Origin of the sequence: Morganella morganii (assembly GCF_041099235.1) — a bacterium.
Lineage (GTDB): Bacteria > Pseudomonadota > Gammaproteobacteria > Enterobacterales > Enterobacteriaceae > Morganella > Morganella morganii_E.
Map to the genome: position 1 here is coordinate 115,343 of NZ_JBFZSO010000007.1, position 55,878 is coordinate 171,220.

A 55,878-nucleotide genomic window follows, 5' to 3' on the forward strand; every position below is an offset into this window, starting at 1 on the left:
TGAAACGATTACCGGCTCTGTTTGCAGGTCACGGCAGCCCGATGAATGTCCTGGAAACCAACCGTTATACCGAAATCTGGCGGCAGCTGGGAGAGCAGATGCCGCGTCCGTCCGCTATTCTGGTGATTTCCGCGCACTGGTATACGCAGGGGGCGTGGCTGACATCTGCCGCACACCCGCGCACCATCCACGATTTTCGCGGTTTTCCGCCTGCGCTGCATGAAACTGAATATCCGGCTCCCGGATCCTCTGCGCTGGTGGAGCGGGTAAAAGATCTGCTCAGTGATGATAATATCGGGGAAGATCACGGAGAGTGGGGGTTAGATCACGGCAGCTGGGGGATCTTAGTGAAAATGTATCCGGATGCGGATATCCCGGTGGTGCAGCTCAGTCTCGACGGCAGCAAACCGGCGCAATGGCATTATGATACCGGCCGTAAACTGGCGGCACTGCGCGATGAAGGTGTGCTGGTGCTCGGCAGCGGTAATGTGGTGCATAATCTGCGCGAGATGAACTGGCAGAATGCGCAGGCCGAACCGTATCCGTGGGCGGTCAGTTTTAATAATTTCGTGCGTGATAACCTGGAGAGCGACACCCGGCCGCATCCGCTGGTGAATGCACTTGAGCGTGAAGACGGCAAACGGTCGAATCCGTCGCCGGAGCACTATCTGCCGCTGCTCTATATTCTCGGTATGCGGCAGGACAGCGAGGCTGTCACCGTACCGGTGGATGGTATTGAATCCGGCTCACTGAGTATGCTGACAGTCAAAGTCGGCTGACGATTTCTTTTGTCATAAAAAATCCCCGGCACATCTGATGTCCCGGGGATTTTTGTATCAGCCAGAGACTATTCGTCAGTCAATAATGACATGCGGATAGAAACGGGAGAGATCCTGGGTGATAAGCTCTTTATCTTCACGGATGCAGATCCCGGCAGATTCATCATTCACCAGCCAGCTGCCCACGAGGGTATAGCTGTCGCCGAACTTCGGCAGGGAATGGAACTGCTGGACAATCATGCCTTCTTCGCCATAAGGACCGTCCGCGGCAGCAATTTCTTTGCCGTTTTCGATAATACGGATATTGGCACCTTCGCGGGAGAACAGCGGCTTAATGACGTAGCTCTCCATTTCCGGATATGGTTTATCCGCAAAATAGGCAGGCAGCAGGTTCGGGTGATCCGGGAACATTTCCCACAGCATCGGCAGCAGGGCTTTGTTGGAGATAATGCTCTTCCAGGCCGGTTCCAGCCAGCGTACACCGGCGTCTGTCAGCTTGGTGGAGAAAATCTCCCGCATCATAAATTCCCACGGATAGAGTTTAAACATGTTGCTGATAATCTGATCCTGAAGATCAGTAAACTCACCGCGATCGCCCAGCCCGATATCTTCAATAAACAGAAAATCAGTGGTGACACCGGCTTCCTGTGCGCAATCCTGCAAATACTGGATAGTACCGCGATCTTCCACGGAATCCTGACAGCAGGCCATGTGCAGATAACGGAACCCGTACTCTTCCGCCAGCACCCCGAAACGCTCAATCAGCTTTTCCTGGATACCGTTAAACTGATCGGCATTTTCCGGAAGGTTACCGGCGGCAATCTGGTCTTCCAGCCAGATCCACTGGAAGAAAGCGGACTCATACAGTGATGTCGGTGTATCCGCATTATTTTCCAGTAATTTCGGCGGGTTAACACCGTCATAGGCCAGATCCAGGCGTGAATAAAGCGACGGCTGGCGGGTTGCCCATGACTCACGCACGAAATCCCAACAGTGTTTCGGGATTTGGAAACGGGCCATCAGCTCGTCACTTTGTGTGACTTTATCCACTACCTGAAGACACATCTGATGCAGTTCGTTGGTCACTTCCTCGATTTCGTCGATCTGTGCCATCGTAAACTGATAACAGGCATCTTCTGACCAGTACGGCTCGCCGTACATGGTATGAAAATGAAAGCCGAATTCCTCGGCTTTACTGCGCCAGTCAGGGCGCTCGCTAATCGGTACGCGTTTCATGTAAATCAGCCGCCCATTGAACGGGAAGATGAATTGCTGCTGCCGGATGAGCGCTGCATGGTGTTCTGTTTCGCCACGCTGTCACCGAAGCCGCCGCGTGTGGTGGTGGTTGTGGTGGCCGGTTTTGGTGCCATGGCGGTTTTCGGTACTGTCATGCTGCGGCCGCCGGTGGCAGAACCGTAGTTTTTACCGGTAGCATCAACAAACTTGCCGTTAGCCGGGCTTGCCGGGTTACGGGAGGTGAACAGCGGCTGAGAGGCTGCGGCACCGCCGCCCATCATACGGCCCATCATATAACCGGCCATCAGCGGCATCCAGAAACTGCCGGAAGCCTGAGCAGGCTGCTGCTGTTGCTGGCTGTTGTTCGCCAGCTCTGTTGGTGCCTGAGTACACTGGGCTTCACCGAATTCTGCCACACAGTCTTCGCGGGTGGCATATTTCGGTGCGGTTTTTGCTGCTTCTTCCAGTGCGTTGTTATAGGCAGTGGTACATTCACCGGCCTGTGACGGGTTCGCTGCGGAACACTGCTCTGCGGTGGTGTAGAGCGCAACGGTTTCATCGGCTTCATCGCAGGCGGTTAACATCAGAACAGCGCCGACAGCAGCCGCAACAGGTGCCAGGCGGTACTGACGCCAGGTTTTGCGGAAAGCGTCGCGGTTAATATTTTTGGTGCGTTTCATTGTCATCGTCGTTATATCCGGAAACGGTTTTATGAGAGGTAATTACTGTCTAGGATAGGGTAAAACTGTGTGAAATTAAAGCAATAATCTGCTTTTTGCATCTGATGTGAATTAAATCAGATTAACAGAAAAAAAAGATACCGGTATCGCGGTATTTTTACGGGGAGAATACGGCCGGCCGGTGTAATTATATTGCGGTCTCCGGTATATAACCTGATATTTCACTGCCCGGCAGAAGTATTATCTGCAAAAACAGCAAAAGTATAAAAAAACCCGCCGGAAGGCGGGTTCTTATCATACAAACATCAGGATCAGCGGGTGGTCGGTGCCACGGAAGCCGGTGATGTGGAAATGGTTTTACCCAGCACCTGGTTGAGACGCAGGATATCTTCTTCATTCAGCGTACCGCGTGCCTGACCGATATAAAGCTGGTTAATCAGATAGTCATAACGGGCGTTGGACAGACTTTTCTTCGCTTCATACAGAGTAGTGGTGGCGTTCAGCACATCCACAATCGTACGCGTCCCCACCTGATAACCGGCTTCGGTTGCATCGAGTGAGCTTTCCGCAGAGGTCACAACCTGTTTGTAGGCGTTCACGCTGCTGATTGAGGCGTTGATATTGTTGTAAGAAGAGCGGGTGGTCTGAACAACCTGACGCAGTGTCGCTTCCAGTTTTTCGCTGGCCGCAGTATAGCCGTACTGAGCCTGATCAACCTGTGATGACACAGCACCACCGGTGTACAGCGGGATACTGACGTTCACGCCGATGGTGCTCTGGCCTGCATAGCTGTTATCAGGGCGACCGTTAGGGTAGCCGTTGCCGCTGTAATCGGTGTTGGTTACGCCTGTGCCGGCACTCAGGTTCACAGTCGGATAGTGACCGGATTCTGCCAGGCTGATTTGCTCTTTCGCCAGGTTACGGCTCAGTGTGGCGCTCAGCAGGTTCAGGTTACGTTCCTGTGCTTCTTTCAGCAGTGCTTCGATGGCATCCGGGGCATTGGTTTTAAAGCGGTTAACATCCAGGGAGGCTAATTCGCTGTAATAAATACCGCTCACCTGACGCAGTGCTTCAATGGCGTTTTCGACATCGTTACGGCCAGCGACTTCCTGAGCCAGAACACTGTCGTAGTTAGCGCGGGCGTTCTGTACGTCAGTAATGGCGACCAGGCCGACATTGAAACGCTGAGTGGTCTGATCCAGCTGACGGTAGACGGCTTCTTTCTGTGCCTGTACGAAGGACAGGGTATCCAGTGCGCGCAGAACATTAAAGTAAGCAACGGCGGTATCCACAATCAGCTGCTGTTGGGCACTCTGGAATGTGATATCGCTGATCCCGGCAGTTTGTTCCTGCAGGTTCAGCTGACGCCATTTGCTCATGTCAAAAATTGTCTGAGTCAGTTTCAGCTGTGCATTCAGTGCATTATTGCTCTGGTTACTGTTATCACGGTAACCGCTGTTATAGTCATAACCCCCGCTTAAACCTAACTGCGGCAGTAACGGACTGCGGGCTTCGTTAATTTTTTCGAAAGCCTGGTTACGTTCAGCCTGAGTCTGACGGAGGGTCGGGTTGGTCTCTTTCGCTTTTTGATAAACCTGCAGGAGGTCTTCAGCCTGGGTGACAGAGCTGAAACCTGCCACACTCACAGCAATGAGAAGAGAAAGCAGTTTCTTCATTAGGATTCCTTTTTGCACAGCGCTAATCTGTCAGTTGCCTCACGGGAAGCACCAAATGGCTCTAATTCTAGCAGAGTCCGCTCGCTAATAAAGGTAGCCGTTTGTGCCTTCTGCGTTAAATTAGATTAACTTTACCTCAACGGGATGAAAATTTCTTTATCTCTGCAGAGGAAAAAGGCCATTATCACTGATAATTGATGTATTGGCGGAGAAAATAGTATGAAACACACATCCGGATTACCTTTTGCGTTCAGCAGCGATGACGTGGAGATAATCAGTAAGAAAACCCTGTTTTCAGGATTTTTTAAGATTAATGAATACCGTTTCCGTCACCGGTTATTTGAGGGCGGCTGGAGCCCGGAAATCCGGCGCGAGGTCTTCGAACGGGGCAATGCCGGAGTGATTTTGCCGTATGACCCGGTTCGTGATGAAATTGTGCTGATTGAACAGATTCGTCTGCCGGCTATCGAAAGCAGCCAGACGCCCTGGCTGCTGGAAGCTGTGGCCGGGATGATCGATAAAAGCGGGGAATCCGCCGAAGATGTGGTACGGCGTGAAGCGGAAGAGGAAGCGGGGCTGAAAATCGGCCGCTGTACTTTTGCACTGAGCTATCTTTCAAGCCCCGGCGGGACATCCGAGCGGATGTATGTGTATATCGGCGAGGCGGATACCACGGCAGCGGGCGGGGTTCACGGGCTGGCGCAGGAGAATGAGGACATCCGTGTTCATGTGGTCAGCCGGGAACAGGCGTATGAATGGGTTGAAAAAGGTGTGATCGATAACGCAGCAACTGTCATTGCAATTCAGTGGCTTACACTGCACTATGAGCGTATACGCACAACGTGGCGGGATAAATAATCCGGATTTTTTTATACGCATCCGGGGAATTGTGTGCGGGATTGCAGATCTTCTTCGCCGAAACACGTTATCATTATATGTTAGTTGTTAAAATAACAAGGACATCGATTGGAAACCCCGTTGCACTTGCCCGTGGCTGACGGCGCTGCGGTCAGAATTTTACAGATTACCGATACGCATCTTTTTGCCGGCGAAACCGACACGCTGCTGGGCATTAATACCCTGAGCAGTTATCACGCCGTGCTGGATGCTATCGTAAAACAGCAGTTACCGGCTGACCTGATTGTTGCCACCGGTGATCTGGTTCAGGATCAGAGCACCCGGGCCTATCAGCGGTTTACGGACGGTATTGCCCGTTTACCGGCGCCGTGTGTCTGGCTGCCGGGGAATCATGATTACCAGCCGTCCATGGCGCAGGAACTGGCCGCCGCCGGTATCTCTCCCTCCAAGCAGGTGCTGCTCGGGGATCAGTGGCAGATCCTGCTGCTCGACAGTCAGGTTCAGAGTGTGCCGCACGGCGAACTGAGTGATGATCAGCTTATCTGGCTGGATAACTGCCTGGCGCAGCAGCCTGACCGCCATACTGTTGTTATGCTGCATCACCATCCGCTGGCATCCGGCTGTACCTGGCTCGATCAGCACAGTCTGCGCAACTCGCATATGCTGGCTGAGGTTCTGACCCGCTATCAGAATATTGAAGGTATTTTGTGCGGGCATATTCATCAGGATCTGGATGTGATGTGGAACGGTATCCGCATTCTGGCCACGCCGTCGACCTGTGTCCAGTTCAAACCGCACTGCACCAATTTTACGCTGGATACCGCCGCGCCGGGCTGGCGTTATCTGGAGCTGACCACCGGTGATAATCCGTCGCTGACCACACAGCTGTTCCGGCTGGATACGGATGAATTCAGCCCTGACCTGGGTTCGGACGGTTACTGATGGCGACGCTCCTTTATCTGCACGGCTTCAACAGTTCCCCGTTGTCAGAGAAAGGGACGATGCTGAAAGCGTGGCTGGCTGAGCACCATCCGGCGATCCGGATGCTACAGCCGCAGATCCCCTGCTATCCGGATGAAGCCGCACTGTTTCTGGAAGATCTTATGAACTCGCTGGCCGGTGAGGACACCGGCATTGTCGGGTCGTCGCTGGGCGGGTATTTTGCCCTCTGGCTGTCACAGGCGTTTGATGTCCCCGCGGTGGTGGTCAATCCGGCAGTATATCCGTTTGATCTGCTTCAGGATTATCTCGGGGAAAATCAAAACCCTTACACCGGCGAGCGTTACACACTCGAACCGCATCATATGCAGGATTTACGGGCTATTTTTGCCGATCCTGTCGAATCACCGGATTTGATCTGGTTATTGCAGCAGACCGGCGATGAAGTGCTGGATTACCGCCAGGCGGTCACCCATCTGGTGGCATGCAAACAGACGATTGAATCCGGCGGAAACCACGCCTTTACCGGATTTCAGCGCTATTTTCCGCAGATAATTGAGTTCCTCGGCCTCGGCCATTAATGAAAAATCGTATTTAAATTTATCCGGGACTGGTATTATCGCCAGTATCATTCACGTATTTTGTTTATTTTTTAGCGAAAAACCGATAATCCAACATGACGCAATCATCTTATAACGCAGAGGATATTGAAGTCCTCAGTGGTTTGGAGCCTGTCCGCCGCCGTCCGGGTATGTACACGGACACGACGCGGCCGAATCACCTTGCTCAGGAAGTTATCGACAACAGCGTCGATGAAGCTTTAGCCGGTCACGCTAAATCTGTCGAAGTCATTTTGCATAAAGATCAGTCTGTTGAAGTGATTGACGACGGGCGCGGGATGCCGGTGGATATCCACCCGGAAGAGAAAGTCTCTGCGGTCGAACTGATCATGACCCGCCTGCATGCCGGGGGGAAGTTCTCCAATAAAAACTATCAGTTTTCCGGTGGTCTTCACGGAGTAGGTATTTCCGTGGTCAATGCGTTGTCAAAACGCACCGAAGTGACTGTCCGCCGTGACGGACAGGTTTATCAGATTGCCTTTGAAAATGGTGACAAAGTCAGTGAACTGGCTGTCATCGGGCAGTGCGGCAAACGCAACACCGGTACCAGTGTGCATTTCTGGCCGGATGAGCAGTTTTTTGACAGTCCGCGCTTCTCTGTCTCCCGGCTGGTGCATCTGCTGAAAGCCAAAGCCGTGCTGTGCCCGGGTGTTGAGATCCTTTTCAAAGATAATGTGAACGACACCGAACAGCGCTGGTGTTATCAGGATGGTCTGACCGATTACCTGATGGAAAACGTCAACGGTCTCGTGACCCTGCCGGAAGCGGCGTTTACCGGCAAACATGCCGGGGACAACGAAGAGGTGGACTGGGCGCTGCTGTGGCTGCCGGAAGGCGGTGAACTGCTGACCGAAAGTTACGTCAACCTGATCCCGACTCCGCTGGGCGGTACTCATGCTAATGGTCTGCGCCAGGGGCTGCTCGACGGTATCCGCGAGTTCTGCGAATTCCGTAATATTCTGCCGCGCGGTGTGAAGTTATCCGCCGATGATATCTGGGAGCGCTGTGCGTATGTGCTCTCCGTGAAGATGCAGGATCCGCAGTTTGCCGGTCAGACCAAAGAACGTCTCTCATCACGTCAGTGCGCGGCATTTGTCAGCGGCGTGGTGAAGGATGCCTTCAGTCTGTGGCTCAACCAGAACGTACAGGCAGCGGAACAACTGGCGGAAATGGCGATTGCCAGCGCCCAGCGCCGTCTGCGGGCCGCGAAAAAAGTGGTGCGCAAAAAGCTGACGTCAGGTCCGGCGCTGCCGGGGAAACTGGCAGACTGTTCATCCCAGGATCTGAATCAGACCGAACTGTTCCTGGTGGAAGGGGATTCGGCGGGCGGTTCAGCCAAACAGGCCCGTGATCGTGAATTCCAGGCCATCATGCCGTTGCGCGGTAAGATACTGAATACCTGGGAAGTGTCGTCTGATGAAGTGCTGGCGTCTCAGGAAGTGCATGATATTTCTGTGGCTATCGGTATCGATCCGGACAGCGACGATTTAAGCACCCTGCGTTACGGTAAAATCTGTATCCTCGCGGATGCGGACTCGGACGGACTGCACATCGCCACCCTGCTGTGCGCGCTGTTTGTGCGTCACTTCCCGGCGCTGGTGAAAGCTGGTCATGTCTATATGGCCATGCCGCCGCTCTATCGTATCGACCTCGGTAAAGAGGTGCATTACGCCCTCGATGAGAGCGAGAAAAATGCGATTCTGGATAAATTAAGCCGCAAGCGCGGCAAACCGAATGTGCAGCGTTTTAAAGGGCTGGGGGAAATGAACCCCGGTCAGTTGCGTGAAACGACCTTGGATCCGAATACCCGGCGTCTGGTACAGCTCACTATCAGTGAGGAAAACTATCAGGAAACCATGTCGGTGATGGATATGCTCCTCGGCAAGAAACGTGCGGAAGACCGCCGTAACTGGCTGCAGGAAAAAGGTGATCGGGTGGAATTGGATGTGTGATGTCACCCCGTGACGGCACAAAAGGTCAGAGGAACAGAGTGAATGAGTGAAATAACTCATGACGGTGTGGAGCGCCAGGCGCTTCATAATTTTACAGAGAATGCCTACCTCAACTATTCCATGTACGTCATCATGGACAGGGCACTCCCTTTTATCGGCGACGGGTTAAAACCGGTTCAGCGGCGTATCGTGTACGCCATGTCTGAACTGGGGCTGAGCAACTCCGCCAAATACAAAAAATCCGCCCGTACCGTCGGTGACGTGCTGGGTAAATACCATCCGCACGGCGACAGCGCCTGTTATGAGGCGATGGTACTGATGGCGCAGCCGTTCTCTTACCGCTACCCGCTGGTGGACGGTCAGGGGAACTGGGGGGCACCGGATGATCCGAAATCCTTTGCCGCCATGCGTTATACCGAATCGCGCCTGTCAAAATATGCGGAAGTGCTGCTCAGTGAGCTGGGACACGGCACCGCAGACTGGGTGCCGAACTTTGACGGCACCATGCAGGAGCCGAAAATGTTACCGGCGCGTCTGCCGAACATTCTGCTCAACGGCACCACCGGGATTGCGGTCGGTATGGCGACGGATATTCCGCCGCACAACGCCCGTGAAGTGACCGGTGCACTGCTGGCGCTGATCGACAAGCCGTCTCTGTCTCTCGAAGAGGTGATGGCGTTTATCCCGGGACCGGATTATCCGACAGAAGCGGAAATTATCACCGGACCGGAAGATATCCGTAAGATCTATAAATCCGGCCGCGGCTCTGTGCGTATGCGCGCGGTATGGACAATTGAGGACGGTAATGCGGTGATCACCGCGCTGCCGCACCAGGTTTCCGGCGCGAAAGTGCTGGAGCAGATAGCGGCGCAGATGCGGGCGAAAAAGCTGCCGATGGTGGACGATCTGCGTGATGAATCAGATCATGAAAATCCGACCCGGCTGGTGGTTGTGCCGCGCAGTAACCGGATCGATCTTGAGCAGGTGATGACTCACCTGTTCGCGACCACGGATCTGGAAAGAAGCTACCGCATCAACCTGAATATGATCGGTCTGGACGGACGTCCGGCAGTCAAAGGGCTGGTTGAGATCCTCAATGAGTGGCTGGTTTACCGCCGCGAAACGGTGCGCCGCCGCCTGAATCACCGGCTGGAAAAAGTACTGCGCCGTCTGCATATTCTCGACGGTTTGCTGCTCGCCTATCTCAACATTGATGAAGTGATTGAAATCATCCGTTCGGAAGATGAGCCGAAACCGGTACTGATGGATCGTTTCGGGCTGAGTGATACTCAGGCGGAAGCCATCCTCGAACTGAAATTACGCCACTTAGCCAAACTCGAAGAGATGAAAATCCGCGGCGAGCAGGATGAGCTGGCCAAAGAGCGTGATAAATTACAGGCTATTCTCGGCTCTGAGCGGCGCATGAACACGCTGCTGAAAAAAGAGCTTGAGGAAGATGCCAGACAGTACGGTGACGATCGCCGCTCCCCGCTCAATGAGCGCGAAGAGGCGAAAGCCATGAGCGAGCATGACATTCTGCCGTCCGAGCCGCTGACGGTTGTGCTGTCACAGATGGGCTGGGTGCGCAGCGCCAAAGGTCATGATATCGATCCGGCCGGTATGAACTACAAAGCGGGTGATACCTTCCTCGGTGCGGCAAGAGGTAAAAGTAATCAGCCGGTGGTGTTCCTGGATTCCACCGGGCGCAGTTACTCGCTCGATCCGCTGGAACTGCCGGGAGCCCGTGGTCAGGGTGAACCGCTGACCGGTAAACTGACACCGCCGCCGGGAGCTGTTTTTGAACAGGTGCTGATGAATGATGAAAATCAGAAGTACCTGATGGCCTCGGATGCCGGTTACGGATTTATCTGCACCTTCAGTGACCTGGTGGCGAAAAATAAAGCCGGGAAACTGCTGATCACGCTGCCGGATAATGCGAAAGCGATGACACCGATTGAGGTGAATGACGAGGAAAACGACCTTCTGCTGGCAGTATCGCAGGAAGGGCGGATGCTGCTGTTCCCTGTCGGTGATCTGCCGCAGCTGTCAAAAGGGAAGGGGAATAAAATTATCTCCATTACCTCTGCGGCGGCCGCAGCCGGGGAAGACGGCCTGGCACATCTGTTTGTGATCCGCCCGGATGCCAGTGTGACACTGCATTTCGGCAAGCGTAAACTGATGCTGCGTCCGGAAGATCTGCAGAAATTCCGTGCCGAGCGCGGACGCCGCGGTACGGCACTGCCGCGCGGTATGCAGAAGAAGATCGAACGGATTGATATTTCTGAACCGGAGCCGAAGGCGTAATATCCGGTATTAACAGCGATACTATTCACGGGGCAATGATTGCCCCGCTTTTCTTAAAAGGCCATTTTGCGGGGGACGCATGTTAGCCATTTTACGTATCATCATCGTTATTATTTATTGTATTTTCGGCAGTCTGGCCGGCATTCTTATCTGCCTGACCAGCCCGCGTAACCCGAAGCATGTGATGACCTTTGGCCGCATGTACGGCAAGCTTTCTCATGTTTTCGGCATCAAAATGGTGTACCGCATTCCGGAAGAAGCGAATCACTACGGCTCCTGTGTGTATGTGGGCAACCACCAGAACAACTATGACATGATCACCATGTCGAATGCGGTGCAGCCACGCACGGTGACTGTCGGTAAACGCAGCCTGATTTGGATCCCGTTTTTCGGGCAGTTGTACTGGATTTCGGGGAATATCCTGATTGACCGGAGCAACCGCAGCAAAGCCCATAACACCATTACCCAGGTGGCGGATCAGATCAAAAAGCGCAATATCTCTGTCTGGATGTTCCCGGAAGGCACACGCAGCCGCGGTCGCGGTATGCTGCCGTTTAAAACCGGTGCTTTCCACGCGGCAATGGCCGCCGGTGTGCCGGTGGTGCCGGTATGTGTGTCCACCACTCAGGGGCGCATTAAACTGAACCGCTGGAATAACGGTGTGGTGATTGTGGAAATGCTGCCGCCGATCGATACCTCGAAATATACCCGTGAGCAGGTGCGTGAACTGGCCGAAGATTGCCGCCAGATGATGATCAAACGTATTGCGGAGCTGGATAAGGAAGTGATTGAAATGGAAAAGCAAAAGGGCCGTAAAGACGCTTAATTTCCGTGACTGTCACGCTGGTTATACAATACCAGCCTTATTATTTTGCAACTTATCATAGATAAGTTTAGGAATTGCTCTTCATCCGCTATATCATACGCTTAACACTCCGTTGTTAAGCGTATGCCCTTCATGAAAAGATAACACGGATGTCTCTGTCTGCTCACCGGCATACGGGTGTTCGGCACAAATCATAAAAATCATGGAAACGTTTTTTTCGGAGATGCTATGACCCTGAGTCGGCGCCGGTTTATTCAAGCATCCGGCTTAGCTGTGTGTTTAGGCTCACTGCCTCTGTCTGTCCGCGCGGCAGATGAGGGCGGCAGTCAGCCGTTACCTGTTCCGCCGTTGCTGGAAAGCCGCAACGGACAGCCGTTATTTCTGACGATGCAGCGCACACACTGGTCATTTAACGGTAAAACGCAGGCCAGTGTCTGGGGCTTTAACGGTCGTTATCTCGGGCCGACTGTCCGGGTCCGTAATGGCGATGACATCAAAATGATTTACAGCAACCGCCTGTCAGAGCCGGTTGCAGTCAATGTCAGCGGGCTGCTGGTGCCGGGAACGGTCGCCGGAGGTGCCGCACGTCTGATTTCACCAAATACAGAATGGTCGCCGGTGATCCCGGTGCGCCAGCCGGCTGCAACCTGCTGGTATCATGCCAATACCCCGAACCGGATGGCACCGCACGTTTATAACGGGCTCGCCGGAATGTGGATTGTGGATGATGAGGAAAGCCGTAATCTGCCGCTGCCGAAAGAGTACGGCGTCAATGATTTCCCGCTGATCATTCAGGATAAACGCCTGGATTCCTTTGGTTCACCGGAGTACCGTACAGAAGGTGACGGTATGTTTATCGGTGACCGGCTGATCGTCAATGGTGCGGAAGATCCGTATCTGGAAGTGTCGAAAGGCTGGATCCGGCTGCGCATGGTCAATGCCGCAAACGCACGCCGCTTTGAACTGAAACTCAGTGACGGCCGTCCGTTCTATATGATTGCCTCTGATCAGGGTCTGCTGCCGTCACCGGTGGCGGTTGAGGTGCTGTCCCTGTCGCCGGGCGAACGGCGCGAAGTGCTGATCGATATGTCAAAAACAGAAACACTGACTATCACGGCCGGGGAATCCGCTACCCTGACAGAGCGTTTTAAAAGTCTGTTTGAGACATCAAACACACTGGTGAATACCAATGTGCTGACTATCCGCGCGACCGGTCTGATCTCGCTGGTAACGGATAATTTGCCAACCACCCTGATTCAGGATCCGACACAAATCACGACCGGTGTCCGTAACCGCGATGTGTCACTCAGTTTGTCACCGCCGGGGATTAACGGCGCGATGTGGGATATGAGCCGCACCGATATCCGCACACAGCAGGGCAACTGGGAGCGCTGGGTTGTCACAACTGATACCCCGCAGCCGTTCCATATCAGCGGTGTCCGCTTTAAGGTGATCAACCATAACGGCCAGTCACCGCAGCCGCAGGATTACGGCTGGAAAGATACTGTCTGGATTGACGGGCGCAGTGAATTGCTGGTGCAGATGATGCAGCCGTCGTATTCTCACTTCCCGTTCTTCTATTACAGCCAGTTCCTTGAACAGGCCGACAAAGGGGTTGTCGGGCAACTGGAAATTGAACCGTCTCCGCTGTATTAAAACACCCAAAATAAAAAAACCGCTGAATAATCAGCGGTTTTTTTGTGTTTGCTCAGCGGCTCAGCAGCCGCTTTTCCTCATCCCGCAGCCAGCGGGAGAATGTCCCGGCAACGGCGATAAACTGAATGATACCGGTGTCGGGTTCTTCGGTCTGTCCCAGCAGGAAGGTGATCGCGTGGCGTTTTTCCGGGTACAGTGCAATCGCTTTTCCGGCCATCTGCGGTAACGGCAGCGGGTAAGTGCAGGTTTCATAATCATTCCATACCAGTGCGGTGGCACGCAGCAGACGCCGCGCGGTTTCCCGCTTGATTCGCCGGATTTCAGCCAGCGGCGGGCTTTTTTGTAACTGCATCAGGTTGGTACGGACGAGTACCGGAAAATCACCGTTAATGCCGTGTATAATCTCACGATTCAGCGTCACGACAGGCAGTTTCAGCGTCAGGTCATCACCCCAGACCGGCAGACAAAAATGTGCCAGCCAGTAAGCCCAGACTGGCTGTTCTTCCGCAGAGGTCACTTCTGACAGCAGGCCGGTATCAAACCCGATTTTTGACACACTGCTGTGACGTGCGGTCAGTGCTTTGTCCAGACAACGGAGAATGGTTTTTTCCGCCGCGCTGAGCGGCCGGTGCAGAACCAGGGTCAGATCCAGATCAGAGCGGCCCGGAACAGCGCGGCCTTCTGCCACACTGCCGTAAACATAGATGCTGTGCAGAACACCCGGCAGAGCAGTGCACAGGGATTGTACGGCGTCCTGTATCACATTCTGAAATTCCGGCTGAAAAGTGTATTTATCTGTTTTCATTATCATAATCATCAGCTCATTGCGACCCGGACGCCAAAGCCAATCAGGACGACGCCAAGGACCTTATCGATATATTTCTGAATTTTCGCCAATCCGTGGCGTACCGGAGCACTCTGAATCAGCAGTACCAGTGATGGCCAGTAAACCACCGCCAGTCCCATTACAATAGCAGCATACCAGAGTTTTTCACCAAATCCGGAATTGATATCCAGTACCTGGGTAAAAATAGCAAGGAAAAAGAGTGTGGCTTTCGGGTTCAGCAGATTGCAGAGGAATCCCTGCATAAAGGCTTTTTTATAAGAAATACGCTGATGTGAGCCGTCCCCGGTATCAAGGGTATGCCCGGCACGTGCCAGCAGGCTGTTGATCCCTATCCAGATAAGGTAAGCCGCTCCGGCATATTTGAGGATCATAAACAGCCACGGTGTGGTGGTGATGATCACAGCAAGCCCGGCCACGCAGTAGGTCATGTGAATGGCGATCGCGGACAGAACACCCAGTGCGGTCATCATGGCAGCGGCACGCTGGTAACGGGCTGCGTTTTTCACAATCAGAAAGAAGTCCGGGCCCGGGGAGATCATACCGAGCGCAGCGATGGTGGTGACCATCAGAGTGGCGTCATACATGTGGTATATCCTTGCTGAAAAAGACCTGAATGCAGAGTAAAAGTATGACCCACCTTCAAGTGTGAAGACAAATAAATTATTTGTATTGATGAAACACTGAATTCAGTCGACGGCATTGAGTAGTTTACGTATAGTGACGGCAAAATTTCTCTCAGCCCTAAGGTGAAATGAATGAACATTAGCTTGATCGCTGCTTTAGCTATGGATCGGGTTATTGGCATGGAAAATGCGATGCCATGGACACTGCCGGAAGACCTGGCATGGTTTAAACGTAATACGGTGAATAAACCGGTGATCATGGGTCGCGTGACTTATGAATCTATCGGTCGTCCTCTGCCGGATCGCCTCAATATCGTGCTCAGCCGTACGCCGGGCAACGATGATCGCGTGGTCTGGGCGAAGTCAGTGGAAGAAGCACTGGCGATTGCACAGAAAGAAACAGACGGTGAAATCATGGTGATGGGCGGCGGTAAAGTCTACGGACAGTTCCTGCCGCTGGCGGATCGTTTATATCTGACACACGTTGATGCGGAAGTCAGCGGGGATACTTACTTCCCTGACTATGAGCCGGATGAGTGGGACTCCACTTTTATGGAATATCATGACGCGGATGAAGCAAACTCTCACGGTTTCTGCTTTGAAATCTTAGAGCGCCGTAAGAGCTGATTAATCAGTTGATTCGTATTATTTCATAAATAATGCTGATACAAAAAAAGCAGAGCCGGTGGCTCTGCTTTTTTCTTGTCCGTTACCGGTGGCCGCTCAGTCATCATCCTCATCCCGCACCGCAAAAGATTCCTGCCAGAAATAGCAGCGATCTTCCCAGCGCAGCATGGTGAGTTGTCCGCCCCAGCAGCAGCCGGTATCCAGCGCATAGATACCGCGTGGTGCCCCTTTGCCTTCCAGTGACGCCCAGTGACCAAAGGCCACACTGTAGCCTTCCGGTAGTTTTGACGGCAGGGCAAACCACGGTTTCAGCGGAGCGGAAACCTGATCCGGTTTATCCTTGCAGACCATATCCAGTTGTCCGCCGGGGAAGCAGTAGCGCATCCGTGTCAGGGCATTGGTGGAAAAACGCAGACGCGGCAGGCCCGTCAGGGAAGGTGACCAGTCATTCGGTAAATCACCATACATGGCGTTAATAAACAGCGGGTAGGTATCACTGCTGAGAACCGCTTCCACTTCACGCGCACAGGTAACGGCAGTTTCCAGATCCCACTGCGGGGTGATCCCGGCGTGAGCCATGATCAGTTTTTTCTCATGATCAACCTGTAACATCGGCTGGCGGCGCAGCCAGTTGATCAGCTCATCCAGATCCGGTGCGCTGAGCAGTTTGTTCAGATGATCACGCGGTTTATTGCGGCTGATCCCAGCGTAGATCCCCAGCAGATGCAGATCATGATTGCCGAGCACCAGCCTGACGCAGTCACCCAGGCTTTTGACATAACGGAGAACATCAAGTGAATCCGGGCCGCGGGCGACCAGATCACCGGTCAGCCACAGGGTATCAGCCTGCGGATCAAAATCAGCCTGAGCCAGTAATGCGCGAAGTTCATGGTAACAGCCATGAACATCGCCGATAAGATAGGTTGCCATAGAAAATCAGTGAATAAAGGTTGGTATTGCGAGCCGGAAAACAGGGATCTCACTGATGAAATCCGCACCCTCGTGATCCACCATAGTGTAATAACCTTCCATGGTGCCCAGCGGTGTTTCCAGAACTGTGCCGCTGGTATAACGATACTCTTCACCGGGCCGGATCACCGGCTGTTCACCGATGACACCTTCCCCCTGAACTTCTGTCTGGCGGCCTTCACTGTTGGTGATGCGCCAGTAGCGGCTGATAAGCTGCACAGGATCACGACCCAGGTTACGGATAGAAACGGTATAAGCGAAAACATAGCGTTCCGCATCCGGTTCAGACTGGCTTTCGATATAAACACTCTGAACCTGAATACAAATTCTCGGGTCGTTATTCATGATGAATCCCCTATGAGGCGGGATGTTCCGCCAGGTAATTGGCCATCAGACAGTATTGCGCAACACTGATATTTTCTGCACGTGTGGCCGGATCAATACCCAGCTCAGTCAGGGTTTCCGGACTGAACAGATCACCTAAGCTGTTGCGGATCGTTTTGCGGCGCTGGTTAAAGGCCTGCGTGGTCACCCGGCTGAGCAGCGCGACATCTTTCAGTACATACGGATTTTCGCGGTGCGGGATCAGGCGGACAACCGCTGAATCCACTTTTGGTGCCGGACGGAATGCCGTCGGCGGCACATCCAGAACCGGAACGACCTGGCAGTAATACTGTGCCATGACACTCAGACGGCCGTATGTTTTGCTGCCCGGACCGGCAACCAGACGGTTAACCACTTCTTTTTGCAGCATAAAGTTCATATCACTGATTGCGTTAGTGAAGGTGAACAGATGGAACATCAGCGGCGTGGAGATATTGTACGGCAGGTTACCGAACACCCGCAGCGGCTGGCCGCGTTCCTGTGCCAGTGCCGTGAAATCCACGGTCATGGCGTCCTGCTGAATAATGGTCAGTTTGCTTTGTAAAAACGGATGGCTGGCCAGACGGGCGGCCAGATCACGGTCAATTTCAATGACCGTCATTTTGTCCATGCGATCGGCAACCGGCTCAGTCAGTGCAGCCAGTCCCGGCCCGATTTCAACAATCGCCTGGCCGGGTTGCGGGTTAATCGACGCGACAATGCTGTCGATAATAAATTGATCGGTTAAGAAGTTCTGCCCGAAACGTTTACGGGCAAAATGCCCCTGATGGACTCGTGTATTCATTGACTGTTTTTAATCATTGTAATCGCTAAATTTAATGCGGTGATAAAACTACCCACATCTGCTTTGCCGGTACCTGCCAGTTCCAGGGCTGTGCCATGGTCGACAGAGGTCCGGATAAACGGCAGTCCCAGCGTGATATTCACGGCACGGCCGAATCCCTGATATTTTAGCACAGGCAGACCCTGATCGTGATACATGGCGAGCACGGCATCCGCACGCTCCAGGTATTTCGGCTGGAACAGGGTATCTGCCGGCAGCGGACCTTCCAGGGAAATGCCCTGTGCCCGCAGCTCATCGAGTGCCGGGATAATGGTGTCTATCTCTTCATGACCCATATGACCACCTTCCCCCGCATGCGGGTTCAGACCGCAGACGATGATATGCGGCTGCGCGATACCGAATTTGGTGCGTAGGTCATGATTGAGGATAGTGATCACTTCATGCAGGCAGGTGCGGTCAACGGCTGCCGGAACCTGTAAAATCGGCAGATGCGTAGTTGCCAGCGCCACCCGCATCTCTTCGGTGGCCAGCATCATCACCACACGCTTGCAGTGACTGCGGTCAGCAAAAAACTCTGTGTGGCCGATGAACGGGATCCCGGCATCGTTAATGATGCCTTTGTGCACCGGGCCTGTAATCAAAGCACCAAATTCACCCTGCAAACAGCCGTCACAGGCACGAGCCAGTGTTTCGGTCACATAGGCGGCATTTGCCACGTTAAGCTCACCGGCGACAGCCGGCGCTTTCAGTTCAACAGGCAGAATGGTCAGTGTGCCGGCGCGCTGCGGCTGACAGGCGGTATCCGGTGAATAAGGTTCAAGGGTGAGCGGCAGTGACAGGGCGTGTGCGCGTTGCTGCATCAGTTGCGGATCAGCACAGACCACCAGTTTTACCGGCCAGTCGCGCTGTGCCAGCGCGACTGTCAGGTCAGGACCAACCCCGGCAGGTTCGCCGGGGGTAATAACGACAGGTTTCAGCTTATTTGTTACTGCCATCTAAAATTTCCACGTAAGCGCCGGCGCGCTGTTCCTGCATCCAGCTCTGTAATTCTTCGCTGAATTTACGGTTAAACAGCATACGGTAAGCGCGATCTTTCTGAGCCGCTTCGGTCTTATCCACGTTGCGGGTATCCTCAAGCTGGATCAGGTGCCAGCCGAAAGAGGAGCGGACAGGCTGACTCAGTTCGCCTTTTTTCAGTTTCATCAGTGCGTCACGGAAAGCCGGGTCGTAGATATCAGGCATTGACCAGCCTAACTCACCACCACGCAGGGCAGAGCCCGGATCTTCTGAGAATTGTTTTGCCGCAGCATCAAAGGAGGTTTTACCGCTTTTCACATCAGCGGCAATCTGCTGCAGTTTGCTGCGTGCCTGGTCATCGGTCATTACCGGTGACGGTTTGATCAGAATATGACGGGCTTTCACTTCAGTCACAGAAATTGGCTGGCTGTTTCCGCGGACTTCATTCACGCGCAGAATGTGGAAGCCGACACCGGAACGCACCGGCCCGACAATCTCACCGCTTTTGGCTGTCTGAAGGCGCTCGGCAAACAGACCCGGCAGCTCCTGTAAACGGCTCCAGCCCATATTACCGCCTTTCAGCGCCTGTGGATCTGCAGAATAGGTGATCGCCAGTTTACCGAAATCGGCACCATGCTGAAGTTCATTCATAATGGTGGTGACTTTTTCTTTTGCTGCATTCATCTGATCTTCTGTCGGGTTTTCCGGCAGCGGGATCAGGATATGGCTGATGTTCAGTTCAGTATCCGCAGCGTTCTGTGTGCTGATAAGGTTTGCCAGAGAATCAACTTCCTGCGGCAGGATCACCACACGGCGGCGGACTTCGTTGTTACGGACTTCCGCCATCATCATTTCTTTGCGGATATCGCTGCGGTATTTGTCATAGCTCATACCGTCGCGTTTCAGACGATCTTTCATCTGGGCAAGGGTCATGTTGTTCTGACGGGCGATATCTTCGATAGCGCCGTCAACCGCCTGGTCAGGGATAGAGATCTGCATCTGTCCGGCCATCTGCATCACGATATTGTCCATGATAAGACGTTCAAGAATCTGCTGACGTAATGTTGCCTGATCCGGAATCTGCTGACCGGCATTGCGGGCATTCATGGTGACAGTCTGAAGCATATTATTGACATCACTCTCCAGAACCACACCGTTATTCACGACTGCCGCAACTTTATCAAGCTGCTGCGGTGCTGCGAATGAGGTTGTGCTTGCCGTGAACATCAGGCCGAGAATGAGTGTTCTCCAGTTTTTCATAAGTATCCCATCATGTTTCGTATCGCCGTACCGCCGGTACGGCATGTGAAAATTGTATCAGCTCAGGCGGTTAAAATGCCGGAACATACGGCAGAATACCGCGCTCAAGCATTTTCTGGCTGCCCAGACTATAATTGCTGCTCATACCGCGTAATTCGATATTAAACGTGATTTTATTGTCGTACTCACTGGCGTCATTTTTCCAGTCGATAATCTTACGCTCGTAACCGACGTTTGCCGCCCAGCAGCAGGTATTGTATTGCAGACCGACTAACTGGCTGGCCGGCTGGCTCTCTTTGGTGTCATAGTAATACTGACCGACAAAGGCCCACTGCTCCGCAATTGGCCAGCTGGCCACAATACCGACCTGAGAAATGCCTTGCTGGTTCCGCGGTGAAACGTATTTTTCGCCATACCGGGTATGCTGACGCATCGCCTGAATATAGTCCCGGTCCACATAGCGGTAATTCAGCTGAATCAGACGTTCTGCATCCTGTCGGTACTCCATTGTGGCGTTGGACATGGAGACACTGCCCAGACGGCGGTCATACTGAATGCCGCCTTTCAGGCCCCAGTTGTCGTTATAACGCCACATGGAATCACCCGCCCAGACCATCGAACCGGTTTCATCTTTTTCATCCACTACTGTATATTGAGAGTCACCGGTTCGCGGACGTTCAAAGTAGTAGATTTGACCCACAGAAACGTTAAATCGTTCAACTAATTCATCATCATAAATCCGGCTGGTTACCCCGGTGGTGACCTGGTTGGCGGATGCAATGCGATCCAGACCACTGTACATGCGGTCACGGAACAGGCCGCTGTAGCTGGACTGCATCAGCGTGGAGTCAAAGTTATTGATATTGTCCTGGTTTTTATACGGGACATACAGGTACTGCGCGCGCGGCTCTAATGTCTGGGTGAAGCTGTCATTAAAGAACATCGGCCGCTCGAAGATCATCTTCGCATCAGCCTTAAACTGCGGCAGCACCCGGGTAACATTTTTTTCAAGTTCGGAGTTCTTCAGTACTTCAGGAATATCCTGATCATAATGCGTTGCCATCAGCTTCGCTTCAGTATTGAAGCTGGCCCAGCCGTTAGACAGCGGCATGCTGAGTGTCGGTTCCGCATGAATACGGACGGCATCCGGATTATTTTTACCTACGCTGGTAAAGCGGGAGACCTGACCGTAGGCACGGAAATCAAACACTCCGAGGTCATTTTTATAATAATTGAGATCTAACTGCGGCTCAGCACGGTAGGAGGTCGCGTTATCATTGTTGGTCAGAATCTGGAACTGTTTGGCGGTTACGGTGGCGTTCCAGTTCGATTTTCGGATACCCACAGCCAGTTTTTGCGTGGCATAGCCGTCAGTGGAGTTACCGTAAGCGGAAGTGAAATCGGTAAAATAGCGCGAGTCACTGACTTTGGTGTAGTCAGAAGAGAACCACCAGTCCTGTGCAAACGACCCGCTGTGGCCCCAGTAGAATAACCAGCGGTCATTGGAATTACGTTTCGCCCACTCTGCATCACCGGCGGCTTCTTTGTCTTTCTTATACTGCGAGTCATCCAGCAGGAAATCAAAGGCCAGTGTGCCTGTACCGAATTGTGTCAGGTAACGGAACTCATTATCCATTTTCAGGCCGCGTTTACTGAAATAGTGCGGCGTGATAGTGGCATCGTAATTCGGGGCGATATTCCAGTAATACGGCAGGGTAAATTCCAGGCCGGATGATTTGGAATAGCTGCCGTTCGGGATCAGAAAACCGGAGCGGCGTTTATCACCGATCGGTAACTGGAGATACGGGCTGTAGAAGATCGGCACATTGGCGACACGGAAACGGGCGTTCCAGATTTCCGCAACCTGCTCTTCCCGGTCAATAATGACCTCAGAGCCTTTGACGCTCCAGCTGTCATTGCCCGGCAGGCAGGAGGTAAAGACCCCGTTTTCGAGGATGGTATAACGGTTTTCGCCGCGAAGCTTCATTTTGTCGGCATCACCGCGGCCCTGACGGCCGACCATCTGGTAATCGCCTTTCTCAACATCAGCATCATTGTTATTGAGATTCAGCCACGCTTTCGGCCCTTTCAGACGGATTTGCGGATCAGAATAGCGGACATCACCGGTCGCTGTCGCAATACGGACAGGATTGGTTTCTTCACCGCTCTGGGTGACTTCCACTTCCTCCGCTTTCAGATTCTGGTTACCTGAGCGGATATCAACGCCACCATCATATTTTACCGCGTGCGGATATTCGCCTGACACACCTTGTGCAGTGATATTGACCGGAAAATCGCCGGGTTTACCGTCAACAACCGGCTCGTCATACACCGGAACACCCAGCATACATTGCTCGGCAAGTGTGGCGGCTTGTGCAGCCTGACTGTATAACGCTGCCCAGATAATGGTGGCCAGCAGGGTTGGATAACTCTTCTTCATAAGTATGTCTGCAATTCCGTCCTCGGTAGCACATTGCCCGAACGCCAAAAGCCTAATTTACACGAAAAAAGAGCGCGCGTGAAACAGGTTCACGTATCCAAATGGCGTTAGGCATCGTACAGAATGGGTAGTATGATAATGCAAAATTGCGCCAAGGGCATTGTTGAATTGAGGAGTATATGCACTATTTGGGAAAAATCATCGGAATTTTATTAGGCATGGCATCCGGAGCCGGTTTTTGGGGTATTTTTCTCGGCTTTCTTATTGGTCATGCGATTGATAAAGTCCGCAGTCAGCAATTGGGTGGCTCATTCAGCAACAATCAGTCCAGACAGGCACTCTTTTTCAGCACAACCTTTCAGATTCTGGGGCATCTGACCAAATCAAAAGGCCGGGTAACGGAATCTGACATTTATCTGGCCACCGCTCTGATGGATCGTATGCAGTTGCACGGCAGTGCGCGGACTCAGGCTCAGAACGCTTTCCGTGAAGGTAAAGCGGCCGGTTTCCCGCTGCGGGATGCACTGCGTCAGTTACGCCGCGCCTGTTACGGGCGGGCGGATTTACTGCGCATGTTTCTGGAAATCCAGATCCAGGCGGCGTTCGGTGACGGGGAACTGCATCCGAATGAACGCCAGGTACTCTTGGTGATCGCCGAAGAGCTGGGGATCCCGCGTCATCAGTTTGAAAATGTGCTGGCAATGATGCAGGCGCAGATGCACGGCGGGGCACAGAGCGGTAATTGGCAGCAGCAGTCTCAGCAGGGTTATTACCGCGATCAGACCGCAGACCTTGCTGCCGCTTACCGGGTGCTGGGCGTGAAAGAAAGCGACGACAGTACTGTTATCAAACGCGCCTACCGCAAGCTGATGAGTGAACATCACCCGGATAAACTGGTGGCGAAGGGGTTACCGCCGGAAATGATGGAACTGGCGAAAGAGAAAGCGCAATCGATCCAGGCAGCATATGATCTCATTAAAAAAGAGAAAGGCTTTAAATAATCCCGTTTAATACCGTTTTTAAGGTGTAAAACGTGATGCCGGGAAAGTGCAGGGCGGATCATATTCTTTTCATATAATTGCTATAAAATATAAATGTAGTTGAAAAATTACGTGAATATTTTATTAAATATGTTAAGGATATGATCCATGGCCAATACCCGTGTTCTTATCGGAGTAGCGGGATTAGCACTTTGCCTGATTCTTGCCTCAATGAATTCGGTGACCGTGTTAATCCACTAAAAATCTGATTTACAAGTAAAATGCATCGGCTCGCCATTTGCCGGATGTGTGACAGACAGCGCCTCTGCATGAAGCTGCAGCCGGGGCGCTGCGGCTCTTGCCTCATCATGAGCATAAAAACGGTCACCAAGAATCGGATGTTCCAGCGCCAGCATATGCACCCGCAACTGATGAGATCGTCCGGTGACCGGAAACAGCCTTACCCGCGTGGCATTTTCTTCATATTCCAGTACTTCATAACCTGTCTGTGCCGGTTTGCCGGTTTCAAAACACACTTTCTGTTTCGGCCGGTTCGGCCAGTCACAAATCAGCGGTAAATCCACCATGCCGGTTTCCGGCTCCAGCCGTCCCCATACACGGGCGACATAGGTTTTTTTCGGCTCACGTTCACGGAATTGCCGTTTAAGCTCCCGCTCAGCCGCTTTGGTCAGCGCAACCACAATAATACCGCTGGTTGCCATATCCAGACGATGAACAGATTCGGCGGAAGGATAGTCACGCTGAATGCGTGTCATCACACTGTCTTTATGTTCCGGCGCCCGTCCGGGAACGGAAAGCAGCCCGCTTGGTTTATTCACCACAATGATGCTTTCATCCTGCCAGAGGATATTCAGCCAGGGATCGGCAGGCGGGTTATAAGGTTCCATTAGCATGGGATCACCAAATCAGAGACCCGGCAGAGATTCTCTGCCGGGATACAGGTTATTGATGCGAAACGACAATCAGGCGGATAGCATCAAGGCGCCAGTTAGCATCATCCAGATGTGACAGGATCTGCTGACGTTCTTCTTCAATGGCATCAAGCTCATCATCACGGATATTCGGGTTAACCGATTTCAGTGCCAGCAGGCGGTCATGTTCCAGTGTAAGATGCTGATCCGCCATTGCTTTCGCAGCGGTAATCAGTTCACGGGCCTGACCGGCGATAACGTCTTCGGACAGACGCAGTACCTGATGTACCTCATTTTGCACCGCATTGACAAATTTGCTGCCGGTATGGCGGTTTACGGCATTCAGCTGGCGGTTAAAGCTCTCAAATTCCACCTGAGATGCCAGGTTATTGCCTTTTACATCCATCAGCAGGCGCACCGGTGTCGGCGGCAGGAAGCGGGTCAGCTGCAGGTTTTTCGGCGCCTGGGCTTCCACCACATAAATCAGCTCTGTCAGCAGCGTGCCGACCGGCAGGGCTTTGTTTTTCAGCACGGAGACCGCACAGCTGCCGGTATCACCGGACAGGATCAGATCCAGACCGTTGCGGATAATCGGGTGTTCCCAACTGATAAACTGTGTGTCCTCGCGGGACAATGCCTGCTCACGTTTAAAGGTGATAGTGCAGCCGTCCTCCGGCAGACCCGGAAAATCCGGCACCAGCATATGGTCAGACGGGGTCAGGGCGATCATGTTGTCGCTGCGGTCATCCTGATTGATACCGACAATATCAAACAGATTCAGGGCAAAGGTCACCAGTTCGGTATCTTCATCCTGATCCGCAATTTCAGCAGCCAGTTTATTACCGGCTTCGCCACCGTTGGAATGCATTTCCAGCAGGCGGTCACGACCCTGTTCCAGTTCCTGTTTCAGGGCATCATGGGTTTTACGGCATTCGGCGATAAACTCATCAAAACCACTGAGATCAGCCGGATTTGCCATCAGGTTAATCAGTTTGTCGTAATAGCAGTCATAGATGGTGCGGCCGGTCGGACAGGTATATTCAAAGGCTTCCAGACCTTCGTGGAACCAGCGCAGTAGTACGGCCTGTGCGGTATTTTCCAGATACGGAATACTGATCTGAATATCGCGTTTCTGACCGATACGGTCGAGACGCCCGATACGCTGCTCCAGCAGATCCGGGTTAAACGGCAGATCGAACATCACCAACTGATTGGCAAACTGGAAGTTACGCCCTTCAGAACCGATTTCAGAGCAGAGCAGCACCTGTGCGCCTTCCTCTTCGGAGGCAAAGTAGGCCGCCGCCCGGTCGCGTTCCAGCAGGGACATATTCTCATGGAAAACCGCAGCGTGGATACCTTCGCGCTCGCGCAGAACCTGCTCCAGCTGCAGAGCGGTTGCAGCCTGGGCGCAGATCACCAGCACTTTTTCATTGCGGTTTGCCAGCAGGAAGCCGAGCAGCCATTCAACACGCGGGTCGAAGTTCCACCAGGTGGCGTTTTCACCTTCAAATTCCTGATAAATCTGCTCCGGATAGAGCATTTCACGGGCTTTGATTTCTGTGGTTTTTTTGCTGCCCATGATCCCGGCGACTTTAATTGCGGTCTGATACTGTGCCGGCAGCGGCATCTTAATCGCTTTCAGTTCGCGGCGCGGGAAGCCTTTCACACCGTTGCGGGTGTTGCGGAACAGCAGGCGGCTGGTGCCGTGTCTGTCCATCAGCATACTGATAAGCTCGCGGCGGGCATTCTCACCGTCTTCAGTATCTGTATTGGCGGCTTTCAGCAGCGGCTCAATATCCTGTTCGGCGATCAGGTCATGAATGGCATTCTGCTGATCTTTGGTCAGCGGTGCGCGGTCGAGCAGCAGGGTGACCGCATCGGCAACCGGCTGATATTTCTGCTGTTCGTCAACAAAGGTGTCAAAATCATGAAAACGGTTCGGGTCCAGCAGGCGCAGACGCGCAAAGTGGCTCTCCATACCAAGCTGTTCCGGGGTGGCGGTCAGCAGCAGTACCGACGGAATGCTTTCCGCCAGGGTTTCGATCACCTGATATTCACGGCTCGGCGCGTCTTCACTCCAGACCAGATGGTGTGCTTCATCCACCACCAGCATATCCCAGCCGGCTTCCGCCAGGTGTTCAAAACGTGGTTTGCTTTTGCGGACAAAATCCAGTGAGCACAATACCAGCTGTTCGGTTTCAAACGGGTTGTCACTCTCGTGCTGTGCCTCGGTATAACGGCTGTCATCGAACAGGGAAAAACGCAGATTGAAACGGCGCAGCATTTCCACCAGCCATTGGTACTGAAGGCTTTCCGGCACAATAACCAGCACACGCTCGGCGCGTCCGGCCATTAACTGCTGGTGGATAATCATCCCGGCTTCGATGGTTTTACCCAGGCCGACTTCGTCCGCCAGCAGAACACGCGGCGCGTGGCGTTTACCGACTTCATTGGCGATAAACAGCTGATGCGGGATCAGACTGGCGCGGATGCCGCGCAGGCCGCTGGTGGCGCGGCGGTACTCTTCACTCAGGAATTTGCGGGCACGGTAGCGCAGCGCAAAGCGATCCATGCGGTCAATCTGACCGGCAAACAGGCGATCCTGAGGTTTATTAAATGTCAGTTTACTGTCGAGAAACACTTCGCGCAGGCGGACATTGTCCTCACCGGTATCGGTACGCTGCCCGATATAGGTTAATAATCCGTCGCTCTCTTCAACGGCGGTCACACTGAGCTGCCAGCCTTCGTGACTGGTAACGGTATCCCCTTCGTTGAACATCACACGGGTGATAGGGGCATCGGCTGCGGCATAGAGACGGTTTTCACCGGTGGCAGGGAAAAGAAGGGTGATCATCCGGGCGTCGACAGATACAACTGTACCTAATCCCAGCTCGCTTTCAGTATCGCTTATCCAGCGTTGACCAAGAGTAAACGGCATATTTTTGGCTCGATTCTGTTATTCAGGGCTAATTAGAAAAATGCTGTGGACATCATTACCGGTGATACAAAAACAGCATTGTATTCACCGGGAAAAACACCGCCAGTCAGAACAGCAGCATCAGCTGCATCACTCTGCTCCGGTGTTAAAAGCAGTAAAGGGGCGCTATGTTAATCCATAAGATCCGCATCGTCACCTGTAAAATGGCAAAATTAAAATGGCATCAATAATTGCCCCGTTAACAATGTGGTGAAGTCATCCTCCAGGAAAGGCAGAATGGCATCGGCTATCGGCATCAGTTGCTTATTAATGTAATGCTCATAGTCCGGCGGTGCCGTCAGAATCTCCAGCGGCTGCGGCCCGGAACGGGTAAGAATATAGCTTATCCCGGCACCGCGCTGGTACTGCGGCGGACGATTCATACGGACATTATACTCATCCGCCATTCTGGCCGCTTTGACATGAGGCGGCACATTACGCTGATAATCCGCCAGCGGACGGCGCAGACGCTTGCGGTACACCAGCCGGTCATCGTAGCGTCCCTCGAGTGTGTCGCGGACATAATCACGGATAAACTGCTGATACGGCATTTTATCGAAAATCAGCCGGTACAGGGTTTGCTGGAAATGCTGTGCCAGCGGTGTCCAGTCACTGCGGACCGTCTCCAGCCCGCGAAAGACCATTTTATCCCCCGAAAGTCCCGCATACCGTTTCTTGCTGCCGAGGTCTGTTCCGCGGATCGTCGGCATCAGAAAACGGCGGTAGTGGGTTTCATACTCAATTTCCAGGGCCGAGATCAATCTGTATTCATCCTTTAAATGGGTCTGCCACCATTGATTGATCTCTTCCACCAGCCAGTGTCCGATACGTTCCGCATCCGCTTCACTGTGCGCACTTTTCAGCCAGACAAAGGTGGAATCGGTGTCGCCGTAAATGACCTGGTAACCCAGAGACTCAATAATAGTGCGTGTTTTTCGCATGATGTCATGTCCGCGCATGGTGACGGAGGAGGTCAGGCGCGGATCATAAAAACGGCATCCGGCGGCACCCAGAACACCACAAAACGCATTCATAATAATTTTCAGAGCCTGCGACAGCGGCTTATCCCCTGCCAGTTTCGCCATATCCCGTTCATGCCAGATACGGTTGACAATATCCGGCAGACAGTTGGTTTCCCTGGAAAAATACGCGCCCTTAAACCCTGGAACCGCCTGTTCCGGCGCGGCAAGACCTTCGACCATGCCAATCGGGTCGATGAGAAAGGTACGGATAATGGAGGGATACAGGCTTTTAAAATCCAGCACTACTACGGAGTCATATAATCCCGGGGCTGAATCCATCACAAAGCCGCCCGGTATCGGCTCACCGGGTTTTTCGCCGGGGTCAGGTGCGACATAGCCTTTACGATGCATCGGCGGCAGATAAAGATGGGTGAAGGCGGCGACAGAACCTCCCATGCGATCCGGTGCCAGGCCGGTTACCGCTGCCCGGGCCAGCAGAAATTCTGTCAGATGGGTGTGCTCAAAAATCCGGGTGACCAGACGGCAGTCCTGAAGGTTATACCGTGCCAGTGCCGGTTTATCCTCACGGAAGCGGCGGTTGATTTCATCCATGCGGTCATACGGGGAGTCGCTGTCTTTGCCCTCGCCGAGCAGTGCCTGAGACACCGCCTCCAGACTGAAAGACGGAAACTGCCAGGTAGCGGCTTTCAGGGCATCGATACCATCAATAATCAGCCGCCCCGGGGCACCGGCAAAAAATTGGCCGGGTTTGAAGCCGTGCTCCCGCCAGGAGAGCGGGGCATTATTACGGCCGAAAATCAGCGGGATCTGATACTTTTCCGCATGGCGCTGCAGAATGCGCAGATCAAACTGGATCAGGCTCCAGCCGATTATCATGTCCGGATCATGTTCTGCCAGCCACTGGTTCAGACGGTGAAGCAGATCCGGGCGGCGCGGGACGTACTCCAGCGTGAAATCAGGATTGGTCAGCGGCGTGCCGTTCTCCGGGCCGAGCATAAATACCGTATCAGCCCCGCAACCGGAGAGCCCGATGGAGTAAAGGTCACCGAACTCTGTGGTTTCGATATCCAGAGAAACGATTTTCAGCGCCGGGCGGTAATCCGGATGCGGTTTCATCAGCACATGGCCATCCGGTTGCGGCTGTACCCAGACAGCGGCGGTAATAAAACGCTCCATCAGATAGCGTTCACAGGGGCGGATATCCGCTTCATAAAGGTGCAGATGCTGTTCACCGAGCTGTTTTTCCAACTGCTGTAACTGGCGGTACTGGCGGCAGTAAACGGCACTGACATCATCCTGATGGAAATCCTTCAGCGGGCGTGCTGTCAGTGTGGTGCCGGGGATGTTGTTAATAAAGGGACGGCTTTCCGCCAGCTCCCGGTGCGGGACAAAGCCAACAGCCTGTTGCAGCGGAACAGAAACATGCCGTGGCCCGTTATCTGTCGCCAGCCAGTAACGGACCTCAATACCGCGCGGGGTATCAGACCAGTGACGGGTCAGAATAAAACCGGCTTCCGCCGGTGCTGCCACCTGACGGGAGGGAAAACAGTTGTGCCCTGCCATCATTTTGTCCGTTCTGCTGATGAAAAAATAACTATAGCAGAGTGGTGTGGATATATACAGTATTTAAGGTGCGGTTTACGGACGGATTCCCAGGATCCGTGCCTGGGGAACCTCACCGCTGACCAGGGCAGTGGTGCTGCCGTCAAAGGCAATGGTGCCGTTATCCACCACCATTGCGCGGGGCGCGATTCTGGCCGCGTCATCGGTATTGTGGGAGACCATCATCAGTGTCAGTTGCCGTGAATCACAGATGGTTTCCAGCAGCGTCAGCATTTCATTGCGCAGTGCCGGATCCAGTGCGGAGAAGGGTTCATCCAGCAGCAAAACAGGCTGGGAACGCACCAGGCACCGTGCCAGTGCCACCCGCTGACGCTGGCCGCCGGAAAGCTGTGACGGCAGACGTTTCAGCAGTGGTGTCAGCGAAACCTGTTCAGCGATTTGTGCCAGCTGTACTTTTTGCTCCGCATTCAGTTTCATACCGGGATGAAAACCGAGAGCGATATTCTGCTCTGCCGTCAGGTGAGCAAACAGGTTATTTTCCTGAAACAGCATGGATACCGGGCGTGAAGCGGGTGGTGTACGGGTGTGATCTTCACCATTGAGCAGGATAGTGCCGCTTTCGGCAAACTGAAATCCCGCAATCAGTGACAGCAGGGTACTTTTACCCGCCCCGCTCGGGCCGAGAATGGCAATTTTTTCTCCGGCGGCAACGGAAAAATGAAAATTCATTGTCTGTTGCTGATAGCGGTAAAGAATATGATCAAAATAAATCATGGGCGTTTCCCCGGCAGACGTTCCAGAACGGTAAATAGCCCGAAACAGAGTAAAAACAGGATCAGCGCAGTGACAGCCGCATCCGAATTGCGGTAAGCGCCGATCTGCTGATAAAGATAGAATGGCAGCGTGCGGAAATCCTCATTGCCGAACAGGGCTATCACACCAAAATCCCCGACTGACAGCACACTGGCAAATGCCACTGCCTGTGCCAGCGGGTTACGGAGAGCCTTCAGTTCAATCAGCTTCAGCCTGTTGAATCCGCTGATATTCAGCGAGAGACAAAGCGGGTTATAGCGTTCAGCGAGGTCACGCATCGGGTTATCCAGTACTTTCAGTGCATACGGGACTGCCATCAGCGCATTGGTCAGGATCACCAGCCCGTATGGGATTGCCCCCAAATCAGTGGTGCCGGTCGTGCTGTTGAGCAGCAGAAAAAATCCGGTAGCCAGCACAATGCCCGGCATCGCGAGGATCACCAGCCCGGAAAGCTCCATGGCCTGCCCGGCTCTGACCGCCTGCCGCAGCCGCAGTTCACGGCTGCTCCATAACAGCATCATGGTCAGCAGCACGCAGATAAAACCGGAAGCCAGCGCAATACCGAGCGAGGTGAAAAATGCCCGCCACAGAGCCGGTTGCTGCAGGACCGGCAGCAATCCCGGATTCAGGCCGTCTGCGATGATGGCAAAAAACGGCGGCAGCAAAAACAGCAGGGCACAGAGGATGATCAGGCCGTCAGCCAGTCTGCGCGGCAGCGTGTCCTGCGGATTGCACCATTGCAGTGATTGGGTAAAACCGACAGAAAAATGGCCGGACAAACGCTGGCTGACGAGCACCAGCCCGATACAGCACACCAGCTGGATCAGCGCCAGCAGGGCAGCGCGGCCGATATCAAAGTCATAATTCAGCGCCTGGTAAATCGCCAGTTCAATGGTGGTTGCAGCGGGGCCGCCACCGAGCGCCAGCACCGTGGCAAAACTGGCAAAGCAGAGCATAAAAATCAGTGCAGCGGTCGGCAGCAGCTGACGGCGCAGATAGGGCCATTCGACAATCCGGAAATGCTGCCATTCATTCATATTGAGCTGAGCGGCGAGTTGTCTCTGTTCCGTGGCAATATTGTCGAGCTGCTGATACAGCATCCGGGTGGCGAGCGGCATATTAAAGAAGATGTGCGCCAGCAGAATGCCCTGTAACCCGTACGGGGAGAAGGTATAGTCCAGATCCAGAAAACCGGAAATATGTGCCAGCCAGCCGTTACGGCCATAGACAGATAAAATACCGAATACCGCCACCAGCACGGGCAGAACCAGGGTCATTGCGCACAACCGCAGAAAAATAGTCCGTCCCGGGAAACGGCGGCGCCAGAGTGCACGGGCCAGAAAAACAGCCGGAATAACAGAGAACAGGGCAGATAAGAAAGCCTGCCAAAAGGTAAAGCGGATGACATGCCACAGGTAGCTGTCATCCCATATCTGCTGCCAGTCTGTATCCGGTGTGTTAAACCACAGCGCCCCGAAGGCACTGACAGCAACGACCAGAAGAAGACCGGATGCGAGTGCACCCGGTATCAGGTATGCGGCAATTAACGGCTGACTGCGTTTTGCCATATCTGTATCCACTGATTGCGCTCTTTCGCCACTTCTTTTGCATCAAATTCCAGCGTTTTGGCCGGTTTCGGCATTTTGTCGTAAACCGGCGGCAGCGGCATATCAATCACAGGATACATCCAGTTGGTGGTCGGCAGCGTTTTCTGGAAATCCGGTGTCAGCATAAACTGCATAAACTGTTCCGCCAGTGCCGGGTGTTTTGAGGCGGCCAGCACACCTGCCATTTCCACCTGAAGGTAATGCCCTTCCTCAAACAGTGCGGCCGCATAGTTATCTTTGTTATCTGCCAGCATGTGATAACCCGGCGAAGAGGTATAACTCAGTACCAGGTCAGCTTCACCTTTCAGGAACAGGCCGTAAGATTCACTCCAGCCTTTGGTGACCGTCAGGGTTTTTTTCGCCATTTTGGCCCACTGTGCTGACACATCATCCCCGTAGAGCTTTTCCATCCACAACAGCAATCCCAGCCCCGGTGTGCTGGTGCGCGGATCCTGATAAATGATGGTCAGCTTCTGATCACTGTTAAGCAATTCTTTCATGCTTTTCGGCGGGTTCGGCAGGGTGTCTTTGTTGTAGATAAAAGCAAACCAGCCGTAGTCATAAGGAATAAAGGTTTTGCTTTCCCATTTGACCGGCAGCACCAGTTTTGACTGATCAACATTGCTTTCTTTAAACAGCCCGGTATCCAGTGCCGCCTGCATCAGGTTGTTATCCAGACCTAAGATGATATCGGCCTGTGATTTTTTACCTTCCATCCGCAGACGGTTCAGCAGCGTCACGCCATCACTCAGACCCACGAGTTTCAGTTCGCAGTTGCATTGCGCTTCGAAGTTTTTCTTAATCTCCGGTCCCGGTCCCCACTCAGCGACAAATGAGTCATAGGTATAGACAGTCAGAACCGGCTTGCTGTTATCCGCAGCCGCCTGGAAAGAGAACAGTGCGGCAAGGCCGCCCGCAATAATATTTCTGGTCAGTTTCTGTAACACTTTGCGCTCCTGTAAGGGAAGGATTGGCAAAGGATCTGAGTGCAGCATGATGGCGACAGGCTGTGCTGTCAGCAGTGGCGGCTCAAATCCCTACGCCGGTATTAACCGGATCAGGTTCCTCGGGTGTTATCTCAGCAACACCGGCCGGAAAGCCGGAGCTGCACCCCGTTGAGAGAGGAATAGTGTAGTGTTTTTCCCGGGAATTTGCCACTGCCCGGAACCGTTAACGCGGCGTGTTGCTTTTCTTCCGTCAGAGCCGGAAATGCGGCGGGCTGAAGGATTTTGAGTGCAGAGGTTTACCCCATGATGGGAGTGTGAAACAATTGGCTATCTTTCAGTTTTTTTCTGAGGTAGTCGAGTGATTGATGATGATGGCTACCGCCCGAATGTCGGGATTGTAATTTGTAATAAGGAAGGCCAGGTTTTATGGGCCCGCCGCTACGGACAGCACTCGTGGCAGTTTCCTCAGGGAGGTATCAATCCCGGCGAATCACCGGAACAGGCCATGTACCGTGAGTTGTATGAGGAAGTTGGTTTAACGCGTAAAGATGTGCGTATCCTGGCGGTCACCCGCAACTGGCTGCGCTACAAATTACCCAAACGTTTGGTGCGTTGGGATACCAAACCGGTTTGTATCGGTCAGAAGCAGCGCTGGTTTTTACTTCAGCTGCTCTGCGAGGACAAAGAGGTCAATGTGACCCGCAGCAAGTCGCCGGAATTTGACGGCTGGCGCTGGGTCACCTATTGGTATCCTGTTCGTCAGGTGGTCTCTTTCAAACGTGATGTGTACCGCCGCGTAATGAAAGAGTTTTCTTCCGTTGTGATGCCTGCCAACAGCGAAGCGACGGCTGTGCGGGCACCGTTTCCCTATCGTCGCCGGCGCCAGAATTAGGGGGAACGGATGCTGACGCGTTTACGTGAAGTGATTGAAAAAGTGGCTGCCGCCGCCGATCTCGCGGAAGCGCTGGAGCTTCTGGTTAAAGAAACCTGTCAGGCGATGGGAACTGACGTCTGTTCCATCTACCTGGCAGATAATCAGCATCACTGTTTTTATCTGATGGCAACGCAGGGGCTGAAAAAGCCCCGCGGCCGTGCTGTCAGCCTTGCTTTCGGCGAAGGTGTGGTCGGGCATGTCGGCCGCCGCGCTGAGCTTATCAATATCGCGGATGTCCGCGAACACCCCGGTTTTAAATATCTCCCTCAGGTTAAAGAAGACAACCTGCGCGCGTTTCTCGGTGCGCCGGTGGTTTACCGTCGTCAGTTACTGGGCGTGCTGGTGGTTCAGCAGAGAGAAAAACGTCTGTTCAGCGAAACGGAAGAGTCTTTTATTGTCACTCTGGCAATGCAGCTGGCTGTGCTGCTGGCTCAGGCGCAAACCAAAGGGTTGTTCGGACAGTTCCGCCAGACCAGGATCCGGGCGATTCCGGTTTCTTCCGGGATTGTGATGGCCTATGGCTGGGAAGACCGTTCACAGCCGGTGCTTGAGAATGTTTCTGAAGCCTCGGCACTGGATCGCGTGCAGGAGCGTGCCCGCCTGAATAAAGCGCTGGAGGATGCCACGGCAGAGTGCCGCCGCATCAGCAAGCGTTTTAATGCTGCTTCACAAAAAGAAAGTGCCGCTATTTTCGATCTCTACTCCCATCTGCTGAACGACCTGCAACTGAAAAAAGGGTTATACAGTATTGTGGAGCAGGGGTTTGTGGCCGAATGGGCTGTCAAAACGGTCATTGAGCAATTTTCGGGCCGGTTTGCCGGGCTTCAGGACAGCTATATGCGGGAGCGGGCCACGGATTTACGTGCACTCGGGCAGCGGTTGTTATTCCATCTTGATGATAATTTCACCGGCAGCAACCAGTGGCCGGAGCGCTTTGTGCTGGTGGCTGATGAGCTGAGTGCCAGCCTGCTGGCGGAACTGCCGCAGGAACAGCTTGCCGGTGTGGTGGTGCGTGACGGGGCAACACATTCCCATTCCGCCATCCTGGTCAGAGCAATGGGTATTCCGGTTATCATGGGCGCGGATATTCAGCCGGAACTGTTACATAACCGCCTGCTTATCCTCGACGGCTACCGGGGCGTGGTGTATATCGAACCGGAACCGCTGATAGCACAGGAATTCAGCCAGATTATTGAGCAGGAGCAGGCTATCAGCCAGTTGGCAGAGGATGAACTCAGCCGCTCCGCTGCACTGAAAAGCGGCGAACGGGTTTCTGTTCAGCTGAATGCCGGGCTCAGTCTGAAATATGAGCAGAAAATCGTTAAAAGTATTGACGGAATTGGTCTGTACCGTACGGAAATACCGTTTCTTGTGCATAATGGTTTTCCGTCAGAAGAAGAGCAGAAAGTCCGTTATCAGGATATGCTGCAACTCTTTGCCGGGAAACCAGTGGTACTGCGGACACTGGATATCGGTGCGGATAAGCAGCTGCCGTATATGCCTATCAGCGAGGAGAACCCGTGTCTGGGCTGGCGCGGTATCCGTGTGATGCTGGATCAGCCGGAGATTTTTCTTATCCAGCTGCGGGCCATGCTGCGGGCTAATATCGGGCTGAATAATCTGAAGATATTATTCCCGATGATTTCCGGGCTCGCAGAGGTTGAAGAGGCTATCCGTCTGCTTGACCGCGCCTGCGGGGAGGTTTCGGCACTGACCGGGGAACGGGTGGAACGTCCGCCGGTGGGCGTGATGCTGGAAGTGCCGTCATTGTTGTTTATGCTGCCGGAACTGAAACAATATATTGATTTTATTTCTGTCGGTACGAATGATTTAACTCAGTATCTGCTGGCGGTTGACCGGAATAATACGCATGTTGCACCATTATATGACTCGCTCCATCCGGCAGTCCTGCGTATGCTGAATTTTGTCCGGACGGAAACCACCCGGCTGGGGATCCCGGTTTCGGTCTGCGGGGAAATGGCGGCAAATCCGTTAGGTGCAATGATACTGATTGGTTTAGGATACCGTCAGCTGAGTATGAACGGGCGGAGTATCCCGCGTATTAAGTATTTGCTGCGGCATCTGGATGCCGGGGCACTGGAGCCGCTGCTGGCATCATTGCTGGATGCGCAGACAGCGGCTGAGATCCGTGAAAAAGCGGAGCTGTTTATTGAAAACAAGGGGCTGGGACAGCTTATCCGGGGCAGTGCTTAACCGGCACATCCCGGGGCATAAGGTGTTTCCGTCCTTACAGTCATATATCCCGGTCTGCGGCAGGCAGAGCTGTAACCGCAGCCGGATACAACACACAGTGTGAGGTACGATGAGTAACACTTATCTGGCATTTCCGGATTTTGATCCTGTTATTTTTTCTGTGGGGCCGGTGGCGTTACGCTGGTACGGGCTGATGTATCTTGTCGGGTTTGTGTTTGCCATGTGGCTGGCCGGCCGGCGGGCGGATAAACCCGGCAGCGGCTGGAAACGCAGTGAAGTTGAAACACTGTTATATGCCGGGTTTGTGGGTGTTTTCCTGGGCGGCCGTATCGGTTATGTGCTGTTTTATAACTTCCCGCTGTTTGCGGAAAACCCGCTGTATCTGTTCAAAGTCTGGGATGGCGGTATGTCATTCCACGGCGGACTGATGGGCGTTATTATTGCTATGTGGTGGTTTGCCCGCCGCACGAAGCGCCATTTCCTGCTGGTTGCTGATTTCGTGGCACCATTGATTCCGTTTGGTCTCGGTATGGGGCGCATAGGTAACTTCATTAACGGCGAGCTGTGGGGACGTGTGACACTCGATACGCCGTGGGCCATTCTGTTCCCGACGTCTTACAGTGAAGACGTGAAACTGGCCGCTGCTGACCCGTCTCTGATGCCGGTGCTGGAACAATATGGCGTTCTGCCGCGTCACCCGTCGCAGCTGTATGAAATGCTGCTTGAAGGGATCGTCCTCTTTATCATTCTGAATGTATTTGTCCGCAAATCCCGCCCGATGGGCAGTGTGTCAGGTCTGTTCCTGATTGGTTACGGCTTGTTCCGTATCATTGTGGAATTTTTCCGCCAGCCGGATGCTCAGCTCGGTTTATTCGGCGGGATCAGCATGGGGCAGATTCTGTCTGTGCCGATGATTATTATTGGTGTGCTGATGATGGTATGGGCATACAAATGTCCGGGTAATAAAAAGCAGAGTGATACCGGAAAACAGAATGCGCCGGAATAGAGCCGGTTTTAGCGTTTAGTGAGTAACAAAAAACTGCATCGTAACCGATGCAGTTTTTTTATGCGAAGCTGTTTAATGGTTTCTCAGACAGAGAACGGATATTTAATCGGATCGTGGTGCTGGTAATCTGTCACCGTGAAGTCATCAGTGGTTACCCATGTCATTAAATCATCCAGCGTTTTAATCTCAGGGTTAATATGCAGTTTTGGTGATGCAAATGGTTTACGTGTAATCTGGACATCACGCATTAATTCCAGCTGGTCTTCATATAAATGAAGGTTAACCACTTTGTGATAAACCTTACCGCATTTCAGTCCGGTTATCTGAGCCATAATAGCCAGCAGGAAATAACATTGCGGCGCATTGAAAACATAACCAAGCGCATAATCACAGCTGCGCTGATAACTGTTTAAATATAATGTGCCATCAAGAACAGAGAAGTGATGCATAAACATGCAGGGTCTGAGGCAGCCCTGATCAAATTCACCCGGGTTCCAGAATGAAATAATTTCACCACGGTCATCAATTCCTTTTTTTAAATTATCATAGACTTTACGGAGTTGATCGAATGTATTTTTTCTCAGTTCATTAATCAGTGCTTTAACGCCTTCTTTATCTCCGGAGTCACTTAATGATAATAATAAATCATACTGTGCTTCTGTCGGGGATACTTTCAGCTGCCGTCCCTGAACACCATAAACGCGGCCCATATCATCCTCACCTTTGCGGTTCGGGTTTGCCAGCCAGTCGGTATTTTCATTGGCGTTAGCATTCCAGGTATTACAGCCGATGGCTCTGAACTGAGCGGCGCTGTCATATCCGCGTAAGTAACCCAGCATTTCCGCAATTGCGGCTTTCCAGAATGCTTTGCGGGTGGTCACCAGCGGGAACTCATTTTTGTCAACGTGGTAAGTGAAATCGGCATTAATAATTGTCAGGCATCTTTTACCTGTCCGTTTATTCTCAATCCATTTCCCTTCCTCCAGAATCCGCTTTGCAATGTCTAAATATTGTTCCACTTTTGTTTTCCTGTTGACGCAGTATATGGTTTTTATATTATAACATTATTTTCATTTTTTTAATACAAGATAATATTATTTTGATTCTTTATTAATGTTAAACCTATTGAATATATTAATAATTTAGTTGATATTTTGTTTTTTATAAAAACTATCAGTGGTTTTTTAATTCTTTATCTGAAGATGTCCGGCTCACAGATACTGATATTTAAATACAGTATCTGTGGCCGGTTTTTATATCAGTTAATTTACGGATTGTTAAAGAGCGGCGGTATTTGCTCTTTTTAACTCCTTCATTTTTTTCACTCCACACTTTTTTCTCCGGCAGATTATTTTTTTCCGCACAACTCGAAAAACGAATGTGAATTTGCAGTATTCTGCAGAATTTTTTTCCTGTTGCATCGCATTTTTTTCGGTTTTGTCTTTCCGGGAGTAGTAAATCCGTTATTTTTTCGGCAGAGAAAACGAACGGATGAATACATGCAGACAGAACGGGGGATATCGCTGATGGAAGTCATTATTGTTTTATTTATTATGGCATTACCTGTTTCATTTATTAATATTTCATGGGAAAGCCAGAGAGAGCGGCGTTATCTGACAGAAACGGCCGCGTTGTTTCAGCAATATCTCAGCAGCCATAAACTGAAAGCAACGTATCTGAATGAAACACGGAAAATAGCGGTTACTTTTGGTGAGAAAAGCCGGGCCTGTTATCAGGTATCAGCAGCGCGGTGTGATGATGGCCCGGAGGGATTCACGCCTATGGAAGGTGTCCGGATTGTTTCCGGCACGACCGATGCCGTGTTGTTCTGGGGAACCCGGCATACTGCCTCTGCTGCCAGCTTTTTACTGGAAAACACACAGGGACAGATAAAACTGATTATCTCAGCCCCGGGCCGTATACGGTTGTGTACACCGGGAACGATATCCGGAGTACCGTCATGCTGAATAAAAGGCGGGAAAAGGGTTCATTGCTATTTGAAATGCTGGCGGGAATGGCTGTCAGTGCAATTCTCCTGGTCACGGTAACCCGCTTTTTTCCGGCGCTGGGGCGGGATGTGCTGAACACATACCGGCAATATAAGCTGGATACGATAATGCGGGAAACCCTTTTGCGGCTGGAAAAAGATCTCCGGCGGACGGCATTCTGCCGGGGGCACTGTCAGGGTAAACCGCTGGAAATTGCCGCCCGGCGCAGTGAGGCAGACGGCAGTTGCATCATTGTTGCTTACGACCTCAATCACAATGGCCGCTGGGAGCGGAATGTCCGTAAAATCGGGGAACATTTCGGCTACCGTCTGAATAAGCAGGCACTGGAATGGACACGTAACGCCCGCAGCTGCCTGGATTCCGGCTGGGAAAAGGTCACGGATAACCGCTATGTGAATGTTTCCCGGTTTCTGGTTACGCCGGTAAAATTATACGGAAAACGAGGCCTGAAACTGACCCTGACACTCACCGGGCGGGACATGCCTTTAATACAGCGAACCGGAGAAAGCCTGATTGTCATGCCGAATTACCACCTGTAGATCCGGCGGGGAGCAAGCCGGTCACTCCGGAGGAAATGCCCTGTTGCTGATGATTGTGCTGTTACTGGGGATCTCACTGATGATGCTGTCTGTTTTACACCGATTTTATCAGACGGAGTGGCGTAACGGTCAGGATGAAACGGCATTTTACCGGGCGGATGCCGGTGCGGCTTCCGCGCTGGAATGGGGGCTGACACTGGTGTGGTCACGAAAAGCACTTAACGAAGCACAGTTCTACTGCCGGACGGCACCGGACCCGGCACTGAAGAGTTGTTTGCGGCGGCTGAGAGCCAACAAGCTATTATTACAGGGCAGCATGTTTTCTCCCTGGTTTGAACAAAATATCACGCATTATCAGCTGGTCAGCGCCCGGGAAGAAGGAGACAACATGATTTTGACAGCAATACCGCAGGGATGGAGTGATTTTTGCCCGCCGGATTTAAAACCCGGCTGCAACCGGCATACTGAAACGGGAGAAAACAATGAATGAGCGCGGAATGTCGTTACCGGAAGTGATGATTTGCGCCTTTATCTTTGCGATTCTGGTTACCGGATTATTACGCTATTATCAGCTCCTGCACAGCGGAAAACAGCGGCAGTATGCGGATGTCAGCACGGTACGCCATCTGCATCAGATGATGCGTTTTACGCAGGACCCCGGGATATTACGGCAGATGATGCAGATACATTTATCTCCCCGGCAGAAATGGGAAAGTTATCAGGAAAATGTGTCACCGGGCTGTATTTCCGTTACTATCAGGCTGGTCTCTCCGGGTGAGCGCCGGTTAACCGCCGGCAGATGGCAATGTATGTAAGGACAGGACAATGTTTACAGTTTATCACTCCAATGATCTGGACCTGCTGAAAGATCTGATATGCCATATTATTGATAATGATAAAATTAATGATCCTTTTTGTCCTGAGACCGTGCTGGTGCAAAGCCCGGGAATGTCTCAGTGGCTGCAAATCAGCCTGGCAGAAAAACTGGGTATTGCCGCGAATATAACATTTCCGCTGCCTGCCACATTTATCTGGGATATGTTTACCCGCGTCCTGCCGGATATTCCGAAGGAGAGCGCCTTCAGTAAAGGCGCTATGACCTGGAAGCTGATGTCACTGCTGCCGCAGCGCCTTGATGATCCGGATTTTGCCCCGCTGCGCCATTATCTTGATGATGACGGGGATAAACGCAAACTGCATCAGCTGTCAGGCCGTATTGCGGATTTATTTGACCAGTATCTTGTCTACCGGCCGGACTGGCTGACGGCGTGGGAAAATAATGAACTGATTGACGGGCTGAGTCAGAACCAGTCCTGGCAGAAATGCCTGTGGCGTGATTTGCAGACATTGACCCGCAGCCTGGGGCAGCCGGAATGGCACCGTGCTAATCTTTATCAGCGCTTTATTGATGTACTCAATGAAGGTGACCCTGAAGTGGTCTCTAATCTGCCGCCCCGCCTGTTTATCTGTGGTATTTCCGCATTACCGCCGGTCTATCTGCAGGCTCTGCGGGCGCTCGGGCAGCATACCCATATCCATCTGATGTTTACCAATCCCTGTCAGTATTACTGGGGTGATTTACAGAGCCCGGCTGCACTGCGGCGTATGCTGGCGCGCAAGCCGCAAAGCTATTGGGATAAAAAAGCCGTCAGCTGGTTTAAATCGGATGAGGATGCACCTTCACTGTTCGATTTTGAAGCTGACGGGGAACAAAATACCGGTAACCCGCTGCTGGCGTCGTGGGGGCGTCCCGGCCGGGATAACCTGTTTTTTCTGGAAGATATTGAAGAAATCCATGCTATTAAGGCTTTTGTCGACCGCCCGGCAGATACACTGCTGTCTGCTGTTCAGCAGGATATTCTTAATCTGGAAGACGGCAGTGTGGTGGGAAAAAACAAAGAGGAGTTTGTCACCAGTGAACGGCGGCGGGTGATTGCGGATAATGACCGCTCCCTGACATTCCATTCCTGCCACAGTCCGCAGCGGGAAGTGGAGATTTTGCAGGACTATTTACTGAACCTGCTGGAAAATGATCCGTCACTGACTCCCCGGGACATTATTGTGATGGTGGCGGATATTGACAGCTACTCTCCTTATATTCAGGCGGTTTTTGGCCAGGGGAACGAAAACCGCTATCTGCCGTTTGCTATCTCAGATCGTAAAGCCCGCCAGGCTCACCCGGTATTACAGGCAGTACTGACACTGCTGGAATTACCGCAGAGCCGTTTCACTTCAGAACATGTGCTCAGCCTGCTGGAAGTCCCGGCGGTGTCGCAGCAGTTCGGGCTGGATGAGAGTGATTTACCGCTTCTGCGCCGCTGGGTCAGCGGATCCGGTGTCCGCTGGGGGCTGGATGACCATAATATTGAATCTTTCTCACTGCCGGTTTTTGGTCAGAACACCTGGAAATTCGGGCTGGAACGCATGCTGCTGGGCTATGCCATGGCAGAGGAGGAAGGTACCTGGCGCGGGATCCTGCCGTATGACGAGGTTGCCGGTATGTCAGCGGACCGGGTCGGGCAACTGGCGGCTTTTATTGATACGTTGCGACAGTGGCAAAAAATACTGAGTGAACCACGGACACCGGCACAATGGCGTGAAACAGGTTCTGAGCTGCTGTCAGCCTTTTTCATGACGACACCGGATACCGAACCGGTGCTCAGTATGGTGTTACAGCAGTGGCAGCAGGTACTGGATCAGGGGGTTAAAGCCTGTTATGACGGCGATGTTCCGCTTGCACTGATCCGGGATGAGCTTTCTCTGCGGCTGGATGATGAGAAAATCAGCCAGCGCTTTTTATCGGGTGCGGTAAACTTTTGCACGCTGATGCCGATGCGTTCTGTGCCGTTTAAGGTTATTTGCCTGCTGGGTATGAATGACGGCGTATACCCGAGGACAATCCCGCCGCTGGGGTTTGATCTTATGGCGGAAAAAAGCCGCAGGGGGGACCGCAAACGCCGGGATGATGACCGCTACCTTTTCCTGGAGGCGCTGGGGTCAGCAAAAGAATATTTATATATCAGCTATATCGGACGATCTATCCGGGATAATGAAGAGCGTAACCCGTCAGTGCTGGTCAGTGAACTGCTGGAATATGCCGGTCTCAGTTTTTGTCTGGAGAAAGACCGGTTTGCTGACCTGGATACCAGCCGGGAATCGCTGGAAAATCATCTGATTGTCCGGCACACCCGTGTCCCGTTTGCGGCGGATAACTACCGGGAGGGCGCAGAATTTCAGAGTTTTTCGCCGCAGTGGTTACCGGCAGCATTACGGCAGGGCGAAGCGCAGGGGTCGTTTAATGTCCCGGTTCCGTCGGAAGATATAACAGAAATAACTATTGATCAGCTGTTGCGGTTTTACCGTCATCCGGTCAGGGCGTTTTTTCAGCAGCGTCTGAATGTCCATTTTGATATTGAGGATGTGGCTCTGCCGGAAGAAGAACCCTTCAGTGTTGATAACTTACAGCGTTACGGGTTTAACACCCGGCTGCTGGATGCGCTGGTGGACGGCGAACCGGAAGAGCGGGTCTTCCGTATACTGAAGGCGGCGGGAGAACTGCCGGCTGGTGCATTCGCACAGGTTTACTGGGAAGAACAATTACAGGAAATGGATGTTCTGGCGGAGAAAATCCGCAATGCACGGACAGAATCGGATATTGAGTCGTTTCACTATGTTACCGGGCCGTATACTTACAGCGGGCAACTGACCGGTGTTCAGGATAACGGGCTGCTCCGCTGGCGTCCGGCGGCACTCACCGCCGCTGACGGGCTGCGTTTGTGGATTGAACATCTGACATACAGCCTGAGCGGACGGCAGCAGTACAGCCGGATGTACGGGCGCGGTGATACGGTGTGGATCTTTGAGCCGCTGACGGCAGAGCAGGCGCAGGGCTATCTGCGTCCGCTGCTGGATGTGTTTGTCCGTGGTCTGAATGAGCCGCTGCCCGTCTTTGTTAAAAGCGGCTGGGCCTGGCTGACCACACTGGCTGATGAGAACACCGGTGAACTCTCTGATGATGCTGCACTCCAACATAAAGCCGGCCTGCTGCTTCTGCAGACACTGCAGGGGGGATATCAGTTTACCGGTGAGGCGGAGGACGATTATGTTGTCCGTGCATTCCGCCATTTTGATGAAGCACTTATGGATGCGATAAAGCAATTTTCACAACAACTCTTTTTGCCGATGTTTCAACATCAGAAGAACAGGGAGAATGAGGCTGATGCCTAAACAACTAGTGCAGTTTATTTTTACGCTGCTTTTCTTTTTTACCGGTGCCAATGCACTTGCTCAGAATAACTGGCAGGTTCTGCCCGGAGAGATTGAGAAAAGCGCCAACGATCCGCGTCAGTATCAGGCAATCACCCTGAAAAATAATATGACGGTTCTGCTGATTTCCGATAAAACCGCGCGTAAATCAGCGGCGGCGGTCAGTCTGGCCATCGGCAGTATGGATGAACCACAGAGCCAGGCGGGTCTTGCGCACTATCTGGAACATATGGTGCTGATGGGATCAAAACGTTTCCCTGAACCCGGCAATTTCAGTGACTATCTGGCGAAGCACGGCGGCAGCCATAATGCCAGTACCGGCTCCAATTACACAGACTTCTATTTTGAAGTTGAAAACAATGCACTGAAAGGGGCAACGGAGCGGCTGGCTGATGCTCTGGCAGAACCGCTGCTGGATCCGGTGAATGCGGATAAAGAACGTAATGCGGTTAACGCCGAGCTGACCATGGCGCGTTCCCGTGACGGGCACCGTATGTATCAGGTACGGGCGGAAACCTGGAATCCGGCACATCCGATCTCCCGTTTTTCCGGTGGTAACCTGGAAACCCTGAGAGATAAGCCCGGCAGCATCCTGCATGAAGAGCTGCTGAAGTTTTACAACACTTATTATTCATCCAATCTGATGAAAGCCGTGATCTACGGGCCGGAGTCCGCAGAAGAACTGGCAAAACTGGCCAATGAGACGTTCGGTACGATTCCGGATCGCCACGCGACTGTTCCGCAGATTACCGTTCCGCTGATCACCGCAGCCGAGCAGCAGAAAATCATTCACTATGTTCCTGCCCAGCCGCAGAAATCGCTGGATTTTGAGTTTGTTATCGACAACAACAGCAAAGATTTCCGCAAGCAGACAGATACCTATATTGCGTATCTGCTGGGCAGCCGCAGTGAAGGTACGCTGGCGAACTGGCTGATATCCGGCGGGCTGGCGGAGAACGTCAGTGCATCGGCATCCTCAACTCTGGCACGTAACCAGGGGGTGTTTATTATCTCTGTCTCACTGACTGATGAGGGTATGGCGAAGCGCGATGAAATTACCGCCGCTGTTTTTGCGTACCTGAATCTGATTAAAGAAAAAGGGATTAACAAAGACTATTTCGATGAAATTGCCCGCGTGAATATGCTGGCATTCCGCTACAACTCGGTTGTCCGTGATATGAATTATGTGGAATCACTGGCAAATACGATGATGGAATATCCGGTAAAGAATGTTCTGAATGTCGGCTATCTGGCTGATGACTGGGATCCTGCCGCCATCAAAGCCCGTCTTGCGGATTTAACACCGGAGAAAGCCCGTATCTGGTATACCAGCCCTCAGGAACCAAGCAATAAAAAAGCCTATTTTGTTGATGCGCCTTATCAGGTGGATGCAGTGACTGCTGCGCAGCTGGATAAATGGCGTAAATCTGAAGGTGATTTCCGTTTCTCTCTGCCTGCACTGAACCCGTTTATTCCGGATAATTTTGATCTGATCAAACAGCAGGAACAGCAAAAACCGGTACAACTGACAGACACTGAAAAACTGCGTCTGTTCTATATGCCGAGCCGCTATTTTGCGGATGAGCCGAAGGCAATTATTGCGCTGGAACTGCGTAACCGGAATGCCGGCAGAACAGCCAAAGATGTTGTCACCAGCGCGCTGCTCAGTTATGTCAGTGAACTGAAACTGAATCAGCTCAGTTATCAGGCCAGCGTGGCAGGAATGGGGATCAATATCAGTGATGATGATGGCCTGAATATCAGCGTCAGTGGTTATTCCCAGCATCTGCCGGAACTGCTGACCACGGCAGTGACTGAATATCAGTCTTTCACCCCGGCAGCATCTGAGCTTGCACAGGCGAAATCCTGGTATCGTGAGCAGGTTGCGGTATCGGATAACGGCAAAGCCTATGAAATGGCAATGCGTCCGTTCAGCCGCCTGAAATCAGTGCCTTATTTTGAAGATAAAGACCGCCTCGCAGCACTGGATACCATTACTGAAAGTGACATCACGCAGTACCGTGACCGTCTTATCCGTGAAGGGGCTCTCCAGATGTTTGTGTTCGGTAATCTGACAGCACCGCAGGCAGAGCAGATTGCATCGAAAGCTCAGGCACAGCTCGGTTCACAGGGTACGGAATGGTGGGTCGGGGATTACTATGTGATTGATAAAGCCCTGAAACCAAACTTTGACGAAAAAGCCAACAGCACGGATAACGCGCTGGCCAATATCTTTATCCCGGACGGTTATTCACGGACGGAAGGTGCGGCATTCTCGTCTGTGCTGTCGAAAATCCTGCATCCTTGGTTCTATGATCAGTTGCGGACACAGGAACAACTGGGGTATGCCCTGTTTGCATTTAACCCGAATTTCGGCCGCCAGTGGGGGATCGGTTTCCTGCTGCAAAGCAATGAAAAGAATCCGGCTTATCTGTCACAACGCTTTGATGATTTTTATATCAATGCGGAGAAACGTCTGAAAGCACTGGATAATGCGGAATTTGATAAATACCGCAATGCACTCCTGACGGAAATGACACAGCCGCCGGAAACCTTTGAGGAAGAGGCATCCCGTTATTCATTTGATTTTAAAAATAATTACTTTGATTTCAACACCCGCGAGCAGACGATTGCGGCGGTGAAAAAAATGACCAAACAGGATGTGGTGACATTCTATGAGAACGCGGTGATGTCGAAAAAAGGACTGGCGCTTTACTCTCAGGTGACCGGTACCGGCGGCAAAGCGGATGATTATGCGAAACCGGCCGGATGGACAACGTATCCGTCTGTGACGGCTTTCCAGGCACTGTTACCTGTTAAAGAAGAAATCCGGTAAAACGATGGCGGCTGAATCTTTAAATCCGATGACAATACCGCTGCAGGGGCAGCGGTTAATTGAGGCATCTGCCGGTACAGGGAAAACCTACACCCTGGCCCGGCTCTATCTGCGTCTGCTGCTGGGTATTGGTGAAGGGGCGTTTGTCCGGCCGTTATCGGCAGAAGAGATCCTGGTGGTGACCTTTACCGAAGCGGCAACCAATGAACTGCGGGGGCGTATCCGTGAGAACATCCATAAACTGCGGATTGCCTGTCTGCGTCATGAAGAAGGCGGGGAACCGGGGGATGATTACGGGTTCGGTCCGCTTCTGGCGCTGATTGAGGATAAACAAAGTGCTGCTCAGCGCCTGCTGCTGGCTGAACGGCAGATGGACGAAGCCGCCATTTTTACCATCCACGGTTTTTGTCAGCGCATGCTGACACACAACGCCTTTGAATCCGGCGTACTCTTTGAACAAACGCTGATTCAGGATGAGCATCCTGTCCGTAAACAGGCCTGTGAGGACTTCTGGCGGCGTCATTGTTATCCGCTGCCGGTTGAGCTGGCCAGAGCCATTACACAGCTCTGGTCTGATCCTGAGGCGCTGCTGCGGGATATTTACCCCTGGTTGCAGGGGGAACTTCCCGGAATTACAGATGCACCGGAATCGGATGAAACATTACTTTCCCGCCATGAAAAAATTACCGCCGCGATTGATGAGGTCAAACAGTGCTGGCGGGAAAGTGATGCTGATTTTGTCAGTCTTATTCAGAACTCTGATCTGAATAAAAGCAGTTACCGCGCCAACCTGGTGCCCGGATGGATTGCCGGCATTGATGACTGGGCGAAGGAAACAGAAACCACACATTACGCGCTGCCGAAAAATATAGAACGTTTCAGTCAGGCAGTGCTGGATGAAAAAACCAAAAAAGGCGGTACGCCGCCGTCACATCCGGTATTTTCCGCGATTGAGGAACTGACAGCGCAGGCACTGACGCTGGAGGATGTTCTGTTTACCCGTGCGGTGTATGAGATCCGCCAGACCATCACGCAGGAGAAACAGACCCGGGGCGAGATGGGATTTGATGATTTGCTGACCCGCCTGGACAACGCACTGCATCAGGAAAACGGGGCGCTGCTGGCGCAGACACTGCGCAGGCGTTTTCCGGTGGCGATGATTGATGAATTCCAGGATACCGATCCCCAGCAATACCGGATTTTCCGTACTATCTATCAGGAAAATACCGGTGACAACGGCACACCGGCAGATCCGTACGGGCTGTTGTTTATCGGTGACCCGAAACAGGCGATTTATGCCTTCCGCGGCGCAGATATTTTCACTTATATCAAAGCACGGCAGGATGTCAGTGCGCATTATACGCTGGGGACTAACTTCCGCTCCGCGAAGACCATGATCGACAGTGTTAACAAGCTGTTTTTGCAGGCAGATGAGCCTTTCTGCTTTAAACAAATCCCGTTTCAGCCGGTCAGTTCCGCGCCCGCAAATGATGATGCCGCTTTTGTTGTTGCCGGAGAAACTCAACCGGCAGTGCAGTTCTGGTGGCAGGCCGCAGAGGGGGTCAGCAGCGGGGATTATGAGCGGACAATGGCGGGGGTGTGTGCCGGGCAGATCCGTGACTGGCTGGATGCCGGACAAAATGGCACGGCCCTGATTGGTTCGCCCGGGAAACAACGCCCGGTCAGTGCGGCGGATATTACCGTACTGGTACGCAGCCGCCGGGAAGCACAGCTGATAAAAGATGCCCTTAATCAGCGGGCGATCCCGTCTGTTTTTCTCTCAAACCGCGACAGCGTGTTTGACTCACCGGAAGCCCGCGAATTGCTGTGGCTGCTCCGGGCGGTGCTGAATCCGGAAAAAGAACGGCTGTTGCGCAGTGCGCTGGCATCCGGGTTATTTGGTCTGAATGCTGCGCAAATTGACGCACTGAATCAGGATGAAGCAGCCCGTGACAAGCTGGTGGACGAGTTTGCCGGTTATGGCCAGATCTGGCAGCAGCAGGGCGTTCTGCCGATGCTGCGCCGGGTGCTCAGTCAGCGGAAGATTGCGGAAAATCTTCTGGCGGGACAGGACGGAGAACGACGTTTAACCGATATCATGCATATCAGTGAGTTGCTTCAGGAAACCTCACTGACGCTGGAAAATGAACATGCGCTGGTGCGCTGGCTGGCACAACAGGTATTGCGCCCGGATACGCAGTCGGAAAGCCAGCAGATGCGGCTGGAAAGTGATCAGCATCTGGTTCAGATTTGCACTATTCATAAATCCAAAGGGCTGGAATATCCGCTGGTATGGCTGCCGTTTATCTGTAATTTTCAGGCGGGCGGCCAGCGCCTCTATCATGATGAAACCACCTTCGAGCCGCTCCTGACACTGTCACCGGATGAAACACAGCTCGCCCTGGCGGATAAAGAACGTCTGGCCGAGGATTTGCGTCTGCTTTATGTGGCGGTGACGCGGGCGGTTTACCATTGCAGCCTGGGTGTTGCACCGATTATCAGAGGAAACCGCAAAAAAACAGGTAATACCGACCTGCATCTTAACGGGCTGGGGTATCTGCTTCAGAACGGGCAGGCATGTGACAGCAAAACCCTGGCGGAGAGGCTTGATGCGTTTTGTCTGGGTGACAGCGCCGTTGCCGTCACCCGGATAGCAGAGCCCGAACTGCAACTGTGGCAACCCGGTATGTCACAACCACCATCCCTGGCGGTGAAGCCGTTTACCCGGTCTGTCAGCAGCCGCTGGCGTGTGACCAGTTACAGCGGCCTGAGCTACGATGCATCGTCCGGCGGCACTGTGTATACACAGGACAGGCAGGAAGAGATGATGGCGATGATCCGCTCCCTCAGTCCGTCACTGGATACAGACACGCTCGGTGAAGTGCAGGATGAAACCGGAGTGGCGCAGACCGCCTATACCTTCCCGCGTGGTGCGATGGCGGGGACATTCCTGCACAGCCTGTTTGAAGAGCTTGAGTTTGATAGTGAGCCCTCACTCGAGTGGCTCACTGAGCAACTGCTGTCATACGGATTTTCTGCTGAATGGGCACCGTTCCTGCAAACCTGGTTTACGGATCTGGTTAATACGCCGCTGTCTGCGGAAGGGCTGGTGCTCAGTGCAATCCCGGTACGTTATAAACAGGATGAAATGCAGTTTTTCCTGCCGATAGACGGTGACCTGACCGCGCAAAAATTGGATGCACTGACGCGGCAGTATGATCCGCTGTCAGCACAGGCACCGCCGCTGGATTTCGCGGCAGTGACCGGCATGCTGAAAGGCTTTATTGACCTTGTGTTTTATCACGACGGTAAATATTACATAGCGGACTATAAATCAAACTACCTGGGTGACAGCCCGGCTGACTATCAGCCGGATGCTCTGGAACAGGCTATGGTGGAGCACCGCTATGATTTGCAGTATCAGTTGTATACGCTGGCGCTGCACCGCTATCTGCGTCACCGGTTGCCGGATTATGACTATCAGACGCATTTCGGTGGTGTGTATTACCTCTTTTTGCGCGGCATGACACCGGACCATCCCGGCCAGGGGATCTGGTTTTATCGTCCGGAACAGGCATTTACGGAGCAACTGGATGCCCTGTTTAAAGGGGAGGAAGGTTAATGAATACTCACTTACAAACCTTATGTACAGAGCAGATCCTGCGTCCCCTGGATTGTCAGTTTGCCGCGATGCTGGCACCGGATAGCCATCCTCTGCTGCAACTCGTCTTTGCTCTGCTCAGTGCACAAACCGGCGGCGGACATGTCTGCCTGCCGCTGTCGCGGATTATTCCCGCAGCGGAACAGGGCGGACGGCATGCGGAGATCATGCAGTCTGTCTGGCGGGAACTGAATGAGCCGGGACTGCCGGAGATAAAAGCGGCGCTGTCTGCCTCTGATGCGGTTAGTGATGGCTCACTTCCCGCACCGGTTGTGCTGTCAGAAGAGAATTTGTATCTGCACCGGATGTGGCAGTATGAATGCCGGGTAGCTGAATTTTTCTCCCGGCCTCAGCGGGTTTCTGCTGATGCAGAAAAACTGCGCCCGGTTCTGGATGCGTTGTTTGGTGTGACAGAACAGGAAACGGACTGGCAGAAAATTGCTGCGGCGGTGGCGGTCAGCAGCCGGACTGCTGTTATTTCCGGCGGGCCGGGTACCGGTAAAACCACAACCGTTGCCCGTATTCTGGCGGCACTGGTGCAATCCGCCACTGAACCGCTGCTGATTGAACTGGCGGCACCGACCGGTAAAGCGGCAGCCCGCCTGACTGAATCACTGGGTGAAGCTATTGCGCAGCTTGATTTGACTGAGACACAGCGGGCCATGATGCCGGATCAGGCCAAAACCCTGCATCGCCTGCTGGGTGCTCAGCCGGACAGCCGGCGGTTACGTCATCATCAGAAAAACCCGCTGATGTCGGATGTGCTGATTGTGGATGAAGCGTCCATGGTCGATTTGCCGATGATGGCGGCACTGATTGATGCACTGCCGGAGAACGCGATGCTTATCCTGCTGGGGGATAAAGACCAGCTGGCTTCGGTGGAAGCCGGGGCGGTGCTGGGGGATATCTGCCGCTTTGCTGAATCCGGTTACACACCACAGCGGCGGCAGGCGCTGGAGGCAATGACCGGCTGTGTGCTGCCGGATAAATCACCGGCGCATCCGGTAAATGTGCAGGATCATCTCTGCCTGCTGCGAAAAAGTTTTCGTTTTGATGCCGGTTCCGGCATCGGGCAACTGGCTGCTGCGGTTAACAACGGCAATGTCCGGGAAACCATGGCGGTTCTTGGCGGGCAGCGGCCTGATGTCCGTTATGTGCCGCTGGAGAATGAAGAAGGTTATGCTCAGGTACTGACGGACACCATGAAAGCTTATCTGCCGTTTTTATCGCTGGTGAAACAGCATGCTGATCCGGCGGCGGTGCTTGATGCCTTCAGTCAGTTCCGGCTGCTCTGTGCGCTGCGTGAGGGACCGTTCGGTGTGGAAGGGCTGAATGAGCGCATTGAGCGGCTGCTGCATCAGCAGGGGCATATCCGCCGTCCGCTGATACACCGGCATCGTGCTTATCACGGTAAACCGGTGATGATAAGCCGCAATGACAGCCCGCTGGGGCTGTTTAACGGTGATATCGGGATTATGCTGACGGATGAAAACCATGAACTGCGGGTGTATTTCCGGCTGCCGGACGGCACTATCAGGAGTATCCGTCCGAGCCGTCTTCCGGCACACGAAACGGCGTATGTGATGACGGTGCATAAATCACAGGGCTCTGAGTTTGCTCATACCGCGCTGGTGCTGCCGGTGCAGCCTTCGCCGCTGGTCAGCCGTGAATTGCTGTATACAGCACTGACACGGGCGAAGCAGTTTCTGACCATATACAGCCGGGAAGAGTGTGTTAAGCGGGCGGTGAAAACGCCGACTCAGCGGTACAGCGGGCTGAGCGGGCGTTTACGTTAGTCCGGCGGATTACTGAAAGCCGAGGATCAGGATTTTTGAGCGCCGCTGATAGTTATACAGCGCCTGTTTTTTGACCGGCAGGTTTTCAATTTCTGCCGGGACAAAGCCGCGCTCCTGAAACCAGTGAATGCTGCGGGTAGTGAGTACAAACAGCTTTTCCAGTCCGATCTGCTTTGCCTGCTGTGTGACCCGGTGCAGCAATTCCTCGCCGCGTGCGGAGCTGCGGTAATCGGGATGTACTGCGACGCAGGCCATTTCACCGATTTTCTCTTCCGGATACGGATAGAGCGCGGCACAGGCAATGGTGGTGTTATCGCGTTCAATAATGGTGAATTTGTCGATTTCCATTTCCAGTTGTTCGCGGGAGCGGCGCACCAGAATGCCCTGCTGCTCCAGGGGGCGGATTAACTCGAGGATCCCGCCGATATCATTGATATTGGCGCGGCGTGTCTGCTCCGAGCTTTCCATCACAATCTGTGTCCCGATACCGTCGCGGGAGAAGAGTTCCTGGATAAGCGCGCCGTCCTCCTGGTAACTGAGCAGATGGCTGCGTTTCACGCCCCGGCGGCAGGCTTTCACCGCGCCGCGCAGGAAACGGACGGTTCCGGAGTAATAATCACCGCTGCCTTCCAGCGCCTGCACATAGTGCTCTGCATCATTCGGGTGCATTTCGGAGATAATCCCGCCGTCATCCGCCACCACACCTTGCGCAGAGCAGAAACCGATCAGCTTTTCCGCTTTCAGTTTGACGGCAATCTGCGTGGCAATCTCCTCGGAGGTCAGGTTAAAGCTTTCCCCGGTGACAGAAACCGCCACCGGGCCAATCAGCACGATACCGCCGTTATTGAGCTGGCGGTTGATTGCATCTTCATCGATCCGGCGGATACGCCCGCTGTGGCAGTAATCAATACCGTCATCCACGCCCAGTGGCTGGGCTATTACAAAGTTGCCGCTCACTACATTGATATGCGCACCCTGCAGCGGTGTGTTACTCAGACACATCGACAGACGGGCGGTGATATCGAGCTGTAACTGTCCCGCTGCCTGCTTGACCAGCTCGAGAGTCCGCGCATCTGTCACACGGGTATTTTTGTGATAAACCGGCTCACACTGATGGGCCAGCAGATTTTTTTCAATTTGCGGACGAGCGCCGTACACCACAATCAGGCGGATGCCGAGGCTGTGCAATAAGCCGATATCATTAACAATACCGGGAAAATTTTCATGCTCGATAGCTTCGCCGCCCAGCATCACCACAAATGTTTTGCCATGGTGAGCATTGATATAAGGAACCGACTGACGGAATCCGTCCACCAGTTCGATACTGCGCTCTTTCATAACATCCCTCGCAAGTGAATTTTTATTCGTAATTTATGTATTTTTATTCTTTTTACACAGGAATAGCAAGTGTAAATTTTGGTCGCCGGTTAAGATTTTGCCGGGTTTTATGCCGTGTTATCGCCATATAAGCCAAAAATGCATAATGACAGGGCGCAAATGATTAGATAAAGTGCCGTTTAAATTATTTACGGAATAAATTGTTCTGCTTCCTTATTTTCCGGTTTTCATAATCCGCACCGGTTATTGTTGATTTGATTTACGCTATGGATATTTTTTCATGAGTCATTCTGAACATGATGCGTCACGCCGTCTGTTACTGAAAGGAGCTGCGGCGTTTTGTCTGCTGAGTATCAGCCCGTTCGGCTTTGCGGCGTCGTCACAGATTGTGGCGGTGCGTATCTGGCCGGCATCCAGTTATACCCGTGTGACTATTGAGTCGGATCATCCGCTGAAATATAAGCAGTTTTCACTGCAAAACCCGGAACGTATTGTTGTCGATCTGAAAAATGTGCACCTCAACAGTGTGCTGAAAGGGATGGATAAGCAGGTGCAGGATCGCGATCCGCATCTGAAGCTGATCCGTGTCGGTCAGAATGATCCGCAGACTGTCCGCCTGGTGTTTGAAGTGAAACAGGCGATGAGCCCGCAGGTGCTGGAACTGACTCCGGTCGCTGAGTTTAAAAACCGTCTGGTGCTTGATTTTTATCCGAAAAATGGTGCTGCGACAGAAGACGATCCGCTGCTGGCACTGCTGGAAGATTACAACCGCGGTGATCTGGAAGAGAGCCTGCCGCGTGAAACGCCGAAACCGGGTAAAGCCGGTCAGGACAGGCCGATCGTTATTATGATTGACCCGGGCCACGGCGGGGAAGACCCCGGTGCTATCGGGAAATACAAAACCCGCGAAAAAGATGTGGTGCTGCAGATTGCCCGCCGCCTGAAGTCGCTTATCGATCGCGAGCCGGGTATGCGTGCCTATATGACGCGCAATGAGGATGTGTTTATCCCGCTGTCGGTGCGTGTGGCGAAAGCCCGTAAAATGCGGGCGGATCTGTTTGTCTCAATCCATGCGGATGCCTTTACCAACCGCTCTGCCAGAGGCTCGTCGGTCTTTGCACTTTCGACACGCGGGGCAACCAGTAATACCGCAAAATATCTGGCTCAGACCCAGAACGATGCGGATAAAATCGGGGGTGTCAGCAAAAGCGGCGACAAGTACCTCGACCAGACCATGTTTGATATGGTGCAGAGTGCGAGTATCAAAGACAGCCTCAAATTCGGTTCAGAAGTGCTGAAACGGATGGGAAATGTCAACAAACTGCATAAGCGCACGGTTGATCAGGCCGGGTTTGCGGTACTGAAAGCGCCGGATATTCCGTCGATTCTGGTGGAAACTGCGTTTATCAGCAACCTTGAGGAAGAGCGCCTGCTGAAAACGGCCAAATTCCAGCAGGGGATGGCGAATTCCATTTTTCAGGGGATTAAGGCGTATTTTGCCAACGGCGGAGCTGTCGCGCGGCGCAACTGAACATACTGTTTATTATAAAGATTGTGCATCACAAGGATGTGGTGTGAAACGGACAGATACAGCACAGACATAGTTATGCACTGAAAAAAATCATTTTCAGGGATAAATTTCGTGTGTTTTCAGGAAAAGTTGACAGGGAAATCTGTCAGAAGATTGGTTGCGGGGGCCGGATTTGAACCGACGACCTTCGGGTTATGAGCCCGACGAGCTACCAGGCTGCTCCACCCCGCGTCCGATTTTGTTAATGATATGAAGGTTGGTTGCGGGAGCCGGATTTGAACCGACGACCTTCGGGTTATGAGCCCGACGAGCTACCAGGCTGCTCCATCCCGCGTCCGAATATCATTAACTGAGCATATCACATTGTATTCACAGACAGCGCACTTGAAAAATTGGTTGCGGGAGCCGGATTTGAACCGACGACCTTCGGGTTATGAGCCCGACGAGCTACCAGGCTGCTCCATCCCGC

At 52.8% G+C, this 55,878-nt stretch carries 41 protein-coding genes, 3 tRNA genes and 1 riboswitch (1 of these 45 running past the window's edge); of the genes, 22 read left to right on the forward strand and 22 right to left on the reverse strand.

Annotation, left to right across the window (positions count from 1 at the left end):
• A protein-coding gene (ygiD, locus tag AB7038_RS12970) for a 4,5-DOPA dioxygenase extradiol (protein WP_369453447.1) crosses the window boundary here: on the forward strand, positions 1 to 779 show its 3' portion. 1 nt of this gene lie to the left of the window's left edge; 779 of the gene's 780 nt are visible here — the last part of the coding sequence; only part of the start codon is in view: it crosses the left edge, with 2 bases visible at positions 1 to 2; its stop codon occupies positions 777 to 779.
• A 75-nt stretch (positions 780 to 854) separates the two neighbouring features.
• Here the strand turns inward: ygiD and AB7038_RS12975 are convergent, their stop codons facing one another.
• From AB7038_RS12975 to tolC, 3 genes are all read right to left on the reverse strand, one after another.
• Positions 855 to 2,015, reverse strand: a complete 1,161-nt coding sequence (locus tag AB7038_RS12975) for a glutathionylspermidine synthase family protein (protein WP_349418919.1) — start codon at positions 2,013 to 2,015, stop codon at positions 855 to 857.
• Positions 2,016 to 2,020: 5 nt separating this feature from the next.
• The gene (locus AB7038_RS12980; RefSeq protein WP_049241871.1) at positions 2,021 to 2,701 is read right to left on the reverse strand and encodes a DUF1190 family protein; all 681 of its coding nucleotides are present in this window, start codon (positions 2,699 to 2,701) and stop codon (positions 2,021 to 2,023) included.
• A gap of 305 nt (positions 2,702 to 3,006) precedes the next feature.
• On the reverse strand, positions 3,007 to 4,371 hold the full coding sequence (tolC, locus tag AB7038_RS12985) for an outer membrane channel protein TolC (protein WP_368899264.1): 1,365 nt from the start codon (positions 4,369 to 4,371) through the stop codon (positions 3,007 to 3,009).
• 219 nt (positions 4,372 to 4,590) lie between these two features.
• On the opposite strand from tolC, the gene nudF reads away from it, so the two are divergent.
• From nudF to ftsP, 7 genes are all read left to right on the forward strand, one after another.
• Positions 4,591 to 5,229, forward strand: a complete 639-nt coding sequence (gene nudF, locus AB7038_RS12990) for an ADP-ribose diphosphatase (protein WP_004242162.1) — start codon at positions 4,591 to 4,593, stop codon at positions 5,227 to 5,229.
• Positions 5,230 to 5,337: 108 nt separating this feature from the next.
• Positions 5,338 to 6,171 carry a 3',5'-cyclic-AMP phosphodiesterase gene (cpdA, locus tag AB7038_RS12995; RefSeq protein ID WP_368889765.1) on the forward strand — a complete coding sequence of 278 codons (834 nt, stop codon included), beginning with the start codon at positions 5,338 to 5,340 and terminating at the stop codon, positions 6,169 to 6,171.
• Positions 6,171 to 6,749: an esterase YqiA gene (gene yqiA / locus AB7038_RS13000; protein ID WP_108655503.1), complete on the forward strand. Its 579-nt coding sequence runs from the start codon at positions 6,171 to 6,173 to the stop codon at positions 6,747 to 6,749. Before cpdA ends, yqiA begins: the two co-directional genes overlap by 1 nt.
• Before the next feature lie 95 nt (positions 6,750 to 6,844).
• On the forward strand, positions 6,845 to 8,740 hold the full coding sequence (gene parE / locus AB7038_RS13005; protein ID WP_369453448.1) for a DNA topoisomerase IV subunit B: 1,896 nt from the start codon (positions 6,845 to 6,847) through the stop codon (positions 8,738 to 8,740).
• Positions 8,741 to 8,782: 42 nt separating this feature from the next.
• On the forward strand, positions 8,783 to 11,044 hold the full coding sequence (gene parC / locus AB7038_RS13010) for a DNA topoisomerase IV subunit A (protein WP_369453449.1): 2,262 nt from the start codon (positions 8,783 to 8,785) through the stop codon (positions 11,042 to 11,044).
• Between the two features lie 79 nt (positions 11,045 to 11,123).
• Entirely contained in the window at positions 11,124 to 11,870 is a 747-nt protein-coding gene (locus AB7038_RS13015; protein ID WP_072872063.1) for a 1-acylglycerol-3-phosphate O-acyltransferase, read from the forward strand.
• Positions 11,871 to 12,098: 228 nt separating this feature from the next.
• Complete coding sequence (gene ftsP / locus AB7038_RS13020; RefSeq protein ID WP_072872118.1) at positions 12,099 to 13,526, forward strand: cell division protein FtsP; 1,428 nt, start codon at positions 12,099 to 12,101, stop codon at positions 13,524 to 13,526.
• 52 nt (positions 13,527 to 13,578) lie between these two features.
• On the opposite strand, the gene AB7038_RS13025 is transcribed toward ftsP, so the two are convergent.
• Both AB7038_RS13025 and AB7038_RS13030 read right to left on the reverse strand, forming a co-directional pair.
• Complete coding sequence (locus AB7038_RS13025; RefSeq protein ID WP_225902521.1) at positions 13,579 to 14,331, reverse strand: nucleotidyltransferase domain-containing protein; 753 nt, start codon at positions 14,329 to 14,331, stop codon at positions 13,579 to 13,581.
• A gap of 11 nt (positions 14,332 to 14,342) precedes the next feature.
• On the reverse strand, positions 14,343 to 14,957 hold the full coding sequence (locus AB7038_RS13030; RefSeq protein ID WP_004237166.1) for a LysE family transporter: 615 nt from the start codon (positions 14,955 to 14,957) through the stop codon (positions 14,343 to 14,345).
• Positions 14,958 to 15,128: 171 nt separating this feature from the next.
• Here AB7038_RS13030 and folA point away from each other — a divergent pair, with 171 nt between their 5' ends.
• A complete protein-coding gene (folA, locus tag AB7038_RS13035) occupies positions 15,129 to 15,623 on the forward strand; it encodes a type 3 dihydrofolate reductase (RefSeq protein ID WP_015422448.1) in 495 nt (164 codons plus the stop codon).
• Between the two features lie 96 nt (positions 15,624 to 15,719).
• Here the strand turns inward: folA and apaH are convergent, their stop codons facing one another.
• The 6 genes from apaH to lptD form a co-directional block, all read right to left on the reverse strand.
• Positions 15,720 to 16,553, reverse strand: coding sequence for a bis(5'-nucleosyl)-tetraphosphatase (symmetrical) ApaH (gene apaH, locus AB7038_RS13040; protein ID WP_368889762.1), 834 nt, complete (start codon positions 16,551 to 16,553; stop codon positions 15,720 to 15,722).
• Between the two features lie 6 nt (positions 16,554 to 16,559).
• Positions 16,560 to 16,937: a Co2+/Mg2+ efflux protein ApaG gene (gene apaG / locus AB7038_RS13045; protein ID WP_004237169.1), complete on the reverse strand. Its 378-nt coding sequence runs from the start codon at positions 16,935 to 16,937 to the stop codon at positions 16,560 to 16,562.
• Between the two features lie 10 nt (positions 16,938 to 16,947).
• Positions 16,948 to 17,760, reverse strand: a complete 813-nt coding sequence (gene rsmA, locus AB7038_RS13050) for a 16S rRNA (adenine(1518)-N(6)/adenine(1519)-N(6))-dimethyltransferase RsmA (RefSeq protein ID WP_004237170.1) — start codon at positions 17,758 to 17,760, stop codon at positions 16,948 to 16,950.
• Positions 17,757 to 18,755 (reverse strand): 4-hydroxythreonine-4-phosphate dehydrogenase PdxA, encoded by a 999-nt coding sequence (pdxA, locus tag AB7038_RS13055; RefSeq protein ID WP_004237171.1) that lies wholly within the window; start codon positions 18,753 to 18,755, stop codon positions 17,757 to 17,759. The genes rsmA and pdxA overlap by 4 nt, the downstream gene beginning before the upstream one ends.
• The gene (gene surA / locus AB7038_RS13060) at positions 18,739 to 20,037 is read right to left on the reverse strand and encodes a peptidylprolyl isomerase SurA (RefSeq protein WP_368889761.1); all 1,299 of its coding nucleotides are present in this window, start codon (positions 20,035 to 20,037) and stop codon (positions 18,739 to 18,741) included. The genes pdxA and surA overlap by 17 nt, the downstream gene beginning before the upstream one ends.
• Positions 20,038 to 20,107: 70 nt before the next feature.
• Positions 20,108 to 22,477 carry an LPS assembly protein LptD gene (gene lptD, locus AB7038_RS13065; RefSeq protein ID WP_368889760.1) on the reverse strand — a complete coding sequence of 790 codons (2,370 nt, stop codon included), beginning with the start codon at positions 22,475 to 22,477 and terminating at the stop codon, positions 20,108 to 20,110.
• Positions 22,478 to 22,656: 179 nt separating this feature from the next.
• On the opposite strand from lptD, the gene djlA reads away from it, so the two are divergent.
• Complete coding sequence (djlA, locus tag AB7038_RS13070) at positions 22,657 to 23,478, forward strand: co-chaperone DjlA (RefSeq protein WP_004242174.1); 822 nt, start codon at positions 22,657 to 22,659, stop codon at positions 23,476 to 23,478.
• A 236-nt stretch (positions 23,479 to 23,714) separates the two neighbouring features.
• On the opposite strand, the gene rluA is transcribed toward djlA, so the two are convergent.
• The 6 genes from rluA to thiB form a co-directional block, all read right to left on the reverse strand.
• Positions 23,715 to 24,365, reverse strand: coding sequence for a bifunctional tRNA pseudouridine(32) synthase/23S rRNA pseudouridine(746) synthase RluA (rluA, locus tag AB7038_RS13075; RefSeq protein ID WP_072872070.1), 651 nt, complete (start codon positions 24,363 to 24,365; stop codon positions 23,715 to 23,717).
• 55 nt (positions 24,366 to 24,420) lie between these two features.
• On the reverse strand, positions 24,421 to 27,327 hold the full coding sequence (rapA, locus tag AB7038_RS13080; protein WP_369453450.1) for an RNA polymerase-associated protein RapA: 2,907 nt from the start codon (positions 27,325 to 27,327) through the stop codon (positions 24,421 to 24,423).
• A 212-nt stretch (positions 27,328 to 27,539) separates the two neighbouring features.
• Entirely contained in the window at positions 27,540 to 29,915 is a 2,376-nt protein-coding gene (locus AB7038_RS13085; RefSeq protein ID WP_369453451.1) for a DNA polymerase II, read from the reverse strand.
• 72 nt (positions 29,916 to 29,987) lie between these two features.
• Entirely contained in the window at positions 29,988 to 30,686 is a 699-nt protein-coding gene (thiQ, locus tag AB7038_RS13090) for a thiamine ABC transporter ATP-binding protein ThiQ (protein ID WP_368889757.1), read from the reverse strand.
• A complete protein-coding gene (gene thiP, locus AB7038_RS13095) occupies positions 30,683 to 32,293 on the reverse strand; it encodes a thiamine/thiamine pyrophosphate ABC transporter permease ThiP (RefSeq protein WP_369453452.1) in 1,611 nt (536 codons plus the stop codon). The genes thiQ and thiP overlap by 4 nt, the downstream gene beginning before the upstream one ends.
• Positions 32,269 to 33,255, reverse strand: a complete 987-nt coding sequence (thiB, locus tag AB7038_RS13100) for a thiamine ABC transporter substrate binding subunit (protein WP_369453474.1) — start codon at positions 33,253 to 33,255, stop codon at positions 32,269 to 32,271. The genes thiP and thiB overlap by 25 nt, the downstream gene beginning before the upstream one ends.
• A 93-nt stretch (positions 33,256 to 33,348) precedes the next feature.
• Positions 33,349 to 33,457: riboswitch (TPP riboswitch) on the reverse strand.
• 180 nt (positions 33,458 to 33,637) lie between these two features.
• Here thiB and rppH point away from each other — a divergent pair.
• The 3 genes from rppH to lgt all read left to right on the forward strand — a co-directional run bounded on the left by rppH (position 33,638) and on the right by lgt (position 37,433).
• Positions 33,638 to 34,171, forward strand: a complete 534-nt coding sequence (gene rppH, locus AB7038_RS13105) for an RNA pyrophosphohydrolase (protein WP_015422452.1) — start codon at positions 33,638 to 33,640, stop codon at positions 34,169 to 34,171.
• A gap of 9 nt (positions 34,172 to 34,180) precedes the next feature.
• On the forward strand, positions 34,181 to 36,427 hold the full coding sequence (gene ptsP / locus AB7038_RS13110; protein ID WP_368889754.1) for a phosphoenolpyruvate--protein phosphotransferase: 2,247 nt from the start codon (positions 34,181 to 34,183) through the stop codon (positions 36,425 to 36,427).
• A gap of 109 nt (positions 36,428 to 36,536) precedes the next feature.
• Positions 36,537 to 37,433 carry a prolipoprotein diacylglyceryl transferase gene (gene lgt / locus AB7038_RS13115; protein WP_368889753.1) on the forward strand — a complete coding sequence of 299 codons (897 nt, stop codon included), beginning with the start codon at positions 36,537 to 36,539 and terminating at the stop codon, positions 37,431 to 37,433.
• Between the two features lie 83 nt (positions 37,434 to 37,516).
• Here lgt and thyA read toward each other — a convergent pair whose 3' ends face one another.
• A complete protein-coding gene (thyA, locus tag AB7038_RS13120) occupies positions 37,517 to 38,452 on the reverse strand; it encodes a thymidylate synthase (RefSeq protein WP_369453453.1) in 936 nt (311 codons plus the stop codon).
• 480 nt (positions 38,453 to 38,932) lie between these two features.
• Between thyA and AB7038_RS13125 the strand changes: the two genes are divergently transcribed.
• The 8 genes from AB7038_RS13125 to recD are packed head-to-tail and all read left to right on the forward strand — an operon-like array spanning position 38,933 to position 52,540.
• Positions 38,933 to 39,400 (forward strand): peptidase, encoded by a 468-nt coding sequence (locus AB7038_RS13125; RefSeq protein WP_072872078.1) that lies wholly within the window; start codon positions 38,933 to 38,935, stop codon positions 39,398 to 39,400.
• Positions 39,394 to 39,981, forward strand: a complete 588-nt coding sequence (locus tag AB7038_RS13130; protein WP_369453454.1) for a prepilin peptidase-dependent protein — start codon at positions 39,394 to 39,396, stop codon at positions 39,979 to 39,981. The genes AB7038_RS13125 and AB7038_RS13130 overlap by 7 nt, the downstream gene beginning before the upstream one ends.
• A 49-nt stretch (positions 39,982 to 40,030) precedes the next feature.
• The gene (locus AB7038_RS13135) at positions 40,031 to 40,471 is read left to right on the forward strand and encodes a YgdB family protein (RefSeq protein ID WP_247709375.1); all 441 of its coding nucleotides are present in this window, start codon (positions 40,031 to 40,033) and stop codon (positions 40,469 to 40,471) included.
• Entirely contained in the window at positions 40,464 to 40,796 is a 333-nt protein-coding gene (locus AB7038_RS13140) for a prepilin-type N-terminal cleavage/methylation domain-containing protein (protein ID WP_369453455.1), read from the forward strand. Before AB7038_RS13135 ends, AB7038_RS13140 begins: the two co-directional genes overlap by 8 nt.
• A gap of 10 nt (positions 40,797 to 40,806) precedes the next feature.
• A complete protein-coding gene (gene recC, locus AB7038_RS13145; protein ID WP_369453456.1) occupies positions 40,807 to 44,208 on the forward strand; it encodes an exodeoxyribonuclease V subunit gamma in 3,402 nt (1,133 codons plus the stop codon).
• Entirely contained in the window at positions 44,192 to 47,083 is a 2,892-nt protein-coding gene (gene ptrA / locus AB7038_RS13150) for a pitrilysin (RefSeq protein ID WP_440590470.1), read from the forward strand. The genes recC and ptrA overlap by 17 nt, the downstream gene beginning before the upstream one ends.
• Before the next feature lie 4 nt (positions 47,084 to 47,087).
• A complete protein-coding gene (recB, locus tag AB7038_RS13155) occupies positions 47,088 to 50,705 on the forward strand; it encodes an exodeoxyribonuclease V subunit beta (RefSeq protein ID WP_369453458.1) in 3,618 nt (1,205 codons plus the stop codon).
• Positions 50,705 to 52,540, forward strand: coding sequence for an exodeoxyribonuclease V subunit alpha (gene recD / locus AB7038_RS13160; RefSeq protein WP_368889746.1), 1,836 nt, complete (start codon positions 50,705 to 50,707; stop codon positions 52,538 to 52,540). The genes recB and recD overlap by 1 nt, the downstream gene beginning before the upstream one ends.
• Before the next feature lie 9 nt (positions 52,541 to 52,549).
• On the opposite strand, the gene argA is transcribed toward recD, so the two are convergent.
• Positions 52,550 to 53,878 (reverse strand): amino-acid N-acetyltransferase, encoded by a 1,329-nt coding sequence (gene argA / locus AB7038_RS13165; protein ID WP_004242197.1) that lies wholly within the window; start codon positions 53,876 to 53,878, stop codon positions 52,550 to 52,552.
• A 280-nt stretch (positions 53,879 to 54,158) separates the two neighbouring features.
• Here argA and amiC point away from each other — a divergent pair, with 280 nt between their 5' ends.
• Positions 54,159 to 55,409 (forward strand): N-acetylmuramoyl-L-alanine amidase AmiC, encoded by a 1,251-nt coding sequence (amiC, locus tag AB7038_RS13170; RefSeq protein ID WP_369453459.1) that lies wholly within the window; start codon positions 54,159 to 54,161, stop codon positions 55,407 to 55,409.
• A 154-nt stretch (positions 55,410 to 55,563) separates the two neighbouring features.
• Here the strand turns inward: amiC and AB7038_RS13175 are convergent.
• From AB7038_RS13175 to AB7038_RS13185, 3 genes are all read right to left on the reverse strand, one after another.
• Positions 55,564 to 55,640: transfer RNA gene (locus AB7038_RS13175), tRNA-Met, on the reverse strand.
• Positions 55,641 to 55,666: 26 nt separating this feature from the next.
• A tRNA-Met gene (locus AB7038_RS13180) sits at positions 55,667 to 55,743 on the reverse strand.
• A gap of 59 nt (positions 55,744 to 55,802) precedes the next feature.
• Positions 55,803 to 55,878 (reverse strand) — tRNA-Met (locus AB7038_RS13185).

Bases quoted from the DNA above. Each gene is read 5' to 3' on its own strand.
- apaH (WP_368889762.1), bottom strand. From the start codon at position 16,553: ATGGCAACCTATCTTATCGGCGATGTTCATGGCTGTTACCATGAACTT.
- rapA (WP_369453450.1), bottom strand. From the start codon at position 27,327: ATGCCGTTTACTCTTGGTCAACGCTGGATAAGCGATACTGAAAGCGAG.
- lgt (WP_368889753.1), top strand. From the start codon at position 36,537: ATGAGTAACACTTATCTGGCATTTCCGGATTTTGATCCTGTTATTTTT.
- AB7038_RS13135 (WP_247709375.1), top strand. From the start codon at position 40,031: ATGATTGTGCTGTTACTGGGGATCTCACTGATGATGCTGTCTGTTTTA.
- AB7038_RS13140 (WP_369453455.1), top strand. From the start codon at position 40,464: ATGAATGAGCGCGGAATGTCGTTACCGGAAGTGATGATTTGCGCCTTT.
- recC (WP_369453456.1), top strand. From the start codon at position 40,807: ATGTTTACAGTTTATCACTCCAATGATCTGGACCTGCTGAAAGATCTG.
- tolC (WP_368899264.1), bottom strand. From the start codon at position 4,371: ATGAAGAAACTGCTTTCTCTTCTCATTGCTGTGAGTGTGGCAGGTTTC.
- AB7038_RS12975 (WP_349418919.1), bottom strand. From the start codon at position 2,015: ATGAAACGCGTACCGATTAGCGAGCGCCCTGACTGGCGCAGTAAAGCC.
- amiC (WP_369453459.1), top strand. From the start codon at position 54,159: ATGAGTCATTCTGAACATGATGCGTCACGCCGTCTGTTACTGAAAGGA.
- ptsP (WP_368889754.1), top strand. From the start codon at position 34,181: ATGCTGACGCGTTTACGTGAAGTGATTGAAAAAGTGGCTGCCGCCGCC.
- pdxA (WP_004237171.1), bottom strand. From the start codon at position 18,755: ATGGCAGTAACAAATAAGCTGAAACCTGTCGTTATTACCCCCGGCGAA.
- AB7038_RS13025 (WP_225902521.1), bottom strand. From the start codon at position 14,331: ATGAAAACAGATAAATACACTTTTCAGCCGGAATTTCAGAATGTGATA.
- recB (WP_369453458.1), top strand. From the start codon at position 47,088: ATGGCGGCTGAATCTTTAAATCCGATGACAATACCGCTGCAGGGGCAG.
- argA (WP_004242197.1), bottom strand. From the start codon at position 53,878: ATGAAAGAGCGCAGTATCGAACTGGTGGACGGATTCCGTCAGTCGGTT.
- thiQ (WP_368889757.1), bottom strand. From the start codon at position 30,686: ATGATTTATTTTGATCATATTCTTTACCGCTATCAGCAACAGACAATG.
- AB7038_RS13085 (WP_369453451.1), bottom strand. From the start codon at position 29,915: ATGATGGCAGGGCACAACTGTTTTCCCTCCCGTCAGGTGGCAGCACCG.
- AB7038_RS13125 (WP_072872078.1), top strand. From the start codon at position 38,933: ATGCAGACAGAACGGGGGATATCGCTGATGGAAGTCATTATTGTTTTA.
- parC (WP_369453449.1), top strand. From the start codon at position 8,783: ATGAGTGAAATAACTCATGACGGTGTGGAGCGCCAGGCGCTTCATAAT.
- rsmA (WP_004237170.1), bottom strand. From the start codon at position 17,760: ATGAATACACGAGTCCATCAGGGGCATTTTGCCCGTAAACGTTTCGGG.
- AB7038_RS13030 (WP_004237166.1), bottom strand. From the start codon at position 14,957: ATGTATGACGCCACTCTGATGGTCACCACCATCGCTGCGCTCGGTATG.
- lptD (WP_368889760.1), bottom strand. From the start codon at position 22,477: ATGAAGAAGAGTTATCCAACCCTGCTGGCCACCATTATCTGGGCAGCG.
- AB7038_RS13130 (WP_369453454.1), top strand. From the start codon at position 39,394: ATGCTGAATAAAAGGCGGGAAAAGGGTTCATTGCTATTTGAAATGCTG.
- ftsP (WP_072872118.1), top strand. From the start codon at position 12,099: ATGACCCTGAGTCGGCGCCGGTTTATTCAAGCATCCGGCTTAGCTGTG.
- AB7038_RS13015 (WP_072872063.1), top strand. From the start codon at position 11,124: ATGTTAGCCATTTTACGTATCATCATCGTTATTATTTATTGTATTTTC.
- rluA (WP_072872070.1), bottom strand. From the start codon at position 24,365: ATGGAACCTTATAACCCGCCTGCCGATCCCTGGCTGAATATCCTCTGG.
- djlA (WP_004242174.1), top strand. From the start codon at position 22,657: ATGCACTATTTGGGAAAAATCATCGGAATTTTATTAGGCATGGCATCC.
- apaG (WP_004237169.1), bottom strand. From the start codon at position 16,937: ATGAATAACGACCCGAGAATTTGTATTCAGGTTCAGAGTGTTTATATC.
- ptrA (WP_440590470.1), top strand. From the start codon at position 44,192: ATGAGGCTGATGCCTAAACAACTAGTGCAGTTTATTTTTACGCTGCTT.
- AB7038_RS12980 (WP_049241871.1), bottom strand. From the start codon at position 2,701: ATGACAATGAAACGCACCAAAAATATTAACCGCGACGCTTTCCGCAAA.
- folA (WP_015422448.1), top strand. From the start codon at position 15,129: ATGAACATTAGCTTGATCGCTGCTTTAGCTATGGATCGGGTTATTGGC.
- thiP (WP_369453452.1), bottom strand. From the start codon at position 32,293: ATGGCAAAACGCAGTCAGCCGTTAATTGCCGCATACCTGATACCGGGT.
- yqiA (WP_108655503.1), top strand. From the start codon at position 6,171: ATGGCGACGCTCCTTTATCTGCACGGCTTCAACAGTTCCCCGTTGTCA.
- recD (WP_368889746.1), top strand. From the start codon at position 50,705: ATGAATACTCACTTACAAACCTTATGTACAGAGCAGATCCTGCGTCCC.
- nudF (WP_004242162.1), top strand. From the start codon at position 4,591: ATGAAACACACATCCGGATTACCTTTTGCGTTCAGCAGCGATGACGTG.
- parE (WP_369453448.1), top strand. From the start codon at position 6,845: ATGACGCAATCATCTTATAACGCAGAGGATATTGAAGTCCTCAGTGGT.
- surA (WP_368889761.1), bottom strand. From the start codon at position 20,037: ATGAAAAACTGGAGAACACTCATTCTCGGCCTGATGTTCACGGCAAGC.